The sequence below is a fragment of the Saccharothrix sabaoui genome, assembly GCF_051756985.1.
In the GTDB taxonomy this organism is placed as follows: domain Bacteria; phylum Actinomycetota; class Actinomycetes; order Mycobacteriales; family Pseudonocardiaceae; genus Actinosynnema.
Window position 1 is genome coordinate 1 of record NZ_JBPKJK010000031.1, and the last position, 56134, is coordinate 56134.

Here is a 56134-nt window from a genome sequence, read left to right on the forward strand (position 1 = left end):
CCTCGGGACCGGTCCGGCCGGACGAGGTCGGCGGGACCGCACCGGCCTGAGGAGCGGCGGGCGGGAGGACAGGCGCAACGACAGCGGGCGCAACGACAGCGGGCGGAACGACAGCGGGCGCCTCCGGAGCCGCCCACTCCTCCGGGGAGGCCGACCGCGCCAACGCCGGGTTCTCGGGTAGCCCCGTACCGGGGAGGTCATCGCCTTCCCACGGCTTCCGGTCTTCGCCGATCAGTCCCGACGCGTCGGAACGATCCGGGGCACCCGAGTTCGGGGACGACGACGGCGGCACCACCGGCGGCATCACCGGCGGTGCACCACCCTGCAGAACCTGCTGCTGGTCCTCGGGCACGGCCCAGTCCTCCGGTGCGACCTTCGGCACCTCCACGGCGACGAGCGGATCGCCCACGTCCGGCAGGTCCGCCCCTCGCCACGGTTCGGCGTCGCCGCCGATCAACCCCGACGCGTCGGAACGATCCGGGGCACCCGAGTTCGGGGACGACCCCGGCGGCATCATCGGCGGCATCATCGGCGGCATCCCGCCCGAGCCGGTGAGCCCGTTGCCCGCCGGGGCGGCCCAGTTCTCCGGTGTCTGCGGGGGGAGGTCCGCAGACCCCTGCGGATCGTCGAGCCCGGACAGGTCCGCACCCTTCCACGGTTCGACGTCGCCGCCGATCAACCCCGACGCGTCGGAACGATCCGGGGCACCCGAGTTCGGGGACGACCCCGGCGGCATCATCGGCGGCATCCCGCCCAGGCCCCGGTCGTCCTGCGAACTCCCCAGGCCCTGCGGTCCGTCGGTGGCCCAGTTCGGCGGCTGCACCGTCCCGGGGGCGGGCGTCTCCAGGCCCGGCGGGGTCAGGTCGCCCACACCGGACGGCGGCGGCACGTCGAGGCTGCCGCCTCCCTGCTGGCCACCGGGCCGGAACGGCGTGGGCTGCGGAACGCCGCCCCCGCCGGGGAACGGGGTGAACTGGGGCAGGGGGATGTTGGTCTGGTTCCCCGGGGGGAGGAGGTCGCCGGAACCGGGCGTGTCCAGGCCGGGCAGATCACCGAAACCCTGCGGTCCGTCGAGGTCGAGCCCGCTCCCCTGCGGGCGCAGCTCGTCCAGGTCCGGGTTCGACAGGTCGGGGCCGCCCAGGTCGAGGCCGGACGAGGTGGGACCGCCCAGGTCGAGGCCGGACGGGATGGGACCACCCAGGTTCGGGTCGGGCAGGTCCACGCCGCTCAGGTCCAAGGGCGGCGGGTTCGAACCGTCCGGGCTCGGGTTCAGCTGGTCGGGGCCGTCCAGGTCGACGTTCGACAGCTCCGGCACGTCCAGGTCGACGTTCCCGGGCGGGTCGAAGTCCGGCAACGGGGGTGGGGTGAAGTCCGGGATCTTGATTTCGATGTCGTCGATCTTCGGGAGGTCCGGCGCGTCCCTCTTGAGATCGTCCGGTTTCGGGTTCTGCGGCTTCGGCAGGTCCAGCGGCCTGTTCGGAGCCCTGACCGGCTGCGGCTCGAGCTTGTACTGGACCTGTTCGTAGTGCCCGGCCAGCGTCTTGAGCACCCGGCGCATGTCGTTGTTCATCATCTCGACGACTTGCTTGTTCCAGTTCACCCAGGTGTTGCCGTTGGGCATCTGGTACTCGATCTTGTACCAGCTGTCTTCGCCGTCGCCGGTTGCGTAGCTCTCGTTGTACGCCTTGCCGATCCTGCGGATCTCGCTCGCGTAGTGCTGGTCGATCTGCCAGATGGTCCTGCGCGCCCAGTTGAGGTATTCCCCCGCGTTGTACAACTGGGTCGGGGCGGAGAACGCGCCGGTGGGGCCGCCCGCGATCTGCTCGGCGACGCGGTGGAAGCTTTCCACGAACGGCTTCATCATGGCGCGGAAGGCGTCGGCCGCAGGCCCCTTCCAGGCCGGCTCCTGACCGGAGAGGTCACTGGTGAGGTCGTTGACCTGGTCGGTGATGATGTTGCCGACCAGGGTGACGACCTCCTGGACGAAGCGCAGGTCCCGGGCGGCCTCCCACAACGATTCCGGGCTGGACACGGAGGCGGCCCGTTCGACGACCTCCTGCTTCCCGCGATCGTTCTTGCCGACCGCGGCATTGCCCGTGACCACGGCACGGATCTGTTTCCAGTTCATCGTGTCGTAATCAGCCTTGCTGGTGCCCTCGCCGTTGCCGGACGCGAACACCTGCCCCTTGCTGTCGGTGGTAACACCCTTTTGGTCAGCCATCGCCGTATGCCCTCAACTCGCCCGAACCGACCGGTCAACCCGCCTGTTGCGTTCCGCGCACTACTTCTTCACGTCGGTCTTCTCGTTCTTCACATCCGTCCCGTTGTTGTCCGGTACGAGGTTGAGCGGGTTGCCCGACGGGAGGAGGACATTTTCCTGGAGGCCGGTGGTCGAACTGATGTAGTTCACCGCCTCACGGATGTGCTCACCCAACTTCGTCGAGGTCAGACTGTTCAACTCTTCGGCGTTCTGGTAGTCACGGGCCAGCTTCTCCACGCTCTGCGCAGTCACTTCGAGCGCCTCGACAGCTTTCTGGAGGAACTCGATCAGCGGCTGCACGAGCCCTGACGAGGTGGGGCCGCCCGCGCTGCCGGGACCGCTGCCCCGGAACTTGAGGAGCATCTGGTAGGCGTCGTAGAAGGCGCCGGGAGCGATGTCCACCTTCTTCAGCCGCGCCAACGGCTCCGCCAACATGTCCTTCACCGTCCGCAGGTGGGACGCGAACGTCTTGAGGGCCTGCGTGCTCACCCCCAGGTTCCCACCGCCTTGGCTGTCCCTGCGGTTGGGCGGCGGTATCTTTGCGCGCAGGTCGGCGATTTCCTTCTGGTTCAACCAGTTCGCGGGGTATTCGTCGACCCCGGTCATGGTGGGGTCGAGGCCGTGTTCGTTCTTCTTCGGGTCCTTGTCGGAGCCGAACCCGTTGGCCTTCGGAACCCTGCTCCAGTCGATCCTTGCCACGTTTCGCGCCTTTCAGCTGACTGTTGTCGACCGGTGGACCGCGCCGAGCGGGGGGACCACCCGGCGCGGTCGAGCGGTCACCTGACGTCGAAACCGCCGAAGGCGTTCACGCCGGTGTGCTCGACGCGGAGGTAGCCCTGGGTGATCTGCTCCAGCGCGACCTCGGCCGTGTGCAGGCTGTGCGGCATCCGCCTCGCGGCGGCGTCCCACTTGGCCTTCGCGACGGAGTACTGGTCCTTGGACGGACCGTCCCACTCCTGCAACGTGGAGAGGACCTGCTGGTGCATGTTCTCCAGCTCGGTGCGCAGGCGCATGGTGACGTCGGCCATCACGTCGCGCGCCTGGTCCGCCTGCCGGGGGTCGAAGGTGTAGTTCGTCATGCTGCTGCTCCTAACGGGAGGGCGAAGGGGCCGGTCTCAGATGCCCAGGCCTGCGGTCTGGCTGGCGCCCATGGGCATCGAGGCGGCGATCTGCGTGTTGCCGTCCTCACCGCGGGTGGTGACGACCGACTGGTTGTGCACCAGGTTGATCATCTCGCCCAGCGAGGTGATGATGACCTTGCAGTCGTCGAACCAGGCGGTCATCGAGCCGCGGTAGGCGAGGAAGGCCTCACCGCTCCAGCTCGCGCGCATGAGGTTGAGGACGTCGTCGACGCTCTGCACACCCTGCTGGGCGACGGCCTGGGTGTTCTCGAAGTAGCCGGCAGCGCGCAGCATGCCCGGCGTAGTGGTGGAGATGGGTGCATTCACGGTGTTCCCCTTGAGACGTCATGTGGTCCACGCGCCGACTGGCGCTCGATGCACGATTCAGTCTTGACAGCCCGCCGTCACAGGTGCAGTGCCCGACGATCAGCGGTGCCCCAAAATCCGAGGCCGGGTGCCCGGACAGGCGAGCCGCCCGGGTGACCCGGGCGTCCCGGGCACCCCGGCGGATCGGGTGCGAGGATCGGATCGTCCGTTGAACCGAACGTCCTCCTCGTACGTGCGGTTGTCGCACGAGGACGGTGCCGATCGGAGGAACTGTGACGGAGACCAGGACCTCCACGCTGCGGGTCGAGGTGTTGGGTCCGCTGCGCGCGTGGTTGGGTGAGCGCGAACTGCCGCTGGGGTCGAACCGGCAGCAGGCCGTGCTGGCGGTGCTGGCGGCGCACCCCAACCGGCTGGTGCCGCAGCGCACCCTGATCGCCGGTGTGTGGGGCAGCGAAGCCCCGGCGAGCGCGTCGGGCAACCTGCACACCTACCTGTCGGGGTTGCGGCGCGTGTTCGGCCCCGGACGGGACCTGTTGGTGTCCGGAGCGGCCGGCTACTCGCTGCGGCTGGACAGCGCGGCGCTCGACAGCGCGGTGTTCGAACGGGTCCGGCTGGAGGCGGAGGAGCGGTACGCGGCGGGTGACCGACGAGGCGCGGTGACCCTGCTGGACGAGGGTTTGGGACTGTGGTCCGGCGACGTCTGCGCCGGGCTGCGCAGCCCGTTCATCGAGCAGGCCCGCCGCCGGCTCGGTGCGCTGCGGTTGGACGCGGTGCGGTTGCGCGCCCGTGCCCGGCTGGAGCTGGGTGAGCACGCCGGTCTGGTCGCCGAGCTGTCGGAGCTGGTCAGGCAGCACCCGCTGGAGGAGTCGGTGCACGAGCTGCTGATGCTCGCGCTGCACCACAGCGGGCGCCGCGCCGAGGCGCTGGACGCCTTCCGCGCCGCGCGGTCCGTCCTCTCTCGGGAAGGGCTGGAACCCAGCCGAACGCTGAACGACCTGCACCAGCTCGTCCTGGAGGGAACGACGAAGCAGGAGGAGCAGCACCGGGTGACCGTGGTGCGAGTCACGCCACCGGCTCCGGTTCCCGTTCCGACGGGCGAGCTGTCCGGGCGGACCGCCGAGCTGACGGCGTTGACCGGCGCGCTGGAGGACGTGCTCGCGGGCCGCGGGCGGGCGGTCTGGGTCGAGGGCGAGGCGGGTATCGGCAAGACCGCCCTCCTGAACGCGGCGCTGGCGGGCACGGACCGGCCGTGCCACCTGGTGTGGGCGGCAGGCGACGAGATGAGCAGTCGCTTCCCCCTCCAGGTGGTGCTGGAAGCGCTGGACGCGGCTTCCTCTTCGGGCGGTGGGCAGTGGGCCGAGCTGGCCGCGCAGCTGCACGACCCGGCGGTGCGGCGCGGCTGGAACCGCGCCGCGCAGGTGGACCGGTTGCTCACGTTCGTGGCCGAGCTGTGCGGCACCGCGCCGCTGGTCCTGGTGGTGGACGACCTGCACTGGGCCGACGACGCCACCCTCCTGTTCTGGGACCGGTTGGTGGGCGCCGTCGAGGGCCTTCCGCTGCTGCTGGTCTGCGCGACCCGACCGGCCGGCGTCCGTGACCGGCTGAGCAGGCTGCGGCGCAACGTGGTCACCGGGGACGGTCTGCTGCTGTCCCTCGCGCCGCTGGCGTCGACGGACGTCGAGCGCCTGGTCGGCGCGGTGGTGGGGGCGACGCACGGTCCCGGGCTGCGGTCACTGGCGTCGATCGCCGCCGGGAACCCCGCGTACGCGGTGGAGATCGCGGAGCTGATGGCGCGCGACGGCCGCATCAGGGTGGTCGACGGGGCGGCCGAGCTGGACGAGACCGTGCCGGGCGACTCCCTCCACCGGGTGCGCGGCGAGGTGCAGAACGTGCTGGCGGACCTGTCGGAGGGCACTCGGGAGGTGCTGAGGTCGGCGGCGCTGCTCGGCATGCGCTTCGACGTCGCGGGTCTGGCGGCGGTCAGCGGGCGTTCCCCGATGCACCTGCTGAGGGCGTTGGACGAGGCGGTGGCGGCCCGACTGGTGGTGGAAGCGGGCGGTGGCTTGGCCTTCCGTCACCCGTTCGTCCGCTGGGTGCTGCACAACCGGGTGCCGCAGGCACTGCGCGTGGCCCTGCACCGGCAGGCCGCCGAGGCCCTGGCCGCAGCGGGGGCTCCCGTCGGGCAGGTCGCGGAGCACCTGGAGTTCTCCCCGGTGGACGCCTGGGTGGCGCGCTGGGTGGTCGCGCACCGGGAAGAACTGGCCGAGCACGTGCCGCAGGCCGCGACGGGGTTGCTGCGCACGGTCCTGGACACCGGACTGGTGGACGGCCCTGACCGGACCGCCTTGGTCATGGTGCTGTTGCGGACGTTGTTCCGGTTGGAGCGCGATGTCGAGGCGGTCGCCGGCGAGGCGCTCGCCGGGGTCGTCGCCCCCGAGGACGCCGCCGAGGCGCGGCACCTGCTCGCGCGGGCCCGTCGGCGGTGCGGTGACACCGGTGGTGCGATCGCCGCCCTGCAGAGCGCGGTGCGGATGCCGGGCGTGCCGGACGCCTGGCGCACCCGGCACCAGGCGATGATCGCCACGTTGCGGCGCGGCGACCTGGCGGACCTGGACGAGGTCGACGTGGTGGCGCGGCGCGTGCACACCGAAGCGGTCGCGGCCGGTGAGGTGCGCACCGCGGCCTACGCGTTGCAGAACAGGTGGTTCGTCGCCTCGGTCCGCCGCGCCCACGGCGAGGCGCTGCGCCACGTGGACGCCGCGCTGGCGCTGCTCGGTGACGAGCGCCCCGTGGCCGAGGCCCGGTGCGACCTGTCGGACAACCGGGCGTTCACGCTCCAGAACCTCGATCGGCTGGACGACGCCGAAGCCGCGCTGGTGGACGCACGGCGGTTGATCGCCCGGCACGGGCTGCCGCCCGGGATGCAGGTCCCGCTGGCCGTGCAGCACTACTGGACGGGCAACTGGGAGGACGCACTCGTCGAGATGGGCGGGGTGGACCCCGGCTCGCCCGGCCTGACGTTCTACGGCATCCGGGAGAGCGGACCCGGCAGGACGCTGCTGCACGGGTTGTCGGCGCTCATCGCGGTCCGCCGGGACGAGCGGGCGAACGCGCTGGTGCACCTGGACGCGGCCGCTTCACCTGTCGTCCTGACCGGCTCCGAACGGGAGAACGGCGATTTCCTGCTGGTGGCCACCGCTCTGGCAGCCGAGCGGCGGGGGGCGTTGGACGAGGCGGTGCGCCTGCTCTCCCCGTTGCTGCGCCCGGACGAGGCGCCGGTGCTGCTGCGCCACCAGTGGCTGCCGCTGCTGGTGCGGCTGGCGCTGGACGCCGGCAGGCAGCCCGTGGCTCGCCGGGCGTTGGCCGTGTGCGAGGAGGAGGCCGCCCGAGAGGTCGCACCGGGTCGGGCCGTCGCGGCTGCGGCGCGCTGCCGTGCGCTGGTGGCGAACGATCCGGCGGCGCTGCTGGCGGTGGCCGGGCACTACGAGTCGGTCGGTCGAGTGGTCGAAGCGGTCGAGACGCTCGAGGACGCCGCGGTCGCCTACGCCGCCGAGGGGGAGCGGCGGACCGCCGAAGACGTGTACGAACGGGTCGCCGCGGGGTACGGCGGGTTGGGCGCCCGCTGGGACCTGCTCCGCTCGCGCCGACGAGTGCACTCGGCATGACGCGGGGCACGCGGTGAGGCGTCCGGCGCTCACCTCGGCCGCCGTGCGCCGGACGTCCCGGAAGCGCGCCCACCCGCCGGTGCGGCGCGACCGCCATGTCCAGGGCGACGGCCACGTCCAGGGCGACCGCCGCCTCCTCCGCGCGACCGGCGCGCCCCGGCAGGACGGCGTGGTCCTCCCCCGCCTGCGCCGGCTCGAACGGCCCACCGACCGCGCCCGGTCGATCAGGCCGCGTCGGGCACCCCGTTGGGCGGTTCGGCGAAGGCCATCGGTTCGGCCGGCAGGTCCGGCAGGACGTACCAGCACTCACCCGTGCCGGACGAGGCCAGTGCCGCCTCGAACGCGGTGACGACGTCGGACACGTCCAGGACCTCCATGTCGAGGTCGCGGATGACGTCCTTGAACCCGTCGATGATCGTGGTGTCGGCGAACCCCGGGTTCAACGCGTTGATCCGGATGCCGTCGGACGCGACCAACGGCGCGTAGGACCGCACGTAGTGGGTGACGGCGGCCTTGGTCGCGCCGTAAACGGGCTCGAACGGCACCGGCACCAGGCCCGCCAGGCTCGCCATCACCAGGACGCTCCCACCGCCGCGTGCCCGCAGCGCGGGCAGCACGGCCTCGATCCCGTAGACCACGCCGTCGAGGTTGGTGGCGACGACCCGTCGGTAGCTCTCGGCGCTGAACCCCTCGCCCGTGGTCACCACACCGGCGTTGAGGACCGCGATGTCCAACCCGCCGAACTCGGTCGTCGCCGCGCCTACCGCGGCCTCGTTGTCCCCAGGGGCGCGCACGTCGCACTCGACGAACACACCGCCGATGTCATCGGCGACCTGCTTGCCGCGCACCGCGTCCACGTCGGCCACGACCACCTTCGCGCCGCCGTTGGCCAACCGCCACGCGATGGCCGCTCCCAGACCGTTGCCCCCACCGGTGACCAGGGCCACCTTGCCGAGGTACTCGTTCCCGCCCATAACGTCCTCCCTCGCCGGCACCCGCTGCAGCGGAATCCTCGGCAGGACCGGGACGGCAGGACAACGATCACCCACCCGGTGTTGCCCGTTCGCGCACCACGGGCGCCCGGACGGGCAACGCGCCCAGCGCCGTGACAACCTCGGGCCCGGTGGCGGGCGACCCCGTCGTCACCCGCTCCACGCCGCCCCGCTCGGCGTGGAGAGTTCGTGGAGGTCGTCGATCGATGCTGCTGCCATGCAGCAGCGATCGCGACACCCCGGGGTGGAACGGGTACGGGTGGCCGTCCACGCCTTCGACGCCCTCACCCGCGGTGGGCTGACCAGGTCGTTGGACGGGCGTGACGACCTGGTGGTCGCACCGGACCGGAGCACCGCCCAGGCCGTCGTCCTGGCGGTGGACCGCATGGACCGCAAGGCCGTGGACTTCCTGAAGACGGCCGGGGAATCGGGTCCTCCGGTGGTGCTGATCACGGATCTCCTGGAGGAGCAGGACCTGATGTTCGTCCTGGAGCACCGAGTGGTGGCGGTGCTGCCCCGCTCCGCGGCGACCGGCGACCGCTTGGCGCACGGGGTGATCGCCGCGGCCCGGGGCGGGGGCGTGCTGCCGCCGGCGCTGCTGGGCGGGGTGCTCCGGCACGTGGAGCGGATGCGGCGCGAGCTGGCCGAGCACGGGTCGCCCACCCAGCTCAACACCCGGGAGCTGGAGGTGCTGCGGCTGGTGGCGGACGGCTGGAGCACGGTCGAGATCGCCGACAGGATCGCCGTGTCGGAGCGCACCGTGAAGAACGCCGTGACCTCGCTGACGACCAAGCTCAACCTCAGGAACCGGTCACACGCCGTGGCCTACGCCGTGCGCGCCGGGATCATCTGACCACGCGGCGCGCTCGTCGGGCAGTTCCGCGAGCGCGACGCGCGCCTCGTCCGCCCGAGCGCTGCCCACCTGCTCGAACAACTCCTGCGCGGCGAGCAGGCAGGTGCGCGCCCGGTCGTGCCGGAGCGCGGCGGAGTGGACGCGCCCGAGTCCGAGCAGGGCCTCTCCCCGGGCGTGGCGGTTGGCCGTGTCGCGCGCCAGTCCGAGCGATCGTTCGTAACAGGCGATCGCCTCCTCGTGGTCACCGATTTCGGCGTGCAGTTTGCCGAGGGCGCGGAAGCTCCGCATCTGACCGTCCACATCACCCCGGTCCAGGCGGTCCGCCAGGACCCGCCGTTGGTGCTCCATGGCCTCGGTGTAGCGACCGAGGGCCCTGCACGCCTCACCGAGCATCACCAACGCGATTTCGAGGCGTTGGGGGGCGGCCGCGAACTCCGGGTCGTCGATCACGCTCTTCAGCATCTCCACCGCCTCGGCCGGACGGTTCAGCTCTACCAGCGACATGGCGGCAGAGGTGGACGCGTAGTGCAGCACGGGCTTGTACTCGGGCGATTCACGCCCTTTGTCGATGATCAGCCTGCAGGCGTCGAGAGCTTCCCGGTACCGCCCCTGGTGCTGGTAAGCGCCGTTCAGGTTGTACCGGCAGACGATCTCGGCGAACACGTCCCCCAGTCGCTGACACGCTTCGACCGCGACCGTCAGGACCTCCTCCCACTGCCGGCCGTGACCGCGCTGGTAGCAGAAGTGGGCGAAGAAGTGCGCGGTCAACCAGGCGTGGCGGTCGAAACCGGCCGCCGCGGCCGCACTCACCACCGCCGTGGTGGTGTCGAGTTCCTCCTCGCTCCACCGGTACGCCTCGGCAGCGGTCTCGAACGACGGTGTCGTCACCTCCGGCGAGGGCGGCGGCACGACGGCGAACTGGTACCGGTGCGGAGCGACCAGGGCGTCGACCGCGGAGGTGCCGTGGAGGTGCCAGTCGAACAAGCGGTGCCGCGCCGCGTCGCGGGCTTCGGCCGGCTCGGCGGCGAAGAGCTCGCCGGCGTAGAGGCGCACCAGGTCGTGGAACTGGTAGCGGCCACCGGGCCGGCGTTCCAGCAGGTGGCAGTCGACCAGCACGCGCAGCACGCGTTCCGCTTCGGGCGGCGGCGCGCCCACCAGCGCGGCGGCGGCCGGCCCTGCGAAGTCGGGCCCGACCGAGCCGCCGAGCAGGCGGAAGCAGCGGGCGGTCACCGGGTCCAGCGCCCGGTAGGACCAGGACAGGACGGTGCGCGTCGCCGCCGCCTCGTCGTCGACCGCCAACAGGTCCAGGCGCTCCTCCAGGACGGCCAGTTCGTCCACCACGTCGGTCAGGGAGCGGGCCGTCCTCGTGGCGACGCGCTCGGCGGCGATGCGCACGGTCAGCGGCAGCAGGCCGCAGGCGCGCACCAGGGCCCGGGCGGCGTCGCACTCGGCCTCGACCCGCTCGGTGCCGATCGCCGCGCCCAGCAGGTCGAGCGACTCGTCCTCGGTGAGTTCACCGACGTGCACGGCCGCCGCACCGTCACGTGCGATCAAGCCGGCGAGGTAGCGGCGGCTGGTGACGACGGTGAAGCAGCCGTTCCCGCCGGGTACCAGCGGGCGCACCTGGCGGGTCGAGGCGGCGTTGTCGAGCACGAGCAGCAGCCGCTTGTCGGCGGTGAGGTCGCGGAAGGCCGCCACCCTCCCGTCGTGCTGCGCCGGGACCCGGTCGTGGGGCGTGCCCAGGGCGCGCAGCAGCACGCCGAGGGCGTCGGTGGCCGTCATCGGTTCCCGCTCCGGCCCGAACCCGCGCAGGTCGAGGAACAGGACGCCGTCGGGGAAGCGGCTCGCGACCCCGGTGCCGAAGTGCACGGCGAGGCCGGTCTTGCCGGCACCGCCCGCGCCGTGGAGCAGGACCAGGCGCGGCGCGGTCCCGGCCGCGTCGAGCACCTCGCGCATCCGCGCCAACTGCCCACCGCGCCCCACGAACGACGGCACGCCCGGTGGCAGCTGCGCGGGCACGGTCCGGGGGGTGACGGGCTCGTCGGTCGCCCGCGCCCTCGCCACGAGGTCGACCAGGGCTTCGCGGTGGGGGTGGTCCACCAGGACCGGCAGCAACGCCTCGGCCACGTCCTCGGTACGACCGAGGGCGAGCGCGGCACGGGCCCAGCCCTCCAGGATGTCGAGGCGGCGCTCGACGAGGGCTGCCCGCCGGGCCTCGGCGAACGGACCGGGCACGCCGGCCAGCGGTTCAGCGGTCCAGTGGGCGAGCGCCTCCTCGAACGCCCGTGCGGCCAGGTCGGGGCGTCCGCCGGCGAGCAGGTCGTCCGCGGCACGTGCCGCGGCCCCCACGCGGTGGACGTCCACCGCGTCGCGCGGCAGGTCGAGCCGGTAGCCGCCGTCGACCAGGGTCAACGCGCCGGGCGGGTCCAGCACCGCGCGCAGCGCGGAGACGTAGGTCTGCACGTTGCCCGCGGCGCTGCGCGGCGGGGCGGCACCCCAGACCAGCGCGATCACCTCGTCGCGGGAGACGACCTCGCCCACGTGCAGCGCGAGCACGGCGAGCACTGCTCGTCGCAACGGCGGTCCGGCGTTGACCGGCCGGTCCCGGACGTGCACCGCCACCGGTCCGAGCAGGGTGATCCGCGTCGTCACGACCGGTGCACCTCCCGCCACAGCCCGCGGGCCACGGCGCGGACGGCAGCGGGGACGACGTGCGTCCCGGAACCGTCCACGCGCACCAGCGACGCCGCGACGAGTTCACCCGCCGCGCTCGCGCCGGGGGGCCGGTCGTGCTCGACCAGGGCCCGCAGGGCGGCGGCGGCACCGTCGGACAGCCCCGCGAACAGGCGTGCCCACCGCTCCCGCACCCCCGGTTCACCGTCGACGGACAGCAGGTCGAGCCGGGCCTCCTCATCCGCCAGGTCCCGAGCGAGGCGGCGCAGGTCGTCGGCCGTCGGGTGGTCGGCACCGCGACCGAGCAGGGCACGGGCCGCCCGCAGCGCCGCGGGCAGCCGACCGCACAGCTCGACGACCGCGAGGGCCGGCCCGTCGGGTGCGCGCTCACCGGTGAGCAGTTCGACCGCTGCCGACGGGTCGAGTCCACCCAACCGCACCCCGGCCACACCGGGCGGCACCGGCCCGGTGACGAGCACCGTCCCGGCGTCGGCGCGCACCCGCACCAGCTCGCGCACCTGCTCGGCGCTCGACGCGTTGTCCAGCAGCACGAGCACCCGACGACCGGTGAGCGCGGCGTGGAGCCGCCCGAACTTGTCCTCCAGCCGACCGGGCAGGTCCTCATCGGGCACGCCCAGGCACCGCAGGAGGTGGTCGAGGGCCTGCGCGGTCGTCCACGGCGCGCGGTCCGCGTCGTCACCGCGCAGGTCGGCGTAGAGCCGACCGTCGGGGTGGCGCGGGGCGACCCGGTGGGCGAATTCCAGGGCGAGGGTGCTCGCGCCGCTGCCCGGCACCCCGCCGACCACGACCACCGCACCGGGCTCGGCGGTCGGCGCGCGCAGTCGGGCGAGCTCGTCCGCGCGCCCGACGAACCCCCAGGGCCGGTGGGGCAGGTGGGACGGCGCGGGCCGGGCCGGCCGCGCGCCGGTGTCCAGCAGGGTGCGGTACAACCGGTCCGCATCGGGCCCCGGTGCGACACCGAGGTCGTCGCGGAGCCTGCGCCGCAGCGCGGTCAGCTCGTCCAGCGCCTCCGCGGTCCGGCCGGACCGGCCCAGCGCGGAGGCGAGCAGCACGACGACCTCCTCGTCGAAGGGCGTCTCCCGCACCAGGGCGGTGCACTCGACCACCGCCTCCCGGTCCCGACCGGAAGCGGCGAGGGCTTGGGCGCGCAACCGGCGCGCGGACCCCCACAGGGCGACCAGCCGGGCGCGCTCGGACTCGGCGCGGGGCCCCGCCACACCCGCCAGCGGGGTGCCGCCCCACAGCGCGGACGCCTCGGCCAGCGACTCCAGGCAGCCGTCCGCATCCCCACGCGCCCACTGGTCGCGCGACCGGGCGACGAGCCGTTCGAACACCGCGGCGTCGACGTTGTCCTCCGGCAGGCGGAGGCGGTACCCGCCCTGGTGCTGGAGCAGCGCGGTCGAGCCGTCGGCGCCCAGCAGGTCCCGCAAGGCCGACACGTAGGTGTAGAGGTTGCCGAGCGCGCTGCTCGGCGCGTCGGCCCCCCAGACCGCGCGGACCAGTTCCTCGACGGGCACCGACCGGCCGACGCGCAGCGCGAGCACCGCGAGCACGGCGCGTTGCCGCGGGCGGCTCACCTCGACGGCCGCGCCACCCCGGACGACGCGCACCGCTCCCAGCAGCCGGACGGCGGGCTCGGTGGGGACCACGTGGCCATCCTGACACGACCGCACCGGTTCCTATGATGGTGGAGTGTCATCGGTCCTGATCGGACTGCTCGGACCGCCGGTGCTGCGCGTCGGCGGGCGTGACGTGTCCCTCGGACCGCCTCGGCAGCGCGCCGTGCTGGGTTTCCTCGCCCTCCACGCGGGCAGGGCGGTCTCCCGGGACGACCTCGTGGACGCGGTGTGGGGGCAGGACGCCCCGGCATCGGTGGTCGGCAACCTGCACACGCACGTATCGGCGCTGCGCAGAACCCTGAGGGCGGTCACCGGTGGCAGCGGACCGCTCGTCACGCTCGGGACGGGCTACCTGCTCGACGTGGCCGACGACGCGGTGGACGCCCTGCGGTTCGAGCACCTGCTGAGGTCCGCGGACCACGCGTGGCGCGGCGGGGACCCGACCGGTGCTCACGCACGGTGGCGGCAGGCGCTCTCGCTGTGGCGGGGGACGCCGCTGACCGGACTGGCCGCGCCCTACGCCGAGGGCGAGCGCACACGGCTCACCCGTGCCCTGGTCAGCGGGGCCGGGGCGTTCGCCGAGGCGCTGCTGGCCTCCGGGGCGGCCGAGGACGCGCTCGCCGTCGTCGGGCCCGTCGGCGACGAGCACCCCTCGGACCAGCGGCTCGCGGCGGTGCGCGTGCGGGCGCTGGCGGCGGCCGGTCGGCATGCCCAGGCGGCGGTGCTCTTCGAGCGCACCCGCGACCTGCTCGGGTCGGAACTCGGCCTCGACCCCTCCCCCGACCTGCTGCGGACCCACGAGGCGGTGGCCCTCTCCCGCCCCCCGTCGCGGACGCGGCTGCCCGCCGAGCCGGCGGGTTTCACCGGACGCACGCGCGATGCGGCCGCGGTGGAGGACTGGTGGGCCTCGGCGAACGGCGAGCGACTGGCGGTCTGCGCGGTCGACGGACCGCCGGGCGCGGGCAAGACCGCGCTGGCGCTGCACGTCGCCCACCGGCTCGGTGACCGGTTCCGCGACGGCGCCCACCTCCTGGACCTGAGCGGGCGAAGCGATCCGGGCGCGGCGGTGACGTCCCTGCTCGACGTGTTCGGGGGAGCCCCCGACCCGGTGCCGCCCGACCTGGACGAACTCGCCGGCGCGTACCGCAGCAGGCTGGCGACCCGGCAGGTGCTGCTCGTGCTGGACGGCGCCCGCAGCGCGGAGCAGGTGCGGCCGCTCCTGGCCGGTGGGCCGGGTTCGCTGGTGGTGGTGACCAGCCGGTTCCGCCTGGGAGGTCTGTCCGCGCGCGACGGCGCGCTGGGGCTGTCCTTGGGCGGTCTCGACGTCGAGGCCGCCGCCGCGCTGCTCGGCCGCGCACCGGCCGACGCGGCCGAGTTGACCCGGCTGTGCGCGGGCAACCCGCTGGCCTTGCGGCTGGCCGCCACTCGGGACCACGAAGGGCTCGTGACGGCGCTGGGTGACGACGCGACGCGCCTGCGCGTCCTCGACGGGGAGGACGGCGGGCCGTTGACCACGGCGTTCACCCGGATCGCGGACGACCTGGACGCCGACCCCGCCGAACTCCTCGCGCTGTTGGGCGCTCAACCGTGCCGCGCCCTCACGGCCGCGGCGGCGGGCGCGCTGACCGGGTGGCCGGTGCCCCGGGCCCGCCGGGCACTCGACGCGTTGGCGGTCGCGCACCTCGCGGACTGGGAGCCCGGCGGCGGTTACGGCCAGCACGCCCTGGCGCGTTCGCTGTCGGTCCTCCGGTCGCGGTCCGCACTGACCGCGACCGACCGCGACGCCGCCGAACGGCGCCTGATCGAGTGGTACGCCGAGGCGACGCGCCGAGTGCCGGACGCCACGGCCCTCCCGGCACGCGAGCACGACAACCTCGCGTTGCTCTCCGCCCGTGCCGAAGCGCGCGGCGACCACGCGACCGCCCGTGCGCTGCTGGACCGCCTCGCCCGTTCGACCGAGGTGGATCAGGCGACGGGGGGCGAGATCACCCCATTGTCCGCCATCACCCAGGCGACGTCGCCGCCCGCATCGGACGGCTCGACCTCCTGAGCGGCCGGCCGGAGCTTCCCGGAACGGCGGACGACGGGTTGAGCCGCGACGTGCGCGGGAGTGAGGGTGCGGCCACCGATGCGCTGCCAGGTCGTCTCGTGCCGTTCGCCGGCCACCTTCGACAGGTCGGGAGTGGGTGTCGTCATCGTTTCCGCCTTCGGGTTCGTCCAGTCCCCCTCGGAAAGGTTCCGGTCAAGCTGACCACGCCTTCCGGGGTTCGAGGAGCCCTCACGCCCATCCGTGCCCACCCGGGCCACGCCCCTTGCCCCCTCGGTCGCCGGGAAGCCCGCGCGATGACACCTGATCGCCGTGTCCACGACACGAACGGCACCCGGCGACCGGGAGGCCACCACGACCGGCGTTCCCGGTGGCGTGATCCGTCCACTGCGGACGCCCGCCTCGTCGCGGGCTGCTGGCGCGACCGGCAGCCCGCGACGGTCTACTGCTGGTACGGCAGGTCTTCCAGCACGTTGCCGGCGGAGTCGAACGCCACCACGTGCTCCGTGACCGGTCCCCGCTCACGCGGCGCGGTGAGGGCGGGATCGGCGATCACCAGCGTGCCACCGGCGATCACGGCCGGCAGGTCGGGTGCGTTCTCGCGGCGCAGGACCACCGAGGCGACGTTCCCGTCGACCAGGCCGATCAGCGCCACGCGCCGGCTGCGGTCATCGACGAACCCGTGGTACACCCTGGTCAGGGCGACCGCTCGGCCGACGACGGCGAAGTCGCGCACCGGCCCGTGCTTGGGGCCGAAGTCGTCGATCCGGGGAGGCCGGCCGGTCAGGTGGGACAGCAGCAGGTCGCCGTAGCGGCCCAACTGGACCGACTCCCCGTCGTCGAGGACGGCGTGCGCACCGGGTTCCCAGCACCCCGGGTCCACGATCGGGCGCAGGTCGACCTGTTCCAGGGCGAGTTCCAGGCGACGCCCTGCCGGGGACCCGCGGTCGGCTGCCGGGGCGGGGCGGTCGACCACGACCGCGGCACGGGCGGGCACGTCGACGGACGTGCCTTCGCCGTCGACGCGCAGCACGACGCCCGCGTCGTCGACGGCGAAGGCGTTGGGCACGACGAAGATCCCGTCGGCCAGGATCGCGTGTTCCCGAGCGTACCGACCGGCTGGCCATTCCACCGACGCAGAGGTGGTCCCGGGCGGCACGACCCCGGCAAGCGTTCCGGCGGCGGTGCGGAAGGTCAACGCGGGCGCTTCGGCGGTCACCGGCGACGACAGCGTCGTGGTCGTGGGTGTCAACTCGGCGAACACCGGCCCCGTCGGGGTGGAGAAGACGACCACGCGGACCCCAGCGTGCTGCCCGGTCAGCACCGGACGCCACGTGCGCGTGGGCGGATGGGCGGCGGTCGCCGCCCGCACGCACCGGGCCACGTCGTCGTCCGCCGCCCAGTCGCGGTGCACGCGGTAGCGGTTGTCTGTGGTCAGGACCCCGCGGTCAGGCTCGGCGGCCAGGTCGTCCAGGTGACGGCGCAGCCGCGGCCAGCTGGGAAAACCGTGGTGGCGGGCGAGGACGAACTGGGCCGAAGCCAGCGTGAAGCCCTCGACGAGCGTGTCCGGGGCGTGCTCGGCTACGAGGGCGAGCGCATGCGGTTCGCCGGCGCGGACCTGGCGCAGCAAACCCTTGGCGCGCTTGCGCACCTGCTCGACGTCGGGCCGGACGGGCAAGGGGATGACAGGCATTCCAGCCTCCAGGCACCTGCGGTCCGCTGCTCAGGGCACGAGAGGAGGTTGGCTTCGAGGTGGTGCACTGCGAAAGCCTGGGATGGGCTCAGCCCTTACCGCGGACCCGGAGGCGCTCCCTGCGCCGAGTCCACTTTACACTGCGCCGGCCGGAAAGTCATCGTTGCACGTCGTAGGCATGGAAGAAGCTCCCGGTGCTCTTATTGAATCGAAAGTGATCGGTTGCCCGCATGTTGACGTGCGTGGTCGAGGTCGAGGGTGCGCACCGGTTGTCGCCTGCGGAGCAGGAGGTGTTGCGCCTGCGGGTGGTGGCGGCGCTGGAGTCCGGGCAGGTGGAGGGTTACCGGCGGGCGGCGGAGGTGTTCGAGGTCTCGGTGCGGTCGGTGGGCACCTGGTGGCGCGCCTACCAGCGTGACGGTCGGGACGGCCTGGCGGTGCGACCGGGGCGACGGCCCGGACCGGCCGAGCTGATCAGTCCCGAGGACCGGGGCACGCTGTTCGCAGCGATGGCCGACTACACCCCGGAGGAGTTGCTGATCGGCGGCCCGTTGTGGACCCGCCCGGCGGTGGTCGAGCTGATCCGGCTGGTCGTCGGCGTGGACATGACCGAGCAGGGCGTCGGCTTGTGACTGCGCCGCCACGGGTTCACCCCGCAACGCCCGACCCGACGTGCCTACGAACAGCAGCCCGCCGCGGTGCTCGCGTGGCTGGACGAGGAGTATCCGGCGATCGAGGACCGGGCGAAGGCCGAGGGCGCGGCGATCACGTGGGTCGACCAGTGCGGGCCGCGCTCCGACGCCGCGCCACCCGGCCGGCCCTGGGCGCCGAAGGGTAGGACGCCGATCGTGCGGGTGACCGGGAAACGCCTGCGGTCAACGTCATGTCCGCGGGCGCCTCACGCGGCGCGTTGTGGTTCACCGTGTTCACCGACCGTTTCACCGCACCGGTGTTCACCGGCTTCCTCGACCGGATCGAACTGCACCTGATGCCCCGCTACAGCCTCGAACTGAACTCCGGCGAACTGCTCAACGCCGACCTCAAGCGCAATGCCAACGCTGTAGCTGCCGAAAACTCCATCCATGCAGGTCGAAGCCGTGCGTAGCTGAGGCATCGAAGGGCTCCCAGGTGTGGCCACAGGTCCGCACCGCCCTCGGCTGACGCGGCATGATGACCGGCCATGCTGCTCCGACTGGCCTACCTGGGCATGACCAACGCCTTCGCGCTGCTGCGCCTGCTGCCCTTGAGCGACCGGGACAAGGACGTGGAGATCCTGGCGCTGCGTCACCAGATCACCATCCTGGAACGGCAACTCGGTGACACCCGTCCGAGGTTCTCCCCCTGCGACCGGGCATTCCTCGCGACCGTGCTGCACCGACTCCCCGTCGCCACGCTTCGGCGACTCCGACTGCCGGCGCGCCCGGAGACGATCCTGCGGTGGCACCGGGACCTCATCGCCCGACGCCACGCGGTCAGATCCTGTCCCCAGGATCCCGGCCGACCACGGACCATCCGCTCAATACGCCTGCTGGTGCTGCGCTTGGCACGCGAGAATCCGACCTGGGGCTACCGGCGCATCCACGGCGAACTGCTCGTGCTCGGCAAGGTCGCAGCCTCCACCGTCTGGCAAATCCTCCAGGACGCCGGGATCGATCCGGCTCCCGAGCGCACCTCGACGACCTGGTCGACCTTCCTCCGCTCACAAGCCGACGCTCTACTGGCCTGCGACTTCTTCGAGACCCGCACCGTGAACGGCGCCCGCGTGTACGTGCTCGCGGTGATCGAGCACGCCAACCGCCGGATCAGAGTCCTCGGCGCCACCGCGCACCCGACCGCCTCCTGGGTCACCCAGGCCGCCACGAACCTCGTCATGGACCTCGGAGACGCAGGCCGACACGTGCGCTTCCTGATCCGAGACCGCGACGGCAAGTACCCGTCCTGTTCGACAACATCCTCGCCGACGCGGACATCCAGGTCGTCCTCACCGGTGTTCGGATACCGCGGATGAACGCGATCATGAAACGCTGGATCCGGACCTGCCGACAGGAGCTACTCGACCGCACACTGATCTGGAACCAACGGCACCTATTCCGTAGCCTGCGCGAGTACGAGGACTTCTACAACACCCACCGGCCCCACCAAGGCATCGACAACGCCCGACCACTACAACCACTGCCACAACCAGCCACCAATCAAGCAGCCGCCACCCAACTCGACATCCGTCGACGGCAAAGACTGGGCGGCATCCTCAACGAGTACCACCACGCCGCCTGACCTGCACGGACGACATTTTCGGCAAGCACAGGGTTCCACCGACGCTCAAACTTCCGCCGCCGCGTCTGGCTGCCCGCCCTGCGCGGCGACACCAACCGGCCGCGCATCGACCCCGACATGCACTTCCACGACCTGCGCCACACCCACAAGACCTGGCTCATCGAGGACGGTGTTCCCGAGGTGCTGCAGCACAAGAGGATCGGTCACAAGTTCCGCGGCGTCATGGGCGTCTACTCCCACGTCACCGAACCGATGGTCGAGGCGATGCTCGCCGGACTGCAGCGGCGCTGGGAGCGGACGGGGAGCGAGAACCCCTGACCACCTTCGCAAATACGGAGGTGGTCAAGATCTTTTGCTCCCCAGTTGCTCCCCGCAACGATCAACGGCCCGCAGACGAAGATCGTCTACGAGCCGTTGACCAGGTAAAACACACTGTGGGCGATACTGGGATCGAACCAGTGACCTCTTCGGTGTGAACGAAGCGCTCTCCCGCTGAGCTAAACGCCCTTGTTCTGTTGTCCTGCCCCGCTCTCGCGGTGTGTCGATAGCTTACAACATCATCCCCGGGAACCAAAAATCGGGCTCTCCAACCAGGCCCAGTCGAGGCCGAACCAGCCGCCTACCAGGGAGAACGCCCCGAGCAGCCAGCAGGTCACCGCGACCACCAGGCCGGTCGCCGCGAGGACGAGGGCCTTCACGACGAGGTTCTGCCGCTTCAGCCACTCGACCCAGGCGTCGTAGTACCGCTTGGCGAACTTCAGGACCCGCCCCGCCCACTCGAACTCGGTGGCCAGGATCGCGAGGCCCGCGAACACGACGAGCCAGCCCGGCCCGGGGTACGGGATCATCAGGATGCCGGCGACCAGCACCAACCCGCCTACGACGCCCACGCCGATGCGGTAGCCCATGTTCAGCGCGGGGTTGCTGCGGAACCGGTGGCGGCGTCCCGCTTCCTCGGGGGCGTTCTCGCGCTGCTCCGTGGTCATGCGCACATCATCGCCCATGACACCGCTCACGCGGAGCCGACTTGACCGGATGCGAGCACACCGCTCGGCGCCTGGGGCATCGAGCGCCCCTGCTCCAGCGAGAGCGCGAAGACGAGGTGCTTGTGCGCGTCCGGCGACCAGGTGAGCACCTGGGCGTCCGAGGCGTCGGCGCCGACGTCGAACGTGGCCAGCGCCACGGGGTCCTGCGTGCTCGCGCCCCACACCACGTAGACCTGGTGGGCCGCGTCGTTGGACGTCAGGCGCACGGGCACGACGGCCGCCGAGTCCTCGGTCGACACCAGCACCGCCACCTCCTCGCCGGACGCGGAACGCAGCACGGCCCGGTTCGCCGCCGGGTTCGCCGCGAGGTCCAGCACCCGCTCCAGCCGCTCGGCGCGCGCGTCCTGCGCGGCCACCTGGTCGCCGAGCTGGTTGATCCGCACGCCGGCGACGCCGATCCCGGCCACCGCGACGACGACGGCCGCGGCCACCAGTGCCCTGCGGCCCCAGCCGCCGGCACGACGGCGTCGCGGCTCCAGCGGGATCGGTGCGGCGAGAGGGGCGGGCTCAGGGGCGGGCTCGGGGGCGGGTCGGCGCACGTGTTCCTGGGGCGTCTCGTCGACGGCCGCCATGAGCCGGGCGCGCAGCCGGTCCGGCGGGTCGTACTGGCGGACGGAGGACCCCAGCGCGGCGGTCACCTCCTCGGTGGCGCGGACGGTCTGCCGGCAGCGCTCGCACGTGGGCAGGTGGGCGTACAGCTGTGCTTCCTCGTCCGGTTCGAGCGCGTGCACCGCGAACCCGACCGCGAGCTCCTCCTGAGGGCACCAGTCGTCCCTCTGCTCCCCGGTCACCGGTGTGCTCCCGTCGTCCGACCCGGCGCTTCGCCGCCGGTCTCCCCTGTCCACACCGCTTGCAACGTCGTCCGCAGCCTCCTGATGGCCGCGAAGGTGCGGGACTTCACCGTGCCCAGGGGGATGCCGGTGAGCGCCGCGACCTCTATCTGCGTGTACCCGCCGAGGTAGGCCAGGGCGATGACCTGCCGCTGGTCCTCGGGCAGGCGCTTCAGCGCCTCCCGCACCTCGGCGCCCACGACGCCGGTCAACGCGTCGTGGTCGGCCCCGTCGGTGGGCGGGACGTTGCGCTCGGACACCTCGTCGGTGAGCGGCACGTTCCGCTTGCGCTGGGTGTTCTCGCGGCGCACGGCGTCCACCGCCCGGTGGTGCACGACGGTCATCAGCCAGGTGCCGAAGCCGCCTCGTGCGCGGTCGTAGCCGGCCGGGTTGCGCCACAGGGCCAGGAACGCCTCCTGCACCACGTCCTCGGCGAGGCCGGGGTCCACGCAGATGCGCCTGGCCAGTGAGTACGCTGGTTTCGCGTAACGGTCGTAGAGCTCACCGAAGGCCGTGCGGTCCCCCGTGGACACCCGCTCGACGAGTTCCGCGTCGGGAGGTCGTCGTTCGGGCCCGCGGCGTGGTGCCGGGGCGGGTGCGTCAGCCACCAGAGAGGTCCTCACGTCCAACATTCGCGCAACAGCCGGTACCGGGTTCAGGTTAAACCCAGCAAGATGGGGCCTGCGGGATCAGACCGGACACGGAACGCATCGAGGTGGTCGCCCAGTGGAGCGATGTAGACCCGAACGGGTGATAAACGTCCGGGAGTCGAGCGTTCCTCGCCACATATACGTCACAAGTAGAGAGCTCGGTCGTTCCATTGGCCGGGAAGGGAGAAGAGGGTAACGACGATGCGCAATGATCACGTGACACTCCGTTCGACAGCGGTGTTCGACCTGCTGGCGCCGAGGACCCCCGCTGTTCCGGTGCAGGTTGAGCTTCGCTACGACACGAAGGACCCGTACGCGGTGGTCGCCGCGTTCCGAACGGGTCGGGCCGGTTGGGTGGAATGGGTGTATGCCCGGGACCTGCTCGCCGACGGCCTCATCGCCGACGCGGGGGACGGCGACGTCCGCATCCGCCCGGCCGCCGACGACCCCGAGGTCGTGGTGATCGAACTGAGCTCCCCGTCCGGCCACGCCATGTTCGAGGCGTCCGCGCAGGAGCTGGCCGACTTCCTCGACCGCACCTACGACGTGGTCGTGCCCGGCAACGAGCACCTGTGGGTCGACGTGGACGAGGCCCTGACCCACCTGATCTCGACCGATCTGACGTAAAAGTGCAGGTAGCAGCCCTGCCGGGGGCCTAGGCACCCCCCGATTTGATTCTGCGGCGGGGCATGTAATAAAGTTCCTCTCGCACCGGGGAAGACCGGAACGACAAGCCCCAAAAGGGCCAAGTTCCAAGAAATCTTCCGGAGCATGCGGATGTAGCGCAGTTGGTAGCGCATCACCTTGCCAAGGTGAGGGTCGCGAGTTCGAGTCTCGTCATCCGCTCGGCAGAGGGCCCCTTGGGCTCAGGCCAGACTCCTGGGTGCTAGCATTCGGGAAAACCTGGCGGAGTGGCCGAGTGGCTTAGGCAAGGGCCTGCAAAGCCCTGTACACGGGTTCGATTCCCGTCTCCGCCTCGGACGATTAGCTCAGCGGGAGAGCACTACCTTGACACGGTAGGGGTCACAGGTTCAATCCCTGTATCGTCCACCAGAGATATACGCAGGTCAGACAGCCGCTTGGTGATCTTCACCAGGCGGCTGTTCTGCGTTGGTGGGAGCAGAACGGGAGCAGATGGTCCTGGTGTGATCATCTTCACCGTGCGTGGTCACCACTCCCCCGCCGTGTGTGGCAGCCGTTCCTGCTTCCGCGCCGGACCGCTCCCGGCGGGCTTGGAGTTCGTCCAGCACCCCGTTGGCCATGACGTGTGTCACATACGAGTAGATGCCCCGCACCTCTCGATACCGGTGCCCCAGCCGCTTGTGCTGGACGACTTCCGGCACGCCGTCTTCGATCAGCCACGTCTTGTATGTGACGTAGGCCATGCCACTTACTGGCCTTCGTCTTGGGCGGGCCGAGCACCAATCGGCCGTCGAGGGGACTTGACCCTGGATGTTGGACACCGGACACCCTTGGATCGTGACGATCCGGGTGGGCACACGGGGCCCACTGCGGTGCCAGGGCCGCCGACGCCTGCCGCGCCGCCGGGGTGACCCGGTCCATGGGCGCGGTGGGGCAGCTCCGCGGACAACGCCGCCGAGAGCCTCAACGCCTCCTTCACACGCCAGACGCTCCAAGGCGCCCGGAGTTGGGGCAGTACGAGGGAAGCACGACCGGCGGTGTTCGGCTGGGCGCATCGGTACATCACCCGAGGCCGTCACTCGCACCTCGGCCGGACATCCCCGATCGACTACAAGAACAGCCTGCTACCGACACGCCGCATAACCCCGTGTCCGGCATCCGGGGTGAGGTCCCCCGCAGCCGTGCGCAGCACCGGGGCGGGGCCGGGCGACACCCTCAACGCACGGTGGGGCGGAGCCGGTCCAGCGCCTTGTAGATCAACGCCAGGACCAGTGCCAGCACGAGCACGAACAAGGTGTTGCGCAGAGCCGTGCCGAAACCCAGCCGGGTGACGTCCAGGAACGGGTAGGGGTACCAACCGGTGATCGCGCCGTGGGCGAAGGTGTACGCGATCCACAGCACCGGCCAGGCGAACGCCCAGCCGACCGTCGACCGGTCGACCCGCGGGCGCGGTCCGAACAGCAGCCAGCCGAGCACCGCCATCCACGGCGAGACGTAGTGGAAGCCGATGGTCGCCCACCGGGCCGCGCCTTCCAGGTGCACGATCGGCGCGAGCACGAGGTCGAACACCAGGCCGGTGATCGTGATGCCGAGCAGCGCGTCCAGCCGGGCCACCCGCCAGCCCCTGCCGTCACGGGCCGGGTTCGCCGCGAGGGTGAGTGCCACGGCCAGCACGATGACGTTGCTCTGGATGGTGAAGTAGCTGAACAACCGCACCAGCCGCGTCCCGACACCCGCCACCGCGCCGATGTCGCCCGAGTTGGCGTCCGCGCCTCCGGTGAACAGCAGGACCAACTGGATGACCAGGGACGCGGCGATGACGGCCGCCAGCACCGCGTGCCACGTCCTGGAACCGGTGTGCCACCCGGTGGACCGCGCTGGTTCGGTGCTCGTGCTCATCGCCCCATCATCAGTCCGGTCGACCGGTCCTGCCAGGCGAGCACCCACCTCGGCGAACCTCCGCACACCCCGTGCCGCTCGAACAGCCATCGTCGCCGGTGGAGCAAGGCGGTCACGGTGTCGGGAGCGCGTCCGGGTGATCATGTCCTTGCTGTGCGAAGTGGTCCGGAAGCACGAGAGCGCAGTCCTTCGTCGGCAGCTCACGGGTCCGGTCCGGTCCGCTACGAGCCCGCGGACCGGCTGTGGTTCGCCGCCCGTCCGGACTGGTGAATCGTCGCCGGTGACGGGACGTCTCCCGGGCACGCCGGGCACCTGTGGGGTGCCAGGACTCTGCGCACGAGCGTTGAACTGCGGCGGTACTTGTCACGGCCAGGGGGATGCCGGTGGCGTCGGTGATCAGGTGGTGCGATACATCTCGAGTGCGGCTTCGGGTGTTCGGGGCAGGTCTCCGTACCGTCGCGGTGACCCGGGTCGGTCAGCTTGCCGTCCTGGCCGGGCGGTGATGGCGAGCCGAACGTCTGTGCGCGGTCGCCCGTTCGGTCCTGTCGGGGATCGTCCGGGCGGGATCATCCTGGGTGCCTGGCACGTGCTCGGGCCCACACGGGGTACCGGTGCCGCCCGGATGGAGAGCGATGATGATCAATTCGTTGCGCACCGCCGCGGCCACGCTGATGACGGCCGTCTCCGCTCTCGCGCTGACCGTGCCGGGGCCGGCCGCGGCGGCGACGGCCGGGGTGCTGGACGTGACCTGCACCCCACCCAGCAGCGAGACCGTCACCTACACCCCGCCGCTGACCATGGCACCGCAAGCCGTCACCATCAACTCCTCGACGCAGTACGGGCCCTGCGTGTCGCTGAGCAACCCGGCCGTCACCTCGGGCTCGCGTGCCCGCACCTCCAACGACCCGGAACAGACCTGCCTGGACCTGCTGGACACCGGGTCCTCCACCTTCACCATCGCCTGGAACACCGGCCAGACCTCGATCGTCTCGGCCAACCGCACCGCCACCGTCGCGGGTGCCGCCCTGGTGGTCACCCAAACCGGAACGGTCACCTCCGGCCTGTTCACCGGCAGCACCGTCGTCCAGGTGAACACCGGTCCAAGCGTCGACGTGCTGCTGTGCACCGCCGGGCTGGGCACCGTCTCCGGCATCTACTCCCTGGTCACCCTGGAGATCACCTCGCTCTGAGTCGCCATCCCAGGGGCGGCCTCGTCACCGGTCCCGCGGTCGGCACCGAATCCGCGAGATCGCCGAAGATGACACGAGGTCTCACCGTCCGGACCTGGGTCGTGTTCCAGATGTGGCGTAGCCGGATGTCGGTGGCGTCGGTCGCTACACCACTCACCGGAGACCTCGCCACGTTCCGGCCACCGACACGCCGCCGCTCACCTCACCTTCGGAACACGCGCTAGTCCCACACGACGACCTGGCCGGTGACGGTCGCGTGGTCCACGGTGAGCACGTCGATCCGGAAGACCCTGCCCTCCGGCGTGCTCCCGCACACCGTGCCGCCGGCGGCCAGGTTCTCGGCGTCCCGCGTCCCCCGCGCGGTGATCTCGGTGGCGCACTCGGCTCGGCCGGGCGCGCCACCGCCGAACCACTCCGCCAACCAGTAGTTCTCGTCCCCGTGCAGGCGGCCGGGGGTGAGTGTCCAGACGTTGCGGCCGTCGACGCGCTTGGGCTGCGGCAGGTCGAGGTCGAAGCTGCCGAACTCCAGCTCGCCGCTGAAGCGGACGGTGCCCGCGGGCGGAGGAGCGGCGCCCGGCGCGAACGCCGTCGTGGTGGTGGTCGTCGCGGCGGTCGTGGTCGTGGCCACGGCGATCACGCTGCCGGACGCGCGGGTCGCGGGGACGAGGGGCATCGGCCGGCCGGCGCCCACCGGCGGCACGACCGGCACGTGGGTGACCGCCCCGGCGGTTTCCGTCGCGGACGCCGTGGCGGCGACGGCCTGGGGCGGCGCGGACCGCGCGGGCTCGTCGGGCACCGTCAGCTCGACCAGCACCGTGGCGGAGGCGCCCATGGTGGTCGCCACCGCGACGGCGAGGAGCAGCAGGCGCCTGCGCCACCGCGGCCCGGCGGGCGGGTGCAGGTGGACGTCGCCGCTGATGGACCCGGCCTGGATGGACGTGCCGACGTCGCCCCCGACCTCGTTCCTCGCCGGCTGGTCGGACTGCTTCAAGACTGGCCCCTGCCCGCGGTTCGGAAGACTGATACCGGACAGATCGACGGTTCACCCGGATGTGTTACGGGCACGCATGAGCTTCGGTGGGTGATGCTTTTCGTTGCGGGCCAACGTTTCCAGGTCGAACGGCCTGCTCGCGCGAGGGGGTGGGCCCGCTACGACCGCTCCTCCGTCCCGGGAGGTCACCGCAGTGCGGTGAAGAACGCCCGGATGTCGTCCACCACGATCTCCGGGACCTCGAGCGCGGCGAAGTGGCCGCCCTTCTCGAAACGGCTCCAGTGGACGATGTTGGGGTTGTCCCGTTCCGCGAACACCTTGATGGTCTGGAAGTCGTCGGCGAACACGGCCACGCCGGTCGGGGCGGCGTTCCGCGGGGCGGGCTCGTCGGCGGGGGCGGCCGCGTTGTCGAAGTAGGACCGGGCCATGCCCGCGGCGGCGTTCGCGAACCAGTTGACGGACACCTCGGTGAGAATGGTTTCCAGCGGCACGAGGGACGTGCCGTTGCCGAAGGAGTTGAACAGCTCGCTGTAGGCGAGCATCCCGATCGGCGAGTCGCTGAGCCCGGCCGCGACCGTCTGCGGCCTGCTGGCGTTCATGGTGTTGTAGCCGCCGACCTTCTGGAACCACCGCATGTGCTCCAGACCGGCGTGGTCCCGCGGTTCGAGCTGTTCGAACTCCGCGGGGTCGCCCGACGGGAAGGAGAACAGCTGCAGCACGTGCAGCCCCAGGAAGCCCTCCGGGGCGAGGACGCCGAGTTCGCGGGCGACCATCGCGCCGTGGTCGGAGCCGTGGACGCCGTAGCGCCGGTAACCGAGCCTGCGCATGAGGGTGTCGTAGGCGCGGGCCACGCGGGCGGTGGTCCAGCCCGGTTCGGTGACCGGGTTGGAGAAGCCGAAGCCGGGTGCGTCCGGCACGACGACGTGGAACGCGTCCTCGGCGCGCCCGCCGTGGGCGACGGGGTCGGTGAGCCTGCCGATCATGTCGAGGTAGTCGACCGACGAACCGGGGTAGGTGTGGGCGAGCAGCAGCGGCGTCGCGCCCTCGTGCGGCGACTCGACGTGGATGAAGTGGATCGGCTGATCGTCGATCTCGGTGACGAAGTGCGCGTGGGCGTTGATGCGCTCCTCGGCGGCGCGCCAGTCGAACGCGCGCCACGCCGTCACGGCCCTGCGCAGGTAGTGGTTGGGGGTGCCGTGCTCCCAGGTGTCGCCCGGCGCCGGCTGCGGCAGGCGGGTGCGGTCGAGGCGACCGGTCAGGTCGTCCAGCTCGGTCTGCGTGACCTCGATGCGGGAGGGGCGGATCTGCGTGTTCGTCATGACGCAGACGGTAGAGTGCCTATAGGAAAGCTTCGTTCCTATATGACGGAGGGTGTCGCAGTGACCGCGGACACATCGGCGCGCCTCCTCGCGCTCCTGGCGCTGTTCCAGTCGCGCCCGTCGTGGAGCGGCACCGAACTCGCCGACCGGCTGGGCGTCACGACCCGCACCATCCGCAACGACGTGGAGCGCCTCCGCGCGCTCGACTACCCCGTCGAGGCCACCCGCGGCGCGACGGGCGGCTACCGGCTCGGAGCGGGCGGCAAGCTCCCCCCGCTGCTCCTGGACGACGAGGAGGCGGTGGCCGTGGCGATCGGGTTGCGCGCCGGCCGGGGCATCGCCGGGCTGGAGACCTCCAGCGCCCGCGCGCTGGCCAAGCTCGAACAGGTCCTGCCGCCACGCCTGCGGCCGACGGTGGAGGCGCTGGCCTCGGTCGTCGACCACGCGCCGGAGAACACCGACACCGACTCCCCGGACCCCGAGGTCGACCCCGCCGTGCTGCGCACCATCGCGACCGCGATCCACGACGTCGAGTGGTTCCGCTTCGACTACCGCGACACCTCGCTGCTCGTCGAGCCCTACCGCCTGCTCGCCTGGAAGCGACGCTGGTACCTCGTGGCCCGCGACCCGTCCGGCGGGGAGTGGGACGTCTACCGGGCGGACTGGATCACGCCGCGCACGCGCACCCACCGCCGGTTCGCCCCCACCGCCCTCCCCGACGAGGACTACACGAGCTTCACCATGCGCCGTGTCGCGTTCAGCGGCTGGCAGGTGCACGCACGCCTGCGGGTCGACGCGCCGGCCCAGGCCGTCCTCGACCGCATCCACCCCGGCGTCGGCGTGGTCGAGACGGTCACCGACACCACCTCGGTCCTCGTCACCGGCGCCGACTCGCTGGACACGGTCGCCGCCTACATCGGCATGCTGGGCATGGACTTCACCGTCGAGTCGCCCGGCGAGCTGAGGCCACTGCTGCGCACCCTCGCGGAGCGCTACGCCCGCGCCTGACCACCGGGACCACCCCGGCCGCTCCACAACGAGCCCGGGTCGGCCGTCCCCAACCGGCCCGACGAGCCCACTGGAGTCGCGCCGTGGCGACCGGCAACCTGCTCGCGTGGCTCCTCGACTCCGACCCGGCGCTGCGCCGGCAGGTCGAACGCGACCTCGCGGGCGAACCGCCCGGGGTCTGGGAGGCGACCCGCGCTCGGGTCGCGACCGAGGGCTTCGGCGCGCGACTGCTCGCGCTCCAGGACGCCGACGGCCGGTGGGCCGGCGGTGCGTTCTTCCCCGCGGGCTTCGAGTTCGACGCGGTGGAGACCGAGGGGCAGCCCTGGACGGCGACGACGTGGTCGCTGAACTCGCTGCGCGAGTGGGGCCTGGACGCCGCGGTCCTGCGCGGGCGTCGCACGGCCGAACTGCTCGCCGAGCACTGCCGCTGGGAGTACGACGACCTGCCGTACTGGGGCGGTGAGGTCGACTGCTGCATCAACGCCTGGACGGTCGGCAACGGCCTGTGGCTCGGCGCCGACGTCACCGGCGTCGTCGACTGGTTCGTCGAGCACCGACTGCCCGACGGCGGGTGGAACTGCGCGTGGGTCGAGGGCTCCACGCGGTCGTCGTTCCACTCGACGCTCAACTCCCTCACCGGCCTGCTCGCCCACGATGCCGCGACCGGGGGCACGGGATCGACGCGCGCCGCCCGGCGCTCGGGTGAGGAGTACCTGCTGCGGCGCGGGCTGTTCCGCCGGCTGTCGACGGGCGAACCGGTGGCGCCGTGGGTGGACCGCTTCGCCTACCCGTTCCGCTGGTACTACAGCGTGCTCAACGCGGCCGACCACTTCCGCCGGGCCGCCCTCCTCGACGGCACACCGCCGGACCCGCGCATGGCCGACGCGATCGAATCGGTCCGGGCCGCCCGGCAGCCGGACGGCACGTGGCTCCAGGCCCGCCGGCACCCCGGGCGGGTGTGGTTCGAGGTCGACGTCCCGGCCGGCGAGCCGTCGAAGTGGCTGACCCTGATCGGGACGCGGGTGCTCGACTGGTGGGACTCCGGGACGCGCTCGGGCTGATACCGCGGCGGACCGGCCGGCGGTGTGCCGCCGGGATGTCGGGCGGGTGAGGGCACGCCCGCGTCGCGCACCGCCCGGACGACCGACGGGGCAGGTTCCGGCCGGGGCCGCATGATCACCGAAGGGTGGTTATATTGGTCTTGATAATCATTGTCGGACGATGCACCACCGAGGTCCCCATGTCCGCGTCACCCGATTCGACCACCGACGTCGTCCCGCCGCCCCCGTCCGGGTGCCGCCCGACCGAGGCTGTGACGTCCTGAGCGCGCGGGGGATGCGCGAGAGGAACGGGCACGTCCTCGACCGGGGCGCCGGGGCGCGGATGACGCCGCAGCGCCAGGCGGTGCTGCGCGTGCTGGCCGACCTGCCCGGCCCCTCCACGGCGAACGCGATCCACCACCTGCTGCGGTCCGGGGGCGGTCGGGTCGGGTTGACCACCCTCTACCGGCACCTCGCGTCGCTGGTGGACGCGGGCGTCCTCGGCATCACGCAGGACCGGGAGGGGCGTCACCTGTTCCACCTGAGGACCGACGCCCACGACCACTACCTCACGTGCGTGCGGTGCGGGCGCACGGTGGGCGTGGACACGGCGCCCGTCACGCGGTGGGCGGCGAAGACGGCGGCGGCGCACGGGTTCGCGGACGTCCGGGTGGCGGTCGAGCTGGCCGGTCTGTGCACGCGCTGCCCGCTCGACGGGAACACCGGGGTGGTCGCGCCACCGGGGTGACGGAGGCCGGTGATCGGGTGGCCGGGCTTCGTCGAAGGGCTCGCGCGGCGCACCGCGGACGTGGTGACCTGAACCGTTCCGCCGCGGGAGGCCGACGTGACCGCCGACACCGCCGCACGCCGCCGGTCGCAACTGCCGCGGCGGGTGCGCCGGTCCGGGCTGCGGCGGGTGCACCGGCCGCCGGCGGGGTGCGGCGCGGTGCGCGCCCTGGAGGTCAGCTCGGGCGCGCGCCGACGCCGACCAGCGCGCGGGCGCGGAGCACCGCCGTTCCTCCCGCCACGTCCAGGTAGCGGGCCTTGACGGCCGACACGCCGTCGGCGTCCAGGCCCGCGAGCACCGCGCGGACGGCCGAGCCGGTCACGAACGTCCACGCCGGCTCCGGTGTGACGGGGACGTCGCGCTCCGCGGCGTGGCCGACGACGTCCACCAGTCCCCTGTCCCGCAACCAGTCGGCGAGCTCGTCGCCGGTGTCCAGGCGCGCCGCCTGACCCGCTGCGGGGGGTCGGACGGGCGGTGCGCCCGTGTGCTCGGCGAACGCCCGGATCAACGGGCCGACCACGTCGTCCACGCTGCCCTGCCGCCACGTGCTCACGGCCAGCGTGCCGCCCGGTCGCAGCAGGCCGACGAGGTGGTCCACCGCCGTGTCCGTGTCCGGCAGGAAGAACACGCCGAAGCCGCTCTGCACCCGGTCGTAGGGCAGGCGGTCCGCGGGCTCCCACCCGGCCGCGTCCGCGCGGTGGAACCGCAGTTGCGGCACGTCCCGCGCGCGCCGGGCGCCTTGGTCGAGCAGCGCGCCGGAGAGGTCCACCGCGTCCACGACGCCTCCCACGCCGACGGCCCGCGCCGCCGGGATCGCGGACGAGCCCGAACCGCAGCAGATGTCGAGCACCCGTTCGCCGGGCAGCGGCCGGGCGTGCTCCACGGCTTCGGCACCGATCGGGTCCCACAGCAGCGGTGCCCACTCGGCGAACTCGGCGCTGCCCTCGTCGAACGCGTCCACCATCGAGGACCCCACCGCACCCCGTCCTTCGCTCGTCGACAGATGTTCCACGTAACGACAATCATTTTCGTGTAGGTTCGCCCTGACTCCGCCACGCGCCGCGGCGGAGAGGAGGGGGAACCGGGTGCTGATCGCTGGATCGCTGCCCGCCGACCCCGCCGACGTCGTGCCCGCCGCGGACCGGCACCGGTGGATCGCCGGGCACTGGGTGCGCGCGCTGGCGGCCGAGGGGTGGGCCGAGGTGGACGGGAACGGCCTGCTGCGCTCGGTGCGGTCACCGCGCCGCGCGGAACTCGCGGCGGCGCGCGAGGCGATCACGGGTTCGGTGGCGGGCCTGGGTCATCCCCGCGCGCTGGCGACGTACGTCCTGGACCCCCTGCGCGACCCGGCCGACAGCAGGGACGCCGGGTCGCCCTGGTCGTCAACGACATGAGCGAGGTCAACATCGACGCCTCGCTCGCGTCGGGCAGGGGTGGCGAGCGCCTGGTGGAGCTGACCAACGGCTGCATCTGCTGCACCCTGCGCGAAGACCTGCTCGACAGCGTCGGCGCGCTCGCCCGCGAGGGGCGCTTCGACGCCATCCTCATCGAGTCCACCGGCATCTCCGAGCCGATGCCCGTCGCGGCCACGTTCGAGTGGACCTTCGAGGACGGCACCAGCCTGTCCGACCACGCCCGCCTGGACACCATGGTCACCGTGGTCGACGCCTCGACCTTCCTGGTGGAGCTCGAACGCGGCGACCGGCTCGACGAGCGCGACCTCGCCGCCGCGGAGGGTGACGAGCGCGGCATCTCCGACCTGCTGGTCGACCAGGTCGAGTTCGCCGACGTGCTGGTGCTCAACAAGACCGACCTCGCCACGCCCGACCGGCTCGCCACGGTGGAGGGACTGCTGCGCGAGCTCAACCCGAACGCCCGCCTGGTCCGCTCCCACCGCGGCGTGGTCGACCTGGCCGACGTGCTCGACACCGGCCGCTACGACCCCGTCACGGCCGCCACGTCACCCGGCTGGGCCGAGGAACTGGCCGGGTCGCACACCCCGGAGACCGAGGAGTACGGCATCCGCTCGGTCACCTACCGCGCCGACCGCCCCTTCCACCCCGCCCGGCTCGCCGCCGCGCTGGAGGACTGGCACGGCGTGGTGCGCAGCAAGGGCTTCTGCCACATCGCCGGCCGCCCGCACACCCTCGCCGTGTGGTCCCAGGCCGGGCCGAACCTCACCATCGAGCCGGGCGAGCTGCTCGACGGCCACACCGCGCGGCAGGAACTGGTGTTCATCGGCGTCCACCTCGACCGCGACGAACCCCGCCGCCGACTCGACCCCGCCCTGCTCACCGACGACGAACTGGCCGGCGGCCCGGCCGCGTGGCGGCGCTTCGACGACCCGCTGCCCGCGTGGGACGACCTCGACGCGCACGACCACGACCACCACTTCCCCCTTCCGCGGCACACCGCGCAGCTCTGACCGGCGGTACCGCGATCGCGGGTCAGTGCTCGTCGTAGTGCTCACCGTGGACGGCGTGGCGGTGGCCGTCGTGCAGGTAGTCGACGTGGTCGCGGTGCGGGACCGCCACGTGGCCGCACCCCTCGCCGTGCGCGTGGCCGTGGTCGTCGTGGGCGCCGTGGTCGGCCGGCTCGCACTCGTCGAAGTGCCCGTCGTGCCCCCGGTGGAGGTGGCCGTCGTGCACGTAGTCGACGTGGTCCTCGTGCGGCAGGGCCACGTGGCCGCAGCCCTCGCCGTGCACGTGCTCGTGGCCGGTGTGCTCAAGGTGCGCGGTGGTCATGGAGAACCGCCTTTTTCGGTATCGCCGGAGCTTCGCCAGCACCCGGACGCCTCCGCGCCCGTGACCGAGCGCAACAACACATTAGGCCATGCGCATGTATGTCGCATGGCCCGCGTTCACCCGGATGCACGTATCACCTCTCGACCGATCGCCGTTGTCCCGACCGGGTCGGAAGAGCACGTCCCGGTCGTCACGCCAGGGGCGTGTGCGCCGACTTCGGTGCCGTGGCACGGGCGAGGCTGTCGCGAACGGCCTCGGGGTGCCGGGTGCGCCCGCGGCGCGGCGGTGTGGGCGGTGGGCGCGGTGTGGGCGGTGGGTGCGGGGAACAGGAAGGCCCCGACGAAGTCCGGGGACGGGGGTACACCAGCAGCACCCGATCCCCGGGACCAACCCCCACCGCGGCAGGGCGCGTGCCAGCGCGTCGCCTGACCCGCCAGGTCCGCGACGGTGAGCCGCCGGCGGTCCACGCTGCACCTCGCACGGGGACCACCCACCGGTGGCGATGAAGGAAATCGAAGGTCGGTCGCGAAAGGTGCGGACCACCGCCGTGGTCCGACCTGACCGCCCCTGTCCGACAAGGCGACGCAAACAGCCGCTCTCGCCCGACAGGAATACCCCGCCGCGATATCAGCGTCCGCACCGGAACGCACTTTCTTGCGCGTGCGGCTGTTCACGACCCCTGGGTGACGACCACTCCTCCGACATTATCGGTGGCGCCGCCTCCGGCGTTATCGGTGATGCCGCCTCCGGCACCACCGATCCGCACCACGTCATTCTCGTCGACGCACCAGCGCACTGCCGCGCGGTCAGTTGGGGGCGTCTCCGGTGTAGCGGAAGATGCCGCCGCCGGAGTTCACGCCCCAGACGGTGCCGTCGGCGCCCGCGCCGATGTCGGACAGGGTGCCGGGGATGCCCACCCACGGGTTCTCGTCGTCGTTGGTGTAGCGGTAGACCTGGCCGCCGGAGTTCACCCCCCACACGCTGGTCCGGGAGCCGGCGTCGATCCGGCTCAGGCCGCCGGGGACGCCGATCCAGTGGTCGGCCGTCCAGGTGTAGCGGTAGATCTGGCCGGACGAGTTGACCCCCCAGACCGTGCCGTCCGCCGCGGCGCCGATGTCGACGAGGCCACCGGGAATGCGGTCCCACGGGTCGGCGTCGTCGCCGGTGTAGCGGAAGATCCCGCCGATCGAGTCGACGCCCCACACGTTGGTCCGCGAGCCCACCGAGATGCGCGCCAGCTTGCCGGGGACGTTGAGCCACTCGTTGGCGTCGGTGTCCCCGGTGTAGCGGTAGATGCTGCCGCCGGAGTTCACGCCCCAGACGGTGCCGTCGGCGCCCGCGCCGATGTCCGCCAGCCCACCCGGGATGCCGGTCCACGGGTTGTTGTCGTGGTTGGTGTAGTGGTAGACCTGACTGCCGCTGTTGACGCCCCACACGACGGTCCGCGAGCCGACCGCTATCGCCGAAAGCCCACCCGAAACGTTCTTCCACTGAGCCACTGATGGCGCCTTCCACACGTCGTTCGAACCCTCGCGAAAACAGGGGTGACAACACCTGGATCGCGAGCACGATTGCCTACCGGACGGCCTCTTCCGCCTTATTGTCGGCCACTTCGAACGTATCAGCCCCGGAGTTCCCGAAGAGCGGGCTCGGTCGCTGTCACCCCAATGGGGACCGAAGATCACCTTCGTGCCGCAGGTGCCCGCCGGACGACGTGTCTGGGTGTTGTCCGAAGGCGGACGTGGGCTGTCCGGGTGAACCGCGGCACTGCTTTTCGGAATGCCTCCGGTCGGGCGGAGCGGTCGGTGCCGGCGGTGGGGCCGCTGTGCGCGATGCGGCCCTGCCGGCCGGTCCCTGGCAGCCCGGTTCGAAGTCGCGGTGGTCGTCGGGGTCGACCAGCGCGGCGAGCTTGTTCCCCGGCTTCAGGGCGGGGTCGTACCTGGTGTCGTGCTCGATCACGAATTCGGGCACGTCCGGGCCCCTGATGAGGAGCCGGACGCGGACGGTGGCGTCCTCGCTGATCGGTTCCACGGTCAGGACCGCGGCGGTCGCGGGCAGCCCCACCTCGTCCAGGCGCAGCAGCCGCCGCTTGGCGCGCGCGACACCTCGCCACACGGCGATGCCCAGCGGCAGCAGCAGCGCGGTGAGCACGATGCCGACGGTGCCGCCGTCGTCGGTCGCGTGGACGATCGGTCCGGTGACCATCAACGCCGCGGCGAAGAGGTGCGGGAACACGTTGTTGCCCCGGTTGGCCCCGCGTACTTCGACGAACCCGCTCTCCGCCATTCCGGCACCATAAGCGGGTCACGGGGTGCCTTGGGCGGGTTGGCGCGGGTGCGGCCGGACGGCGGACGGCGCACCCCCGCTCGTCGCGCACGACCCGCGGAAGCGGCCCGGCCGGTGACCGGCTGTGGCGAACCGCACCGCCCGGCGGGGTCCACCGCCGGGGATCGGCGGGTCTACGGTCGGGCCATGAGTGCCGAGCAGGACGTGCGCGCATGGCTGCGCCAGCACGGGGCCGAGGCCGTCGACCACCCGGGTGGCACGCTCTACACCCACCTGTGCCGCGTCCACGACCGCCTCGGCGGCCTGGGGTTGGGCGTCGACGTGCGGTTGGCCGGCTTGGCGCACGCGGTGTACGGCACGGACGGTTTCGACGTCGCGCTGCTCGACCCCGCCGACCGCACCACGCTGCGGGACCTCGTCGGCGAGACGGCGGAGGGGTTGGTCCACCTGTACGGCGCGTGCGACCGCGACCTCACCTGGCCGCGGCTGGCCGACACCGGTGAGGTCCACAACCGCTTCACGGGCGGCAGCGAGCGCCTGGACGTCGACCGGCTGCGCCCGTTCGTCGACCTGAGCATCGTCAACGAGCTGGACGTGGTCGAGCAGGACCCGGCGGTGGCGCAGAAGTACGGCGACCGCTTCCGGTCGCTGTTCGCCTCCTGGGCGCGGATCGCCTCCGCCCGGGTCACGGCCGAGGCCGAGCGGGTCCTGGACTTCGGCACCGCGACCGCGGGGTAGGTGCCCCGGACCGCCGGTGGACGGGTGGGCCGGCGCGGGTCGCTACAGTCCGATCATGGCCGTGCTGGAGATCTCCGACCTGGTGGTGGACTGGGACGCGCGGACGGGTGAACGCGTCCCGGTCCGCCGCGCGGAGGTGGTCGCCCGGCTGCACGCGGCCGGGGACCGGCGGGCCGCGCGGATCGTGCGGCGGATGCCCGTGACGGGCGAGTTCCTGGACCCCGTCGCGGTGGACCGGCTCCTGGTCCGCGTGCACACCGAGCTGCAGCGGCTCAACGAGGAGCTGCACATGGCGCGGCGGTTCGCCGAGCTGCTGGTGCCGGTGCTCGCCGCCGTCCGGGCGACCGGGAGCCGCTTGCGGGTGGTGGACGTCGGGTGCGGCCTGGGGTTCGTGGTGCGGAGCCTGGCCGCTTCCGGGGTGCTGGGGGCGGACGTCGAGCTGGTGGGCGTGGACTTCAACCACGCCCTCGTGGCCGAGGCGACCCGGCTGGCCGAGGACGAGGGGCTCCCGTGCACCTTCCTCCGCGCGGACGCGTTCGCGCTGCCCGGCGGGGCCGCCGTCTACCTGTCGAGCGGGGTGCTGCACCACTTCGCGGCCGACCGGCTGCCCGGGTTCTTCCGCGCGCAGGACCGCGCGGGCGCGTTGGCGTTCGTCCACTACGACATCGCCGCGACCCCGCTGGCCCCGTCGGGGGCCTGGCTGTACCACCGCGCCAGGATGCGGGAGCCGCTGGGCCGCCACGACGGCGTCGCGTCCGCGCGGCGCGCCCACGGTGACGCGGTGCTGCTCTCCGCCGCCGCGGCCGCGGACGGGATGGACGCGTTCCTGTTCGAGCCGTTCAGGCACACCAACCCGTTCTGCGCGGCGATGAGACCGGTCGTCGGCCTGCGACCGGCGCTGGTGGACGACTTCCGCCGGGCCCTGGGGCGCCGCGCCCGGCGGCTGGTCGCGAACTGATGGCCGCGGTGGTCCCGCTCGTGCTCGGAGTGCTCGCGCTGGTCGACGCGGGTTTCGCGGGTTTCCGCGCCGCGACCGGCCGCAACGGCCGGATCGACAAGCGCTCCTACTACCTGTCGGCGGCGCGGCGGGGGCTCGTGGTGGGGGCGACCGCCCTCGGGCTCGTGGCACTGCCGGTCGCGGCGACCCTGGTCGTCTCGGCGGACCCCGGTGCCCGCTACGACGAACTGGTCCGGGCGGGCACGCGCATGCTCCGGGTCCTGGTGCCGTTCGCGGTGCTCGTGGTGGCCTCGCTGCTGGGGTACTGGCTGCTGCCGATGCGCGAGAGCACGTTCATGATGCTGATCGGCCTCGGTCCGTTCACCCTGGTGCGGCCAGCGGTCGTGCTCGGCGCCGTGGCGTGGGTGGTGGCGGGGTCGGCCGACCCGCTCGCCTGGGCGGTCGCGATCACGGCCGCGACCGGCGTGCTGGCCGTCGAACCGCTCGTCCACCGCCGTTGGTACCGGTCCCCGGCCTGACCCCCGCGGGTGGCATCTTGCTGCCGGTTCCCGACCGTGCCGCCGCGCGCGGCGGACAGTGTCCGGCACGGGTTACGAATTCGTGGACATGGAGCCGACCTCGACCTCGGACGCGGTGTCGGCGCCGGCGACTGCCGCGGAGGGCTTCCGGAACGCGTGGGCGAGCGCTCAGGGGCAACTCGCCGGCGCGGAGGGGCAGCTCGGCGGCGGGCCGATGGGACAGGCGTTCACGGGCGTGTACGGGCCGGGCGCGCCGGGCACCGTCCAGCAGGTCGTGCTGAGCGTCGCCTCGCTGCACACTCCGCGACGGCGGGCGCGAGCAGCGTCGAGGCCTACCTCGCCGGGGACCGGGCCGGCGGCGCCGCGTTCGAGGGGCTGGGGCAGCCGTGGCCCAGGCACCGCCGACGGGCGAGCTGTGGGCGAAGGTCCGGGCCCGCGACCCCGACCTGTGGCCGGTCGACAGCGAGGAGGCCGCCCTCGGGCTCGCGACCGCGCTGACCGGTCTCGCCGACTCCGTGCGCGGCACCCACGAGGCGACCACCGGGTCCGCCGGCGCGATATCGGCCGCCTGGACCGACGACGTGGGCGCGGACCTCACCGACCGGCTCGCCCGGACCGGCGCCGGGATGGCCGATCTCACCGACCGGGTGCGGCAGCGGGCGGCGGGCGGCGGGCGTACGCCACCGAACTGGCCGGCGCCAAGACCGACATCCGCACGACGGTCGAGGCGAACGAACCGGCGTACGTCGCGCTGGGCGGGCTGGCCGCCCCGCCGTCCCACGAGGAGCTGCTCGCGAGGTACCAGGTCCGCGACGGCCCGGACGGCGTGGTGACCCGCTTCGGCAAGGTCTTCACCGCGGAGGAGTGGGGGTGTACTTCAACGACCTGTGGCCGTGGGAGTTCGCCCAGGCGTACCAGGCGTACGAGGCTGCCGACAGCGGCGCGAAGGAGGAGAACGTCTTCCGGGGCGTCGGCAGGCCGGGCGAGCTGGACAACCACCGGGACGCGTTCCGGCACGCGTTCTGGAACGCCCAGCTGACCTCCTCGCTCGGCGAGGAGCGGGCCGCGCAGCTCACCACCCCCCACGAGGGAGTCCCGGACCCCGGACCGGCCGACCAGCTCCGCGAGGCGATGGACCTGCACAACCGGCTCGTGCAGCAGGCGGTGCGCGACGGCCGGCTCGTGGTGATCGACGACAACGACCGGCTGGTGCCGAGCGACTACGACTTCCGGCCGTGACGGCGGGACCGGGCGGTTCTCGTCGGTGGGGTGTCGTACGGTCCGGTCATGTACTTCGTGTACCGGTCGCACTGCGAAGGGCCACTGGGCAAGGTGGTGCGGCGGTTGCCGGACGAGACGGTGCTCGCCTGGTTCCGGCGGGGGTGGGGGTGCGCGGACCCGGAGGGGTGGGTCCGGGACGAGTTGGGCGCGGACGTCCACGACCTGGACTCGGTCTTCCGCGCGGCGCGAGAACTGGGTCTGCCGCGGCCCGAGGACGACGCGGAGCTGCGGGTGCTGTTGCACGAGCACCTCTACGTCGAGGGTGACGACGACATCCGCCTCGACGAGCACGGCCTGCGGGTGCGGACCGACGACGACGAGGTGGAGCTGGCCTGCTTCTTCTTCCACGACGACGTCGTGGAAGCCGCTCCGGACCGCCTGGCCTACCTGCTGCACGAGGAGTGGCCGCTGCCGGACCGCGCCGACCGGTCGGGGCCGTTCGACCCCGGCGTTCCGACGACGCCCACCGGCCCGCCCGGCGGGGGTGGTGCCACCACGTACGCGGTGTTCCTCACCTTCTACGACGGCGAGAGCATGGCCCGCTCCCGACCGCCGGCCTTCCCCGGCGTCGCACTGCCCGAACTCGCCCGCCACCTGCGCGCGGCGGATGTCGCCGGTGCGCCGTGGCCGCCCGAGCTGATGGTGCTGCGCGCGCTCATCGCGCCCGACGAGGACACCCTCGGTCCCGCCCTCGACCGCTGCAACCGCTGGCCGGGCTTCAACTCCGTCGCCGAACCCGAGCCCTGGCCCGGCCTGCCGGACGAGCACCCCGCCGCCCACCTGATCGCCGTGGAGCTGGTCGAGGCGGCCGAGTACGTCCGCGGCCGGCGGCCCCAGGACTCCCTGCTGCGGGTCGGGGACCACCTCGTCCAGCTCGCCGTGCACTGCGACGAAGCGTTCGGGTACCAGCAGTGGTACCTGTTCGACACGGCCTGGGCGGCTGCCCACCCCGACCTGGCCCGGTCGCTGCTGCGGTACGCCGAGCACTGGGACCCCCTCGCCGGGTGAGCCGCTCGTCGACGAACGTCGTCGGTGTCGACACGGGCGCGTGCTCGCTCGCGGACGCACGTCGGCGCGCGGACGCCTCGGTCCGCCGTCCGTGCGGGGTGAAATCGTTGGGCGCGGGGACGGTGCTCCGGAAGACTGCCGTCACAGGACTCCGGTGGCGCGGGCGTGGGGAACCACTCGTGGCAGGACGACGAACGGGACCGGGTGGCCGCGATCCTCGCCGACATCCCCTACCGGGCGTGCGACGGGGCACGACGAGGAACCGCATCCCCTCCTGCTGGACGGGAGCCGGATGAGCGAGGCCGACGAGGCGTGGGTCCCGGTGCTCACGCCGGACGGTCCCGGGGTGCTGGTGTGGTCCAACTCCGACTGAGGGCCCACGCCGGCCTGGCCTAGGGTGGCGTCCATGATCACCGATGAAGAACGCGCCGCCCGCTCGCAGCGCGCCCGCGACGCCGCTGTCGCCGCCGCGACGGCACTGGGGTTGGACGCGTCCGGGGCGGAGGTCGTGTACGACGTCTTCTCCGTGGTGGTGGACCTCGCGCCGTCACCGGTCGTCGCCCGCGTGCCGGTGGTGACCCCGCGCGGCACGGGCTCGGCGGGGTTCCAGCGCACGGAGCTGGCCGTGTCGAGGTGGATGGCGTCGCGCGGCGAGCCGACCGTCGTGCCGAGTGGACTCGTGCCGGCGGAGCCCGTCGAGCACGACGGGTTCGCGATGACCTTCTGGGAGAAGGTCGAGGGCGTGCTCCCCAACGACTACGACGCGGTGAGGCGCATGCCCGCCGTCGCCCGCCTGCACTCGGTCCTGGCCGAGTACCCGGGCGAGACCGGCTTCTTCCCGGGCATGCAGGGGTACGTCGACCTCGCCTTCGACGACCTGGAGGGCCGCGAGGACCTGCTGCCCGCCGCCGACCTGGCCCGCGCCCGCGCCGAGTGGGCCGTCCTCTCCCCCGCCATCTCGTCACCCGCCGCTTTCGCGCGGATGTTCCCCGGTGTCCCCGTCCAGGTGGTCCACGGAGACGCCCCGTTCTACAACCTGATCGAGACCGCCGACACCGTGCTGTACTCCGACTACGAGCACGTCGGCGTCGCCCCGGTCGAGTGGGACCTCGCGCACACCGGCGAGGAGGCGATCGCCGCCTACGACGCCGCCGCGGCCGACCTCGGCCTGCGCACGGTCGACACCGGCGTGCTGCGCGCCATGGAGCGCTTGCGCGACCTCCAGGTGGTCGCCTGCGTGGCGATGGTCCCGCAGCTCCCGCTGCTGGTCGACGGGTTGTCGTCGTCGCTGGAGACGTGGCGGGCCACCGAACCCTGGCAGGACGGGGCAGCGTCCTCGAAGTAGGACGGGGCCTTCCCCCGCGGGCGGAAAGCGCGCGACGGGCGCCGCGTCGTTCGGAATACTGCGGTGGTGAGTGATCCCATGGCGTTCACCGACGCGGAGAACTGGACCGGTGGCTTCTACGAACTGTCGCTGGAGGTCGGCGACCACGACGACGAACGCCTCCAGCGCGCGCTGACCGCGTTGTGGCGGGCGGCGGGCGTCACCGGCTGCTGCGCCGACAGGGACCGGGAACCGGCCGACCAGGACGAGGTGCCCGTCACCGTGGCGGCCCTCGACGAGTTCGGCCACCTGCTCGGCGTCGTGCGGTCACCGCTGGGCGGCTCGGTCTGCGGCGGCTTCTCGACCCGCGTCGAGGACGCCGAGGACTGGCTGACGTTGTACCTCCCGCTCAGCGCGCTGGCCCGGTTGGACCGGCGCATCGGCGGCTTCCCGTTCGGGCCGGACAGCGGACCGCAGTCGCTAGCCTGGCGGACCTCGCTGGACACGTGGCTGGTCGGGGTGGCGAACGAGGTGTTCCGCCACGTCGACTTCCGGCTCGGCCTGGTCGGCTTCGAGGTCGACAACACCACCGCGGCCGAACTCGGCGGAACGCTGCCCGAACAGCGCTGGAGCGGGTACCTGCTGCCCGCCGGCGGACGGCTGGAGTACACGCCGGCGAACCACTAGCGCGCCGTCGTCCCCACCGGTCGAACGTGGAGATGATCGGACCGGTTCGCCGCGGTCGGGTGCGGCAGGGGTGCGTTCGGCCAGGGTTGGTACCGGAAGGAGGCACTCGTGATCTCGGCACTCAACCGGCTCGTCACCCTCGTCGAGGAACAGCTGGACCAGGGGATCGACGTCGACGGGGTGGCCAGGGCGTTCGGCACGACCGGGTACCACCTGCGCCGGATGTTCTCGTCACTGGCGGGCATGCCGCTGTCGGAGTACGTGCGCCGGCGCCGCATGACAGTCGCCTCGGCCGACGTCGTCCGGCGCGAGCACGACCTGCTGGGCATCGCCGTCCGGTACGGGTACGGCTCGACCGAGGCGTTCGGACGCGCGTTCCGCGCGGTCCACGGCGCCAACCCCGGTGACGTCCGCCGAGACGGAGGCCCCCTTCGCGCACAACCACAACTCAGGTTCCGCCTGACCGTCGAAGGGAGCACCCCCATGGACACCCGCGTCGTCGACCGCCCCGCGTTCCGGCTCGTCGGGCACGCCACCCGCGTGCCGCTCGTCCACCACGGCGTCAACCCGCACATCCAGCGGCACATCACCGCACTGCCGCCCGAGGAGCACCTCCGGCTCAAGTCCCTCGGCGACACCGAACCGACGGGCCTGCTCCAGGTCAGCGACGACGTCGACCCCGACGCCACCGAGGGCAGCGAGCTGACCTACCTGCACGGGGTCGCCGTCACGCCGGGCACCCCGGTCCCCGACGACCTCCACCGCATCGAGGTGCCCGCGGGCAGGTGGGCGGTCTTCCGCACCGCCGGACCGTACCCGCAGGCGTTGCAGGCGACCTGGGCCGCGACCGCGACCGAGTGGTTCCCCTCGAACCCCTGGCGGCTGCGGCCGGGCCCGTCGATCGTGACCGTCCTCGACCGCGCCGACGACTTCAGCACCGCGACCTGCGAGCTGTGGCTGCCCGTCGAACCGGCCTGACCGCACCGCGGACCCGGCACCGGCCCGTCCTGCCGCCACCCGGCGGGGACGGGTCGGTGCCGGGACCCGAACGCCCGCGTCGGCGCCGGGACCCGAACCACCGCGTCGGCGCACCCGCTCCGCGGCACGACAGGGCGTCCGGTGCGGTCGGGCGGGATGATGCACCCGTGGACGTCCACCAGATCCATCAGGCTTTCGACGACATCTTCGACCACGCGCTGCTCTTCCACGGCTTCGCCGACCACATGCGCGACTACGACGTCTTCGTCCAGGTGTCCGCCGATCCCCGGACGGGAATCCCGCCGGCCCACCTGCGCTACCGCTTCAAGCACTGCGTCCGCGCGACGACGACCACGACGCTGCCCCCGCAACTCTGGAGCCGGTCGCTGGACGACCGGCTGCTCGACATCGAACAGGACGGCGGGCCCGAGGGGTACGTCTGGGGCGTCCGGTGGCAGGTCCTCTACCCCGGGGCCAAGCTGCTGCCCGGCACCGCGGAGACCGGGGCGTGGTCCGACCGGCTGGGCCTCCCCTTCCACGAGGCGGTGATCGAGGCCAACGCCCACACCCTGTCCCTCGTCTTCTCCGACCTGGTGGTCGACCGCGTCGAGCCGGGCCACTCGCCCTTCACCGTGGTGGAGGACGACACCCCGGCGACATAGGCACGAGACGGTACGTTCGCGGCCGACGGACACCCGTGCGCACGCCGGGAGCGGCATGTGCGGGTGTTTCGGCAGGGGGAGCCTGTGGGGTTCCTGGTCGCCGTCGTCCGCTAGTCGCGGACGGACTTGTAGCGCAGGAGGACCGCGCCCGTCGCGAAGGTGCGGCTCTCCACCAGTTCCAGCCGCGACCACCTCTCCAACGCCGGGAAGAACGGTGTGCCGCCGCCGATCACGACCGGCATGACCACCACGTGGAACTCGTCCACGAGACCGGCTTGGACCAGGGGCGCGGCGAGCGTGGCACCGCCCACCTCCATCAGGCCGTCGGTCTCGGCCTTGAGCTTCCTGGCGGTCTCGACCACGTCACCCCGTTCCAGCCTGGAGTTCCACTCGACCGAGTCCAAGGTCTGCGAGAACACCACTTTCGGCATCGCGACCCACAGCCGCGCGTACTCGGCCTCCACCGGGGACACGTCGGGTGCCTGGCCGGCGGTCGGCCAGTGGGCCGACATCAGCTCGTAGAGCTTGCGCCCGTACAGCGACAGCGCGATCTCGCCGGTCCGGTCGTTCCAGTACCGGTGCAGCTCCTCGTCCGGCGTGCCCCAGCCGAGGTCGCCGTTCGCGTCGACGGTGTAGCCGTCCACCGAGATGTTCATGCCGTAGGTCAGCGTTCCCATAGCGGTACAGACTGCCGGAGCGCGCGGAACCCACCGCGCCGCCACGCCGACTCGACACCCGCACCCCGGGCGGTGGGCCGGGATCGCCGGTGAACCACCGGCTGCGGCCGTGGATCACCGTAGGATTCGGACCGAGGTTCAAGTGCGTGGACTGGGGGGCGCGGTGAGCGGTGTCAGGGTGTTGGTGGCGGGGGCGAGCATCGCGGGGCCCGCGCTGGCCCACTGGTTGCGTCGGCGGGGTGCCGAGGTGACCGTGGTGGAGCGGGCACCCGGGTTGCGCCCCGGTGGGCAGGCGGTGGACGCGCGCGGGGTGGCCAAGGAGGTCATCGAGCGCATGGGGCTGGACGCGGCGGTGCGCGCGGCGTGCACCGACACCGCCGGCGCGTACACCGTGGACGCGGACGGGAAGGTGCTGGAGACCTTCCGCGCCGACGACGACGGTGGCGACGGGGCCATCGCGGACATCGAGATCCTGCGCGGGGACCTGTCCCGGTTGCTCTACGACGACACCCGCGACGGCGTCGAGTACGTCTTCGGCGACCGGATCACCGAACTCGCCCAGGACGCGGACGGGGTCGACGTGGTCTTCGCGGGCGGGGACCGGCGGCGCTTCGACCTGGTGATCGGGGCAGACGGGCTGCACTCTTCGCTGCGGGCGACGGTCTTCGGGCCGCCTGAGCGGTTCCTGCGCCACCTCGGGCACGTGCTGGCCTTCTACACCGTGCCCAACGAGTTCGGGCTGGACCGCTGGGTGTTCGAGCACCAGGACCGGGAGTCCGGGCGCTCCGCCCTCCTGCGGCCCGTCGGGGACCCCACCCGGGCGATGGCGGTGTTCTGCTTCGCCTCGGCCGACTTCGACGTCGACCACCGTGACGTCGCGGCGCAGAAGCGCCTGCTGCGTGAGCGGATGGCCGGTCTGGGTTGGTTGACCCAGGACGTCCTCGCGCACCTGGACGACACCCCGGACTTCTACCTCGACCAGCTCGCCCAGGTGGTCATGGACCGCTGGTCGAGCGGACGGGTGGGGCTGCTCGGGGACGCGGCGTTCAGCTCGTCGCCGTTGTCCGGGCAGGGCACCGGGCTCGCCCTGGTCGGCGCCTACCTGCTGGCCGGTGAGCTGGCCGCCGCCGGGTGGGACCCCGACGCCGGGTTCGCCCGCTACGAGGCGCGGATGCGTTCGTTCGTCGAGGCGAACCAGGAGATCGGCCGGCTCAACGCCCGCAGCCGCGACGTCCCCGGACCGGACGCCGGACCGAGCCCCGATTTCACCGGCGAGTGGTTCACCGAGCTGATCGGGCGCGCGATCAACGGCGTCGAACTGCCCGACTACGCCGGGGTGCCCGACTCCGGGGCCACGGCCGGGGCACCGGTCACCTCCTCGGTCACGTCGTAGGCCACCGCCCGGGACCGGCGGACCGGTGTCGGTCCTGTGGTCGGTCGGTGCGGTGGGCGTCGGCGGCGTGCTGGACCTTGGCGACGTAGGTCGTCCACCACTCCGCGTCGCCGACGTCGGCGCGGTCCTTGCCCGCGCCGCCGTCGATCACCTCCCGCACGATGTCGGCGTGCCCCGCGTGCTGGGCGGTCTCGGCGACCACTCGGACGAGCAGTGACCCGAAGGTCGTCCGGCGTTTCTCCTCGGACCACCACGCGACCTCGGCGGGTGCGTCGAGCGGGAGTTCCGCGAGTGATCGGTCGGAGTGCCGCCGGACTTCCTCGTACAGGCCGATGATGTACTCGCGGCTCTGGTCGGCCGTCGCCCACATGTCCGCGTTGTCCCACACCGAGTCGTCCTCGACCCAGGGCAGCCGCACGGGCGCGGGTCTGCCCACCGACTCGCACAGGTAGCCCGCCTCGACGCCGGTCACGTGCTTGACCAGGCCGAGCAGGTTCGTGCCGGTCGGCGTGACCGGCCGGCGGATGTCGTACTCGTCCAGGCCGTCGAGCGACCTCAGCAGGTTGTCGCGGGCCTCTTGCAGGTAGCGGTGCAGGTCGACGGCCAGACCGGTGAGCGGCATGCGACCCACGCTAGCGGCGACCACCGACAAGGCGACGAGGCAGCGCACATCGGCGGGACGGGGTCAGCTCGGGTCCGGGCGGGCGTCGTAGGCGGCGCGGGCGGCGTCGATGTGGGCCAGGTGCGCGACGCTCCACTCCAGGAGGGGGGCGGTGGCCTCGCGGAGGGTGCGGCCCATCGGGGTCAGTTCGTAGCTGACGTGGGGCGGCATGACGTTGTGGACGGTGCGCGTCAGGATGCCGTCGCGTTCCAGGCTCCGCAGCGTGACGGTGAGCATGCGCTGACTGATCCCGTCGACGTCCCGCTTCAGCTCGGTGAAGCGGCGCGGCCCGTGCCTGAGGGTGCGCACGACCAGGAGCGACCACTTGTCGCCGACGATGTCGAGCACGACGCGGGTCCGGCACTCGTCGCCCGACCGCGGTTCGTCACCTGTCGTGGTCACGGTTACCTCCAGGGAACCGGGGCACCGGAATGTGCCTTATTGCCGGAAAACACGTCGGACGGCCACCATGATCGTGGTTCCCGAACGGTACCGGGTCACCAATGGTAACCAGCCTTCCCGCACCCCCGAACCGGAGGATCACCACCACCATGTCGACATTCCTGTTGGTGCACGGCGCCTGGCACGACGGTCGGTGCTGGGAGCGCGTGGCGCCGCTGCTGGAGTCGGCCGGGCACCGGGTGCTCGCGCCGTCGCTGACCGGCTTCGGCGACAAGGCACACCTGCTCGGCCCCGAGGTGGGGCTCGACACGCACGTCGCCGACGTCGTCGCGCTGGTCCTCGACGAGGACCTCTCCGACGTCGTCCTGGTGGGGCACAGCTACGCGGGGCTGGTCGTCTCCTCCGCCGCCAACGAGGTCCCGGACCGGATCGCGCACCTGGTCTACCTCGACGCGATGGTCCCCGAGCACGGTGAGACCGCGGTCGACGTCCAGCCCATGACGCAGGGCCTCATCGACCTGGCCGCCCGGTCCGGCGACGACTGGCGCATCCCGCCGCTGCCCGAGCTGCCGCCGCCGCACGGCCTGTTCGGGGTCACCGACCCGGCGGACGTGGCCTGGCTGCGCGGGACGCTCTCGGACCAGCCCGTGCTCTGCCTCCGGCAACCGGTCCGGTTGGACAACCCGGCCGCGGCGGCGATCCCGCGCACGCACGTCCACTGCGTCGGCGCGGTGCCCGAGGGCATCACCCGGCGGCCCGTCCCGGCCGTGCAGCCCAACGGTTCCCCGGCGCGGGTGCGGGAGCTGCGGACCGGCCACGACTGCATGATCACCGTGCCGGACCGGCTCAGCGCACTGCTGCTCGAACTCGCCGACTGATCCCGGCGCTCCCGGGCCGGCGCTCCCGGGCCGGTACTCCGGGGCCGGCGGTCCGGGGTCAGCGGTCCGGCAGGGCGAGCATCGCCGCGGCGACCTCGTCGGCCGCGGCGGCGGGGAGGGCCGTGGCCATGCCGTCGAGGACGAGCAGCCGCGCGTCGGGGATCAGGGCGGCGAGCACCTCGCCGTTGCCGACCGGGAAGAACAGGTCCGCGCGGCCGTGCACGACGAGCGTCGGCACGGTCAGGTCGCCGAGCCGCTCGCGCCACCGGGGCGTGCAGTCGAGCCGGGCGAACACCATGCCGAGCTGGTTCGCCGCGTGCACCGGAGGGGCGCTCGACGGTGTGCGGTCCCAGATCCGCGCGGCGGTCGCGCGCGCCTGCTCCGGGTCGTCGCCGAGCAGCGCGGCCCGGGCGGCGGCGTGCGCGGCGACCGCCTCCCGGTCGCCCCACTCGGGCCTCGGATCGTGGTGCCGCCGGCCAGCAGCACGAGCGGGTCGCTGTCGCGGCCGAAGGTCTTCATATGGAGGTCGACGCCGTTGGCGCGCAACGAGGACATGCGCCACCGTAGCGAGGACCGCCGCTGCCAGGGCCGCCGCAACAAGGGTCGCCGCGGCAAGGGACGCGGCCCTGCCCGCCGTCACGGCGCGGGCCACTCCGGTTCCACGCCCCTGGCGAAGGGGTCGCGCTCGTACCGGTGGCCGCGGGTGTCCGTGCTGTCGTCGCCGGGGTCCGCGTCAGGGGACGCCGGCGACGACAGGGTCCCAGATCACAGTGGGCGGACCTTCCGGGCCGATCACCCGACAGTTAGGTTAGGCCAGGCTAAACACACTTCGGGATGCCGAACCGGGTCCCGTCGCCGATGAGGCGCTCCGTGTGCGGCACCGGCACCGGTGCCTTGCCTCGATGAAAGGGGTTTGTCCCGTGCGCTCACGCCGCCTGCGGGTCGGGGCCGTCGCGTCCGTCGCCGTGCTGCTCCTCGGAGCCTGCTCGTCCACCGGCGGGAACGACGGCGGTGACGCCCCCGCCCCGTCCGCCGCCGGGGACTCGTTCCCGGTCACGGTCGAGCACGCGCTCGGGTCGACCACCATCCCCGAGAAGCCCGAGCGGATCGCCACCGTCGCCTGGGCCAACCACGAGGTGCCGCTCGCGCTGGGCATCGTGCCGGTCGGGATGGCCAAGGCCAACTTCGGCGACGACGACACCGACGGCCTGCTGCCGTGGGTGTCCGAGAAGCTCAAGGAGCTCAACGCCCCCACGCCGGTGCTGTTCGACGAGACCGACGGCATCGACTTCGAGGCGGTGGCCGACACCAAGCCCGACGTCATCCTCGCCCCGTACTCCGGCCTCACGCAGGAGGACTACACCACGCTGAGCGCGATCGCCCCCGTGGTCGCCTACCCGAAGACGGCGTGGGCCACCCCGTGGCGCGACAGCATCAAGCTGAGCAGCAAGGCCATCGGCCGGTCCGCCGACGGCGACGAGCTCATCTCCGACATCGAGAAGCAGATCGACGACGTCAAGGCGAAGTACCCGCAGCTCAAGGGCAAGTCGACGATGTTCATGACGCACTTCGACACCACCGACCTGAGCCAGATCGGCTTCTACACCACGCACGACACCCGCGCGATGTTCTTCGAGGACCTCGGCCTGACCGTGCCCGGCAGCATCGCCCAGGCGTCCGCGGCCACCGACAAGTTCTCGCTGCGGCAGAGCACCGAGCAGATCGACGCGTTCGACGACGTGGACATCGTCGTCGGGTACGGCGACGAGGAGGTGGGCCGCGCCCTGGCCGCCAACCCGCTGCTGTCCAAGATGCGCGCGGTGGCCAACGGCTCGGTCGTGATGCTGTCCGGCTCCGGCCCGGCGGGCACCGCGGCCAACCCGACGCCCATGTCGGTGTCGTGGGTGCTCGACGAGTACGCGAGCCGGCTCGCCGCCGCCGCCGACAAGGTCAAGTGACCACGACGACCGACCGGACGACCCCGGGTGCCGCCACCGCGCGGCACCCGGGGCGCGTTCGGGTCTCCTGGCTGCTGCTGGTCGTCGCCGCCCTCCTCGCGGCCGCGGTCGCCTCGGTGGTCCTCGGCGCGCGCGACGTCTCCGCGTCCGACGTCCTCGCGGGCGTGCGCGGCCTGGACGACACCCTCCCCCGGGCCGCCGTCGCGCAGCGCGTCCCCCGCACCCTGCTCGCCGCGCTCGTCGGCGCGGCGCTCGGCCTGGCCGGGGCGGTCATGCAGGGCGTCACCCGCAACCCGCTGGCCGACCCCGGCATCCTCGGCGTGAACACGGGTGCCTCGCTGGCCGTCGTGACCGGCATGGTCTCGTTCGGGCTGTCCGACGCCACCTCCCACGTCTGGGTCGCCATCCTCGGCGCGGGTGCGGCCGCGGTGTTCGTCTACGCCGTCGGCTCCCTCGGTCGCGGCGGGCCCACCCCGCTCAAGCTCGCCCTCGCCGGCGCGGTCACCTCGGCCGCCCTGGTCTCGCTGATCAGCGCGGTCGTGCTGGCGCGCGCCGACATCGCGGCCACCTTCCGGTCCTGGCAGGTCGGCGGCGTCGGCGGCGCCTCGTTCGACCGGATCACGCAGGTGCTGCCGTTCCTCGTCGTCGGCGCGGTCGTGTGCGCGCTCTCCGCGCGCGGCCTCAACTCCCTGGCGCTCGGCGACGACCTGGCCGCCGGCCTCGGCGAACGGGTCGCGCTCATCCGCCTCGGCGCCTCGTTCGGCGCGGTCGTGCTGTGCGGCGCGGCGACCGCGGCGGCGGGCCCCATCGGGTTCGTCGGCCTGGTCGTGCCGCACCTGTGCAGGCTGCTGATCGGCGTCGACCACCGCTGGCTGCTGCCCTTCTCCGCCCTGGGCGGCGCGGTGCTGCTCACCTTCGCCGACGTCGTCGGCCGCGTCGTGACCCGCCCGGAGGAGATCGACGTCGGCATCATCACCGCGCTCGTCGGGGCGCCGTTCTTCATCTGGATCGTCCGCCGGCAGAAGGTCCGCGCGCTGTGAACGCCACACCCACCCCCACCGCCACTCCCCCGGCCGCCGTCCCCTCGACCGTCGACCTCGTGGTCCGGACGAGGACCCGCCAGGCCCGTCGCCGCCGCGTCGTGGTCGCGGTGCTCGCCACGCTCGTCCTGGTGGCCATGGCGGTGTCGCTCATGGTCGGCCAGCGGTTCTACCCGCCCGGCGACGTGCTCGCCGTCGTCCTCGGGGAGCAGGTGCCGGGCGCCTCGTTCACGGTCGGCCGCCTGCGGCTGCCGCGCACGGTGCTGGCCGCGCTCGTCGGGCTCGCCTTCGGCCTCGGCGGCGTGACCTTCCAGACCATGCTGCGCAACCCGCTGGCCAGCCCGGACGTCATCGGCGTCAGCGCGGGCGCCAGCGCCGCCGCCGCGTTCGCGATCGTCACGCTCTCGCTGTCCGGGGCCGCCGTCGAGGTGGCCGCCATCGTCGCGGGGCTCGGCGTCGCGCTGCTCATCTACCTGCTGTCCTACCGGGACGGGGTCGCGGGCACCCGGCTGATCCTGATCGGCATCGGCATCGCCGCGGTGCTCGACAGCGCGATCAACTGGGTGCTCAGCGGCGCCGGCCAGTGGGACCTCCAGCAGGCGCTGCGCTGGCTCACCGGCAGCCTCAACGGCGCCGCGTGGTCCGACGTCGTGCCGGTCCTGTGCGCCGTGCTCGTCCTCGGCCCGCTGCTGCTCGCCCAGACCCGCCGGCTCGCCGCCATGCAGCTCGGCGACGACGCCGCCTCCGCGCTCGGCGTGCGCCTGGACGTCACCCGGGTCGTCGTGATCGTCTGCGCGGTCGGGCTGGTCTCGTTCGCCACGGCGGCCACCGGGCCGATCGCCTTCGTCGCGTTCCTGTCCGGGCCGATCGCCGCCAGGCTGGTCGGGCCGAGCGGGTCGCTGATGCTCCCGGCGGCCCTGGTCGGCGCGCTGCTGGTGCTCGTGGGCGACTTCAGCGGCCAGTTCCTGCTGGGCGCGCGGTACCCCGTCGGCGTCGTCACCGGCGTGCTCGGGGCGCCGTACCTGATCTACCTCATCATCCGCACCAACCGCGCCGGAGGCTCGCTGTGACCGCCACCCACACCCTCGCGGTGGAGGAGCTGACCATCGGCTACGGCGACCGCGCGGTCATCACGTCGCTGGACCTCGTGGTGCCGCCCGGCGAGATCACGGTGATCGTCGGCGCGAACGCGTGCGGCAAGTCGACGCTGCTGCGCTCGATGTCCCGGCTGCTCGCGCCGAAGTCGGGCCGGGTGCTGCTCGACGGCAAGCTCGTCCACCGCACGCCCGCCAAGGAACTCGCCCGCACCATGGGCCTGCTCCCCCAGTCGCCGCTGGCCCCCGAGGGCATCACGGTCGCCGAGCTGGTCGGCCGCGGCCGGCACCCGCACCAGGGCATCCTGTCGCGCTGGAGCAAGGAGGACGACGCGGCCGTGGCGGCGGCCCTGGACGCGACCTCGACGGCGGCCCTGGCCGACCGCGCCGTCGACGAGCTGTCCGGCGGTCAGCGCCAGCGCGTCTGGATCGCGATGGTGCTCGCCCAGCAGACCGACCTGCTGCTGCTGGACGAGCCCACCACGTTCCTGGACGTGAGCCACCAGATCGAGGTCCTCGACCTGCTGACCGACCTCAACCGGCAGCGCGGCACGACCATCGTCATGGTGCTGCACGACCTCAACCTGGCGGCGCGCTACGCGGACCACCTGATCGCCCTCGCCGACGGCGGCCTGCACGCGGCGGGCACCGCCGAGGAGGTCCTCACGGTGGACGGCGTGCGCGCCACCTTCGGGCTGGACTGCCGCATCATCGTCGACCCGGTCTCCGGCAAGCCGCTCATGCTGCCGATGGGCAAGCACCACACCCTCACCGACTGAGCCGGCTGGGCCAACGGGTCCGGCGGGCAGGAGTCGGGACGAGCGCTCCGGCGAGATGCCGCGGACACCGTTCCCGCGGCGCACCGGGTTCGATCGCCGGCTCGGCCGGTGCGCGTCACGGGGCTCGCCGACCGGTGATGTCCGCGTACTCGGCCGAAGGGCGTCGCGGCAACAGCGGACGCGGGTCGAACCGACGCAGCAGACGACGGCCGGCGTTCAGCCCGACCTGGTCGCGGACGCGGACGCTGAGCAACGCGGCGGCGGCGGCCATCTCGTCGCTGACCTGGTCCGGACCGAACGCGGCGCGGTCGACCAGTTCGGCCAGCGACCACAGGGCGGGTCGGTGGTGGTCGGCTACCGCGCCTACGACCTGGCCCGTGGTCTGGTGTTCGTGGACGTCCGCGCCGCCGGCCCTCAACACGGCCACCGACTCCCGCCACGCCGCCACGACCCTGCTGCGGGCACTGCCCCGCCTCGACGCCCGACGCATCCTGACGGCGTTGGCCACGGGGAGCGACAGCAGGAGGAGGAGCACCACCGTCGCACCGAGCAGCACCAGCAGCGGTCCCGCCTGCGACGAGTCGTCCGGTACTACCCCCGGGTCGTCGGCCGATGACGTGTCCGGGTCCGGCGCCGGTTGCGGCTGGTGGGGCGGGGGCAACCCGGAATCCACTTCGCCAGGCGACTCGTCCGGCTCCGCGGGAGGTTGCTTCCCGTCCACGTCCTGCCGCGGAGTCGGGTCGACCGGCAGCCACCCCGCCCGTTCAAACCTGACCTCCGCCCAGGCGTGGACGTCCCGTCCGCTGATCCGCAGCCGGTCACCGTCCCACTGCGGTGTGAAGCCGAGCACGACGCGCGCGTCCCAGCCGAGTTCGCGGCACAGCACGGCGAAAGCGGACGCGTACTGCTCACTCGTCCCCTGGTGACCGCGCAACAACGCGTACACCTGGTGGAGCCCGTTGCCCCCCGGTGCCTCGTCGGAACCGTCGTGCTGGAACGGGAAGTTCTTCAAGGTTTCCGCGAGCCCGAGGAGCCGGTCCAGGTCGGTGGTATGACTGGTGGTGATCTTGTCGAGGAACGCCAGCACCTCGGGCGAGAGCGCAGGCCCTGACCGTCCGGGGCCTCTCGCGGGCCGGTCGGCGCGCAGGACCTCCGGTGGCACGACGGGTTCGCCCGCGGTGATCCGGTATTGGCTCGGTGTCCGCTCACCGGCCGGCACGGCGAGGTCGCCGGTGCCCTCGTCGAAACCCAGGCCGGACACGCTGACGCTGGTGGGCCAGCCGGGCCGGGGAAGCCAGCCGATGCTGTCCGGTGTGGCGACGCGCAGGTCCAGGGTCACCTCCCGGCGCGAAGCGGTTGCCCCGGTCGGCGCGGGCAGCTGGTGCGCGGCACGCCGGTAGTCGGCGTCCGGTGACCAGGCCCTGCCGTCGAAGTCCGTCAGCGTGACCATGCCGATGCGGTCGACGGGACCGGACGCCGTGCCGGTGACCTCCAGCAGCAGGCGGCCTTCGCGCAACGCGAGGAACTGCGCCATGGGGTTGGTCCCCTCCCTGGCCCGCACGGGTGCCGACACCAGGTCCTGCGCACTCGCCGGGGGCCGGGACGGCTGCGGCCCCCACTGGACGAACGCCAAGCCCGCGGCCACGGCCGCCAGCACCACGACCGCGCCCTTGACCGGGCGGGCACGCGTGACGACAGCAGGACCCACCAGTGCCGGCAGGGTGCTCAAGCCGACGAACACCGGCACGTACCAAGCGGGCGGGGCACCGGCTCCGGCGCTCAGCGACAGTCCGGCCCCCAGGCACACCAGGGCCGGGACCACCGGCAGCAGGGCGCCGGTCGGGCGCGTCGCCAGGTTCACGGCCACCACCGACGCGAGACCCGCGACCAGGGCGACCGCGGCGAGTTGCGGCGCTGCGGCCTCCATCGGCAGCACGCCGGTGAGCAGGCGGAAGGGTCCGGACAGCACGTCGCCACCGGGACGGGTGACAGCGGCCACCGCGACGAGGACCCAGAGCACGCCGAGCACCGAGGCGAGGCTTCCGCCGGGACGTCGCAGCACCTGCGACGACACCAGCTCCCACACCGCCGCGACGACGACGGGGATCGTCACCGCCGACAGAACGGCGAGTCCGGCCCCCGCGTCGAACACCGGGCGGAACGACCACGCGGCCAGTGCGCTCAGGGCCGCGGCCGACACCACCCGACCGACCAGCGCGGCGGTCGTCATCGGCCCACCCCGTTCAGCACCAGGTGGTTCCACGCGGTGACGACTTCCCCCGCCGTGCGCCCCCCGAGCACCGACATCCCGCGCCGCCCGTGGGGAAGCACCTCACCGCGGTGCTGCGGCACGACCCGCAACACCACGATCGGCGCGAACCGCCTGCGGCGCTCGGCGAGCGCGATGGTCGCCAACTCGTCCTCGACGCCGGTGACCACCACCAGCGCTCCTCCCGACTGCGCCCGGTCGACCTCCACCAGCAACCTGAGCGGATCGTCGTCCGGGCTCAGGTCGGCCACGGCCAGTCGGTCGAGCATCGACATCGCCTCGGAGGACGTCGAACCGTCGAGGTCCTCGCTCACCACGCGCAGGCCGATCGTCCGTCCCGTGTCGGCGGCGGCTTGCACCACCGAGGCCGCGACCTCGACCGCGTGCTCGAACGCAGCCGCGTCGAACACCCCCGCACGGGTGTCGAGGACCACCGTCGCAGTGGGTTCCATCGTGTCCACGGAGTCGCGCACGACCAGCCGACCGGTCCTCGCGGTCGACCGCCAGTGGATGCGGCGGGGGTCGTCACCGGGTGCGTAGTCGCGCAGGGACGCGAACGCGGTCGCCCCCGCCTTGGAGGCTTCGGCACGTCCCTCGTAGTCCGGCACGGTCCCGACCGGCACCTGCCTGGCGGGGTGCACGCGCGGGTGGACCCACAGCACGTCCGTACCGCCCTGCGGCTGCGTGCGGTGGAACAGGCCCAGCGGGTCGCGCCGCCCCACCAGCAGCGGTCCGACCACCAGGCGACCGCGTCGACCGGTGGGCAGCGAATAGGGCACGGCCCTGCGACCGCCCGGGCGCACCGGACCGACCGCGATCTCCACGGGGTGACCGCCCACCCGGTCCACGACGAGC

Annotated in this window: 58 protein-coding genes and 4 tRNA genes (1 of these 62 cut by a window edge); 36 read left to right on the forward strand and 26 right to left on the reverse strand. The window is 72.7% G+C overall.

Features of this window, described 5'->3' with window-relative positions:
* The 4 genes from ACR807_RS12330 to ACR807_RS12345 all read right to left on the reverse strand — a co-directional run.
* The coding region (locus ACR807_RS12330; protein WP_438921400.1) for a WXG100 family type VII secretion target at positions 1 to 2221 on the reverse strand (2221 nt) is incomplete at its 3' end.
* Positions 2222 to 2281: 60 nt separating this feature from the next.
* Positions 2282 to 2959, reverse strand: coding sequence for a hypothetical protein (locus ACR807_RS12335; protein WP_438921401.1), 678 nt, complete (start codon positions 2957 to 2959; stop codon positions 2282 to 2284).
* A 77-nt stretch (positions 2960 to 3036) separates the two neighbouring features.
* Positions 3037 to 3339, reverse strand: a complete 303-nt coding sequence (locus ACR807_RS12340; RefSeq protein ID WP_438921402.1) for a WXG100 family type VII secretion target — start codon at positions 3337 to 3339, stop codon at positions 3037 to 3039.
* Between the two features lie 36 nt (positions 3340 to 3375).
* Positions 3376 to 3708, reverse strand: a complete 333-nt coding sequence (locus ACR807_RS12345; RefSeq protein ID WP_438921403.1) for a WXG100 family type VII secretion target — start codon at positions 3706 to 3708, stop codon at positions 3376 to 3378.
* 272 nt (positions 3709 to 3980) lie between these two features.
* On the opposite strand from ACR807_RS12345, the gene ACR807_RS12350 reads away from it, so the two are divergent.
* Entirely contained in the window at positions 3981 to 7373 is a 3393-nt protein-coding gene (locus ACR807_RS12350) for an ATP-binding protein (protein WP_438921404.1), read from the forward strand.
* A 224-nt stretch (positions 7374 to 7597) separates the two neighbouring features.
* On the opposite strand, the gene ACR807_RS12355 is transcribed toward ACR807_RS12350, so the two are convergent.
* Entirely contained in the window at positions 7598 to 8347 is a 750-nt protein-coding gene (locus ACR807_RS12355) for an SDR family oxidoreductase (RefSeq protein ID WP_438921405.1), read from the reverse strand.
* A 235-nt stretch (positions 8348 to 8582) separates the two neighbouring features.
* On the opposite strand from ACR807_RS12355, the gene ACR807_RS12360 reads away from it, so the two are divergent.
* Positions 8583 to 9218, forward strand: coding sequence for a helix-turn-helix transcriptional regulator (locus ACR807_RS12360; RefSeq protein ID WP_438921406.1), 636 nt, complete (start codon positions 8583 to 8585; stop codon positions 9216 to 9218).
* Here ACR807_RS12360 and ACR807_RS12365 read toward each other — a convergent pair.
* Complete coding sequence (locus ACR807_RS12365; RefSeq protein WP_438921407.1) at positions 9177 to 11870, reverse strand: AfsR/SARP family transcriptional regulator; 2694 nt, start codon at positions 11868 to 11870, stop codon at positions 9177 to 9179. The two genes, ACR807_RS12360 and ACR807_RS12365, sit on opposite strands and share 42 nt — an antisense overlap.
* Positions 11867 to 13561, reverse strand: coding sequence for an AfsR/SARP family transcriptional regulator (locus tag ACR807_RS12370; RefSeq protein ID WP_438921408.1), 1695 nt, complete (start codon positions 13559 to 13561; stop codon positions 11867 to 11869). Before ACR807_RS12370 ends, ACR807_RS12365 begins: the two co-directional genes overlap by 4 nt.
* A gap of 43 nt (positions 13562 to 13604) precedes the next feature.
* Between ACR807_RS12370 and ACR807_RS12375 the strand changes: the two genes are divergently transcribed.
* On the forward strand, positions 13605 to 15581 hold the full coding sequence (locus ACR807_RS12375; protein WP_438921409.1) for an AfsR/SARP family transcriptional regulator: 1977 nt from the start codon (positions 13605 to 13607) through the stop codon (positions 15579 to 15581).
* A 439-nt stretch (positions 15582 to 16020) separates the two neighbouring features.
* On the opposite strand, the gene ACR807_RS12380 is transcribed toward ACR807_RS12375, so the two are convergent.
* A complete protein-coding gene (locus ACR807_RS12380) occupies positions 16021 to 17271 on the reverse strand; it encodes a hypothetical protein (protein WP_438921410.1) in 1251 nt (416 codons plus the stop codon).
* A gap of 242 nt (positions 17272 to 17513) precedes the next feature.
* On the opposite strand from ACR807_RS12380, the gene ACR807_RS12385 reads away from it, so the two are divergent.
* The 6 genes from ACR807_RS12385 (at position 17514) to ACR807_RS12410 (ending at position 19860) form a co-directional block, all read left to right on the forward strand.
* Positions 17514 to 17900: a helix-turn-helix domain-containing protein gene (locus tag ACR807_RS12385; RefSeq protein WP_438921411.1), complete on the forward strand. Its 387-nt coding sequence runs from the start codon at positions 17514 to 17516 to the stop codon at positions 17898 to 17900.
* Positions 17901 to 18257, forward strand: coding sequence for a winged helix-turn-helix domain-containing protein (locus tag ACR807_RS12390; protein ID WP_438921466.1), 357 nt, complete (start codon positions 17901 to 17903; stop codon positions 18255 to 18257).
* On the forward strand, positions 18152 to 18373 hold the full coding sequence (locus ACR807_RS12395) for a hypothetical protein (RefSeq protein ID WP_438921412.1): 222 nt from the start codon (positions 18152 to 18154) through the stop codon (positions 18371 to 18373). The genes ACR807_RS12390 and ACR807_RS12395 overlap by 106 nt, the downstream gene beginning before the upstream one ends.
* A gap of 75 nt (positions 18374 to 18448) precedes the next feature.
* On the forward strand, positions 18449 to 19276 hold the full coding sequence (locus ACR807_RS12400) for an integrase (protein ID WP_438921413.1): 828 nt from the start codon (positions 18449 to 18451) through the stop codon (positions 19274 to 19276).
* Positions 19273 to 19542: an integrase core domain-containing protein gene (locus ACR807_RS12405; RefSeq protein ID WP_438921414.1), complete on the forward strand. Its 270-nt coding sequence runs from the start codon at positions 19273 to 19275 to the stop codon at positions 19540 to 19542. The genes ACR807_RS12400 and ACR807_RS12405 overlap by 4 nt, the downstream gene beginning before the upstream one ends.
* Before the next feature lie 105 nt (positions 19543 to 19647).
* Complete coding sequence (locus ACR807_RS12410; RefSeq protein WP_438921467.1) at positions 19648 to 19860, forward strand: tyrosine-type recombinase/integrase; 213 nt, start codon at positions 19648 to 19650, stop codon at positions 19858 to 19860.
* 117 nt (positions 19861 to 19977) lie between these two features.
* Here the strand turns inward: ACR807_RS12410 and ACR807_RS12415 are convergent.
* The 4 genes from ACR807_RS12415 to ACR807_RS12430 form a co-directional block, all read right to left on the reverse strand.
* Positions 19978 to 20049 (reverse strand) — tRNA-Val (locus tag ACR807_RS12415).
* Positions 20050 to 20099: 50 nt separating this feature from the next.
* Complete coding sequence (locus tag ACR807_RS12420; protein ID WP_438921415.1) at positions 20100 to 20528, reverse strand: TIGR02611 family protein; 429 nt, start codon at positions 20526 to 20528, stop codon at positions 20100 to 20102.
* A 26-nt stretch (positions 20529 to 20554) separates the two neighbouring features.
* Entirely contained in the window at positions 20555 to 21379 is an 825-nt protein-coding gene (locus tag ACR807_RS12425) for an anti-sigma factor (RefSeq protein WP_438921416.1), read from the reverse strand.
* Positions 21376 to 22026, reverse strand: a complete 651-nt coding sequence (locus ACR807_RS12430; protein WP_438921417.1) for an RNA polymerase sigma factor — start codon at positions 22024 to 22026, stop codon at positions 21376 to 21378. Before ACR807_RS12430 ends, ACR807_RS12425 begins: the two co-directional genes overlap by 4 nt.
* 243 nt (positions 22027 to 22269) lie before the next feature.
* On the opposite strand from ACR807_RS12430, the gene ACR807_RS12435 reads away from it, so the two are divergent.
* From ACR807_RS12435 to ACR807_RS12450, 4 genes are all read left to right on the forward strand, one after another.
* Complete coding sequence (locus ACR807_RS12435) at positions 22270 to 22695, forward strand: SsgA family sporulation/cell division regulator (protein ID WP_306745026.1); 426 nt, start codon at positions 22270 to 22272, stop codon at positions 22693 to 22695.
* A gap of 146 nt (positions 22696 to 22841) precedes the next feature.
* Positions 22842 to 22914: transfer RNA gene (locus ACR807_RS12440), tRNA-Gly, on the forward strand.
* A gap of 59 nt (positions 22915 to 22973) precedes the next feature.
* Positions 22974 to 23045: transfer RNA gene (locus ACR807_RS12445), tRNA-Cys, on the forward strand.
* 1 nt (position 23046) lies between these two features.
* Positions 23047 to 23121 (forward strand) — tRNA-Val (locus ACR807_RS12450).
* Positions 23122 to 23135: 14 nt separating this feature from the next.
* Here ACR807_RS12450 and ACR807_RS12455 read toward each other — a convergent pair.
* Both ACR807_RS12455 and ACR807_RS12460 read right to left on the reverse strand, forming a co-directional pair.
* Positions 23136 to 23453 carry a hypothetical protein gene (locus ACR807_RS12455; protein WP_438921418.1) on the reverse strand — a complete coding sequence of 106 codons (318 nt, stop codon included), beginning with the start codon at positions 23451 to 23453 and terminating at the stop codon, positions 23136 to 23138.
* A 472-nt stretch (positions 23454 to 23925) separates the two neighbouring features.
* Complete coding sequence (locus tag ACR807_RS12460) at positions 23926 to 24609, reverse strand: Pr6Pr family membrane protein (RefSeq protein ID WP_438921419.1); 684 nt, start codon at positions 24607 to 24609, stop codon at positions 23926 to 23928.
* 632 nt (positions 24610 to 25241) lie between these two features.
* Between ACR807_RS12460 and ACR807_RS12465 the strand changes: the two genes are divergently transcribed.
* The gene (locus ACR807_RS12465; RefSeq protein WP_438921420.1) at positions 25242 to 25799 is read left to right on the forward strand and encodes a hypothetical protein; all 558 of its coding nucleotides are present in this window, start codon (positions 25242 to 25244) and stop codon (positions 25797 to 25799) included.
* A 220-nt stretch (positions 25800 to 26019) separates the two neighbouring features.
* On the opposite strand, the gene ACR807_RS12470 is transcribed toward ACR807_RS12465, so the two are convergent.
* Positions 26020 to 26790 (reverse strand): hypothetical protein, encoded by a 771-nt coding sequence (locus ACR807_RS12470; RefSeq protein WP_438921421.1) that lies wholly within the window; start codon positions 26788 to 26790, stop codon positions 26020 to 26022.
* A gap of 185 nt (positions 26791 to 26975) precedes the next feature.
* On the reverse strand, positions 26976 to 28109 hold the full coding sequence (locus tag ACR807_RS12475; RefSeq protein ID WP_438921422.1) for an epoxide hydrolase family protein: 1134 nt from the start codon (positions 28107 to 28109) through the stop codon (positions 26976 to 26978).
* 60 nt (positions 28110 to 28169) lie between these two features.
* Here ACR807_RS12475 and ACR807_RS12480 point away from each other — a divergent pair, with 60 nt between their 5' ends.
* The 3 genes from ACR807_RS12480 to ACR807_RS12490 all read left to right on the forward strand — a co-directional run bounded on the left by ACR807_RS12480 (position 28170) and on the right by ACR807_RS12490 (position 30905).
* Positions 28170 to 29117 carry a helix-turn-helix transcriptional regulator gene (locus ACR807_RS12480; RefSeq protein WP_438921423.1) on the forward strand — a complete coding sequence of 316 codons (948 nt, stop codon included), beginning with the start codon at positions 28170 to 28172 and terminating at the stop codon, positions 29115 to 29117.
* 83 nt (positions 29118 to 29200) lie between these two features.
* The gene (locus ACR807_RS12485; protein WP_438921424.1) at positions 29201 to 30178 is read left to right on the forward strand and encodes a squalene cyclase; all 978 of its coding nucleotides are present in this window, start codon (positions 29201 to 29203) and stop codon (positions 30176 to 30178) included.
* A gap of 274 nt (positions 30179 to 30452) precedes the next feature.
* Positions 30453 to 30905, forward strand: coding sequence for a Fur family transcriptional regulator (locus tag ACR807_RS12490; protein ID WP_438921425.1), 453 nt, complete (start codon positions 30453 to 30455; stop codon positions 30903 to 30905).
* A 214-nt stretch (positions 30906 to 31119) separates the two neighbouring features.
* Here the strand turns inward: ACR807_RS12490 and ACR807_RS12495 are convergent, their stop codons facing one another.
* Positions 31120 to 31920 carry a class I SAM-dependent methyltransferase gene (locus ACR807_RS12495; RefSeq protein ID WP_438921426.1) on the reverse strand — a complete coding sequence of 267 codons (801 nt, stop codon included), beginning with the start codon at positions 31918 to 31920 and terminating at the stop codon, positions 31120 to 31122.
* 109 nt (positions 31921 to 32029) lie between these two features.
* On the opposite strand from ACR807_RS12495, the gene ACR807_RS12500 reads away from it, so the two are divergent.
* A complete protein-coding gene (locus ACR807_RS12500) occupies positions 32030 to 32338 on the forward strand; it encodes a hypothetical protein (RefSeq protein WP_438921427.1) in 309 nt (102 codons plus the stop codon).
* The gene (locus ACR807_RS12505; protein WP_438921428.1) at positions 32335 to 33369 is read left to right on the forward strand and encodes a GTP-binding protein; all 1035 of its coding nucleotides are present in this window, start codon (positions 32335 to 32337) and stop codon (positions 33367 to 33369) included. The genes ACR807_RS12500 and ACR807_RS12505 overlap by 4 nt, the downstream gene beginning before the upstream one ends.
* Positions 33370 to 33391: 22 nt before the next feature.
* On the opposite strand, the gene ACR807_RS12510 is transcribed toward ACR807_RS12505, so the two are convergent.
* From ACR807_RS12510 to ACR807_RS12520, 3 genes are all read right to left on the reverse strand, one after another.
* Entirely contained in the window at positions 33392 to 33688 is a 297-nt protein-coding gene (locus tag ACR807_RS12510; protein WP_438921429.1) for a hypothetical protein, read from the reverse strand.
* Between the two features lie 806 nt (positions 33689 to 34494).
* Positions 34495 to 35373, reverse strand: a complete 879-nt coding sequence (locus ACR807_RS12515; protein WP_438921430.1) for a tectonin domain-containing protein — start codon at positions 35371 to 35373, stop codon at positions 34495 to 34497.
* Positions 35348 to 35974, reverse strand: coding sequence for a hypothetical protein (locus ACR807_RS12520; RefSeq protein WP_438921431.1), 627 nt, complete (start codon positions 35972 to 35974; stop codon positions 35348 to 35350). Before ACR807_RS12520 ends, ACR807_RS12515 begins: the two co-directional genes overlap by 26 nt.
* 186 nt (positions 35975 to 36160) lie before the next feature.
* Here ACR807_RS12520 and ACR807_RS12525 point away from each other — a divergent pair, with 186 nt between their 5' ends.
* From ACR807_RS12525 to ACR807_RS12575, 11 genes are all read left to right on the forward strand, one after another.
* A complete protein-coding gene (locus ACR807_RS12525; protein WP_438921432.1) occupies positions 36161 to 36712 on the forward strand; it encodes a DUF6817 domain-containing protein in 552 nt (183 codons plus the stop codon).
* A gap of 55 nt (positions 36713 to 36767) precedes the next feature.
* The gene (locus ACR807_RS12530; RefSeq protein ID WP_438921433.1) at positions 36768 to 37670 is read left to right on the forward strand and encodes a class I SAM-dependent methyltransferase; all 903 of its coding nucleotides are present in this window, start codon (positions 36768 to 36770) and stop codon (positions 37668 to 37670) included.
* On the forward strand, positions 37670 to 38188 hold the full coding sequence (locus tag ACR807_RS12535; protein WP_438921434.1) for an oxidoreductase: 519 nt from the start codon (positions 37670 to 37672) through the stop codon (positions 38186 to 38188). The genes ACR807_RS12530 and ACR807_RS12535 overlap by 1 nt, the downstream gene beginning before the upstream one ends.
* A gap of 386 nt (positions 38189 to 38574) precedes the next feature.
* A complete protein-coding gene (locus tag ACR807_RS12540; RefSeq protein WP_438921435.1) occupies positions 38575 to 39021 on the forward strand; it encodes a WXG100-like domain-containing protein in 447 nt (148 codons plus the stop codon).
* A 37-nt stretch (positions 39022 to 39058) separates the two neighbouring features.
* Positions 39059 to 39427 carry a DUF6973 domain-containing protein gene (locus tag ACR807_RS12545; protein ID WP_438921436.1) on the forward strand — a complete coding sequence of 123 codons (369 nt, stop codon included), beginning with the start codon at positions 39059 to 39061 and terminating at the stop codon, positions 39425 to 39427.
* A gap of 48 nt (positions 39428 to 39475) precedes the next feature.
* The gene (locus ACR807_RS12550; protein WP_438921437.1) at positions 39476 to 40477 is read left to right on the forward strand and encodes a hypothetical protein; all 1002 of its coding nucleotides are present in this window, start codon (positions 39476 to 39478) and stop codon (positions 40475 to 40477) included.
* 154 nt (positions 40478 to 40631) lie between these two features.
* Positions 40632 to 40850, forward strand: a complete 219-nt coding sequence (locus ACR807_RS12555) for a DUF6210 family protein (protein WP_438921438.1) — start codon at positions 40632 to 40634, stop codon at positions 40848 to 40850.
* A 33-nt stretch (positions 40851 to 40883) separates the two neighbouring features.
* Complete coding sequence (locus ACR807_RS12560) at positions 40884 to 41822, forward strand: aminoglycoside phosphotransferase/kinase family protein (protein WP_438921439.1); 939 nt, start codon at positions 40884 to 40886, stop codon at positions 41820 to 41822.
* 66 nt (positions 41823 to 41888) lie between these two features.
* Positions 41889 to 42488 carry a hypothetical protein gene (locus tag ACR807_RS12565; protein WP_438921440.1) on the forward strand — a complete coding sequence of 200 codons (600 nt, stop codon included), beginning with the start codon at positions 41889 to 41891 and terminating at the stop codon, positions 42486 to 42488.
* A gap of 108 nt (positions 42489 to 42596) precedes the next feature.
* Positions 42597 to 43466 (forward strand): AraC family transcriptional regulator, encoded by an 870-nt coding sequence (locus ACR807_RS12570; protein WP_438921441.1) that lies wholly within the window; start codon positions 42597 to 42599, stop codon positions 43464 to 43466.
* A gap of 167 nt (positions 43467 to 43633) precedes the next feature.
* Positions 43634 to 44128: a YxiG-like protein gene (locus ACR807_RS12575; RefSeq protein ID WP_438921442.1), complete on the forward strand. Its 495-nt coding sequence runs from the start codon at positions 43634 to 43636 to the stop codon at positions 44126 to 44128.
* Between the two features lie 110 nt (positions 44129 to 44238).
* Here ACR807_RS12575 and ACR807_RS12580 read toward each other — a convergent pair whose 3' ends face one another.
* A complete protein-coding gene (locus ACR807_RS12580; RefSeq protein ID WP_438921443.1) occupies positions 44239 to 44805 on the reverse strand; it encodes a dihydrofolate reductase family protein in 567 nt (188 codons plus the stop codon).
* Between the two features lie 163 nt (positions 44806 to 44968).
* Here ACR807_RS12580 and ACR807_RS12585 point away from each other — a divergent pair, with 163 nt between their 5' ends.
* Positions 44969 to 46198: an FAD-dependent monooxygenase gene (locus tag ACR807_RS12585; RefSeq protein WP_438921444.1), complete on the forward strand. Its 1230-nt coding sequence runs from the start codon at positions 44969 to 44971 to the stop codon at positions 46196 to 46198.
* Here ACR807_RS12585 and ACR807_RS12590 read toward each other — a convergent pair.
* Together ACR807_RS12590 and ACR807_RS12595 are read right to left on the reverse strand one after the other, a co-directional pair.
* A complete protein-coding gene (locus tag ACR807_RS12590; RefSeq protein WP_438921445.1) occupies positions 46188 to 46820 on the reverse strand; it encodes a DinB family protein in 633 nt (210 codons plus the stop codon). The two genes, ACR807_RS12585 and ACR807_RS12590, sit on opposite strands and share 11 nt — an antisense overlap.
* Positions 46821 to 46883: 63 nt before the next feature.
* The gene (locus ACR807_RS12595; protein ID WP_438921446.1) at positions 46884 to 47261 is read right to left on the reverse strand and encodes a winged helix-turn-helix transcriptional regulator; all 378 of its coding nucleotides are present in this window, start codon (positions 47259 to 47261) and stop codon (positions 46884 to 46886) included.
* 149 nt (positions 47262 to 47410) lie between these two features.
* Between ACR807_RS12595 and ACR807_RS12600 the strand changes: the two genes are divergently transcribed.
* A complete protein-coding gene (locus ACR807_RS12600; protein ID WP_438921447.1) occupies positions 47411 to 48139 on the forward strand; it encodes an alpha/beta fold hydrolase in 729 nt (242 codons plus the stop codon).
* A gap of 58 nt (positions 48140 to 48197) precedes the next feature.
* Here ACR807_RS12600 and ACR807_RS12605 read toward each other — a convergent pair whose 3' ends face one another.
* Positions 48198 to 48701: an alpha/beta fold hydrolase gene (locus tag ACR807_RS12605; protein WP_438921448.1), complete on the reverse strand. Its 504-nt coding sequence runs from the start codon at positions 48699 to 48701 to the stop codon at positions 48198 to 48200.
* A gap of 358 nt (positions 48702 to 49059) precedes the next feature.
* On the opposite strand from ACR807_RS12605, the gene ACR807_RS12610 reads away from it, so the two are divergent.
* The 4 genes from ACR807_RS12610 to ACR807_RS12625 are packed head-to-tail and all read left to right on the forward strand — an operon-like array spanning position 49060 to position 53010.
* Positions 49060 to 50097, forward strand: coding sequence for an iron-siderophore ABC transporter substrate-binding protein (locus ACR807_RS12610; protein ID WP_438921449.1), 1038 nt, complete (start codon positions 49060 to 49062; stop codon positions 50095 to 50097).
* Complete coding sequence (locus ACR807_RS12615) at positions 50094 to 51137, forward strand: FecCD family ABC transporter permease (protein ID WP_438921450.1); 1044 nt, start codon at positions 50094 to 50096, stop codon at positions 51135 to 51137. The genes ACR807_RS12610 and ACR807_RS12615 overlap by 4 nt, the downstream gene beginning before the upstream one ends.
* Complete coding sequence (locus tag ACR807_RS12620; protein ID WP_438921451.1) at positions 51134 to 52207, forward strand: FecCD family ABC transporter permease; 1074 nt, start codon at positions 51134 to 51136, stop codon at positions 52205 to 52207. Before ACR807_RS12615 ends, ACR807_RS12620 begins: the two co-directional genes overlap by 4 nt.
* Positions 52204 to 53010: an ABC transporter ATP-binding protein gene (locus ACR807_RS12625; RefSeq protein ID WP_438921452.1), complete on the forward strand. Its 807-nt coding sequence runs from the start codon at positions 52204 to 52206 to the stop codon at positions 53008 to 53010. Before ACR807_RS12620 ends, ACR807_RS12625 begins: the two co-directional genes overlap by 4 nt.
* Positions 53011 to 53125: 115 nt before the next feature.
* Here the strand turns inward: ACR807_RS12625 and ACR807_RS12630 are convergent, their stop codons facing one another.
* Both ACR807_RS12630 and ACR807_RS12635 read right to left on the reverse strand, forming a co-directional pair.
* Complete coding sequence (locus ACR807_RS12630) at positions 53126 to 55240, reverse strand: DUF4129 domain-containing transglutaminase family protein (protein ID WP_438921453.1); 2115 nt, start codon at positions 55238 to 55240, stop codon at positions 53126 to 53128.
* A protein-coding gene (locus tag ACR807_RS12635) for a DUF58 domain-containing protein (RefSeq protein ID WP_438921454.1) crosses the window boundary here: on the reverse strand, positions 55237 to 56134 show its 3' portion. Its footprint extends 272 nt past the window's final position; the window shows 898 of its 1170 coding nt (coding positions 273-1170); the start codon falls outside the window, past its right edge; its stop codon occupies positions 55237 to 55239. The genes ACR807_RS12630 and ACR807_RS12635 overlap by 4 nt, the downstream gene beginning before the upstream one ends.

Excerpts from the sequence above, each read along its gene's own strand:
- ACR807_RS12340 (WP_438921402.1), bottom strand. The coding sequence starts at position 3,339 with ATGACGAACTACACCTTCGACCCCCGGCAGGCGGACCAGGCGCGCGAC.
- ACR807_RS12355 (WP_438921405.1), bottom strand. The coding sequence starts at position 8,347 with ATGGGCGGGAACGAGTACCTCGGCAAGGTGGCCCTGGTCACCGGTGGG.
- ACR807_RS12360 (WP_438921406.1), top strand. The coding sequence starts at position 8,583 with ATGCAGCAGCGATCGCGACACCCCGGGGTGGAACGGGTACGGGTGGCC.
- ACR807_RS12380 (WP_438921410.1), bottom strand. The coding sequence starts at position 17,271 with ATGCCTGTCATCCCCTTGCCCGTCCGGCCCGACGTCGAGCAGGTGCGC.
- ACR807_RS12395 (WP_438921412.1), top strand. The coding sequence starts at position 18,152 with ATGTCCGCGGGCGCCTCACGCGGCGCGTTGTGGTTCACCGTGTTCACC.
- ACR807_RS12400 (WP_438921413.1), top strand. The coding sequence starts at position 18,449 with ATGCTGCTCCGACTGGCCTACCTGGGCATGACCAACGCCTTCGCGCTG.
- ACR807_RS12405 (WP_438921414.1), top strand. The coding sequence starts at position 19,273 with ATGAACGCGATCATGAAACGCTGGATCCGGACCTGCCGACAGGAGCTA.
- ACR807_RS12420 (WP_438921415.1), bottom strand. The coding sequence starts at position 20,528 with ATGACCACGGAGCAGCGCGAGAACGCCCCCGAGGAAGCGGGACGCCGC.
- ACR807_RS12435 (WP_306745026.1), top strand. The coding sequence starts at position 22,270 with ATGCGCAATGATCACGTGACACTCCGTTCGACAGCGGTGTTCGACCTG.
- ACR807_RS12455 (WP_438921418.1), bottom strand. The coding sequence starts at position 23,453 with ATGGCCTACGTCACATACAAGACGTGGCTGATCGAAGACGGCGTGCCG.
- ACR807_RS12460 (WP_438921419.1), bottom strand. The coding sequence starts at position 24,609 with ATGAGCACGAGCACCGAACCAGCGCGGTCCACCGGGTGGCACACCGGT.
- ACR807_RS12465 (WP_438921420.1), top strand. The coding sequence starts at position 25,242 with ATGATGATCAATTCGTTGCGCACCGCCGCGGCCACGCTGATGACGGCC.
- ACR807_RS12475 (WP_438921422.1), bottom strand. The coding sequence starts at position 28,109 with ATGACGAACACGCAGATCCGCCCCTCCCGCATCGAGGTCACGCAGACC.
- ACR807_RS12490 (WP_438921425.1), top strand. The coding sequence starts at position 30,453 with ATGCGCGAGAGGAACGGGCACGTCCTCGACCGGGGCGCCGGGGCGCGG.
- ACR807_RS12505 (WP_438921428.1), top strand. The coding sequence starts at position 32,335 with ATGAGCGAGGTCAACATCGACGCCTCGCTCGCGTCGGGCAGGGGTGGC.
- ACR807_RS12510 (WP_438921429.1), bottom strand. The coding sequence starts at position 33,688 with ATGACCACCGCGCACCTTGAGCACACCGGCCACGAGCACGTGCACGGC.
- ACR807_RS12520 (WP_438921431.1), bottom strand. The coding sequence starts at position 35,974 with ATGGCGGAGAGCGGGTTCGTCGAAGTACGCGGGGCCAACCGGGGCAAC.
- ACR807_RS12525 (WP_438921432.1), top strand. The coding sequence starts at position 36,161 with ATGAGTGCCGAGCAGGACGTGCGCGCATGGCTGCGCCAGCACGGGGCC.
- ACR807_RS12530 (WP_438921433.1), top strand. The coding sequence starts at position 36,768 with ATGGCCGTGCTGGAGATCTCCGACCTGGTGGTGGACTGGGACGCGCGG.
- ACR807_RS12535 (WP_438921434.1), top strand. The coding sequence starts at position 37,670 with ATGGCCGCGGTGGTCCCGCTCGTGCTCGGAGTGCTCGCGCTGGTCGAC.
- ACR807_RS12550 (WP_438921437.1), top strand. The coding sequence starts at position 39,476 with ATGTACTTCGTGTACCGGTCGCACTGCGAAGGGCCACTGGGCAAGGTG.
- ACR807_RS12560 (WP_438921439.1), top strand. The coding sequence starts at position 40,884 with ATGATCACCGATGAAGAACGCGCCGCCCGCTCGCAGCGCGCCCGCGAC.
- ACR807_RS12580 (WP_438921443.1), bottom strand. The coding sequence starts at position 44,805 with ATGGGAACGCTGACCTACGGCATGAACATCTCGGTGGACGGCTACACC.
- ACR807_RS12590 (WP_438921445.1), bottom strand. The coding sequence starts at position 46,820 with ATGCCGCTCACCGGTCTGGCCGTCGACCTGCACCGCTACCTGCAAGAG.
- ACR807_RS12600 (WP_438921447.1), top strand. The coding sequence starts at position 47,411 with ATGTCGACATTCCTGTTGGTGCACGGCGCCTGGCACGACGGTCGGTGC.
- ACR807_RS12630 (WP_438921453.1), bottom strand. The coding sequence starts at position 55,240 with ATGACGACCGCCGCGCTGGTCGGTCGGGTGGTGTCGGCCGCGGCCCTG.